The sequence below is a fragment of the Ancalomicrobiaceae bacterium S20 genome (genome assembly GCA_040269895.1).
Classification (GTDB): Bacteria; Pseudomonadota; Alphaproteobacteria; order Rhizobiales; family Ancalomicrobiaceae; genus Methyloraptor; species Methyloraptor flagellatus.
Genome location: CP158568.1, coordinates 1,417,685 through 1,474,603 on the forward strand (window position 1 = coordinate 1,417,685; position 56,919 = coordinate 1,474,603).

At 67.8% G+C, this 56,919-nt stretch carries 52 protein-coding genes, 3 tRNA genes and 2 pseudogenes (2 of these 57 only partly in view); 27 read left to right on the plus strand and 30 right to left on the minus strand.

All coding sequences use genetic code 11. The features are described from left to right. The 8 genes from nuoN to ABS361_06670 all read left to right on the plus strand — a co-directional run. On the plus strand, positions 1-1,141 hold the 3' portion of the coding sequence (nuoN, locus tag ABS361_06635; protein ID XBY45918.1) for an NADH-quinone oxidoreductase subunit NuoN. The gene continues 287 nt to the left of window position 1, outside the view; the window shows 1,141 of its 1,428 coding nt (coding positions 288-1,428); its start codon lies beyond the left edge, outside the window; its stop codon occupies positions 1,139-1,141. 1 nt (position 1,142) lies between these two features. Further along, complete coding sequence (locus ABS361_06640) at positions 1,143-1,958, plus strand: biotin--[acetyl-CoA-carboxylase] ligase (protein ID XBY45919.1); 816 nt, start codon at positions 1,143-1,145, stop codon at positions 1,956-1,958. Then, complete coding sequence (locus tag ABS361_06645; protein ID XBY45920.1) at positions 1,958-3,664, plus strand: ribonuclease J; 1,707 nt, start codon at positions 1,958-1,960, stop codon at positions 3,662-3,664. Before ABS361_06640 ends, ABS361_06645 begins: the two co-directional genes overlap by 1 nt. A gap of 184 nt (positions 3,665-3,848) precedes the next feature. After that, positions 3,849-4,253, plus strand: a complete 405-nt coding sequence (mce, locus tag ABS361_06650; protein ID XBY45921.1) for a methylmalonyl-CoA epimerase — start codon at positions 3,849-3,851, stop codon at positions 4,251-4,253. 166 nt (positions 4,254-4,419) lie between these two features. Beyond that, positions 4,420-4,683, plus strand: a complete 264-nt coding sequence (locus tag ABS361_06655; protein XBY45922.1) for a DUF1467 family protein — start codon at positions 4,420-4,422, stop codon at positions 4,681-4,683. A gap of 1,182 nt (positions 4,684-5,865) precedes the next feature. After that, entirely contained in the window at positions 5,866-7,185 is a 1,320-nt protein-coding gene (gene proS, locus ABS361_06660) for a proline--tRNA ligase (GenBank protein ID XBY45923.1), read from the plus strand. 86 nt (positions 7,186-7,271) lie between these two features. Beyond that, positions 7,272-8,555, plus strand: coding sequence for a lipoprotein-releasing ABC transporter permease subunit (locus ABS361_06665; protein XBY45924.1), 1,284 nt, complete (start codon positions 7,272-7,274; stop codon positions 8,553-8,555). Further along, positions 8,552-9,331, plus strand: a complete 780-nt coding sequence (locus tag ABS361_06670; GenBank protein ID XBY45925.1) for an ABC transporter ATP-binding protein — start codon at positions 8,552-8,554, stop codon at positions 9,329-9,331. The genes ABS361_06665 and ABS361_06670 overlap by 4 nt, the downstream gene beginning before the upstream one ends. Before the next feature lie 29 nt (positions 9,332-9,360). On the opposite strand, the gene ABS361_06675 is transcribed toward ABS361_06670, so the two are convergent. After that, entirely contained in the window at positions 9,361-9,819 is a 459-nt protein-coding gene (locus tag ABS361_06675; GenBank protein XBY45926.1) for a VOC family protein, read from the minus strand. A 38-nt stretch (positions 9,820-9,857) separates the two neighbouring features. Here ABS361_06675 and ABS361_06680 point away from each other — a divergent pair, with 38 nt between their 5' ends. Both ABS361_06680 and ABS361_06685 read left to right on the plus strand, forming a co-directional pair. Next, positions 9,858-10,619 carry a Sir2 family NAD-dependent protein deacetylase gene (locus ABS361_06680; GenBank protein ID XBY45927.1) on the plus strand — a complete coding sequence of 254 codons (762 nt, stop codon included), beginning with the start codon at positions 9,858-9,860 and terminating at the stop codon, positions 10,617-10,619. Between the two features lie 256 nt (positions 10,620-10,875). Beyond that, positions 10,876-11,454 (plus strand): cold-shock protein, encoded by a 579-nt coding sequence (locus ABS361_06685; protein ID XBY45928.1) that lies wholly within the window; start codon positions 10,876-10,878, stop codon positions 11,452-11,454. 272 nt (positions 11,455-11,726) lie between these two features. Here the strand turns inward: ABS361_06685 and ABS361_06690 are convergent, their stop codons facing one another. The 7 genes and pseudogenes from ABS361_06690 to ABS361_06720 form a co-directional block, all read right to left on the minus strand. Then, positions 11,727-12,782 carry a C45 family peptidase gene (locus tag ABS361_06690; GenBank protein XBY45929.1) on the minus strand — a complete coding sequence of 352 codons (1,056 nt, stop codon included), beginning with the start codon at positions 12,780-12,782 and terminating at the stop codon, positions 11,727-11,729. Then, entirely contained in the window at positions 12,779-13,780 is a 1,002-nt protein-coding gene (locus ABS361_06695) for a LysR family transcriptional regulator (GenBank protein ID XBY45930.1), read from the minus strand. The genes ABS361_06690 and ABS361_06695 overlap by 4 nt, the downstream gene beginning before the upstream one ends. Positions 13,781-13,829: 49 nt before the next feature. Beyond that, a pseudogene (locus ABS361_06700) lies at positions 13,830-14,503 on the minus strand (DUF1028 domain-containing protein). Between the two features lie 90 nt (positions 14,504-14,593). Further along, complete coding sequence (locus tag ABS361_06705) at positions 14,594-15,007, minus strand: RidA family protein (GenBank protein XBY45931.1); 414 nt, start codon at positions 15,005-15,007, stop codon at positions 14,594-14,596. Positions 15,008-15,041: 34 nt separating this feature from the next. Then, complete coding sequence (locus tag ABS361_06710; GenBank protein ID XBY45932.1) at positions 15,042-15,638, minus strand: flavin reductase family protein; 597 nt, start codon at positions 15,636-15,638, stop codon at positions 15,042-15,044. A 5-nt stretch (positions 15,639-15,643) separates the two neighbouring features. Next, a complete protein-coding gene (locus tag ABS361_06715; protein ID XBY45933.1) occupies positions 15,644-17,167 on the minus strand; it encodes a 4-hydroxyphenylacetate 3-hydroxylase family protein in 1,524 nt (507 codons plus the stop codon). Positions 17,168-17,345: 178 nt separating this feature from the next. Beyond that, positions 17,346-18,224 (minus strand): LysR substrate-binding domain-containing protein, encoded by an 879-nt coding sequence (locus ABS361_06720; GenBank protein XBY45934.1) that lies wholly within the window; start codon positions 18,222-18,224, stop codon positions 17,346-17,348. Positions 18,225-18,512: 288 nt separating this feature from the next. Here ABS361_06720 and ABS361_06725 point away from each other — a divergent pair, with 288 nt between their 5' ends. Beyond that, a complete protein-coding gene (locus ABS361_06725; protein XBY45935.1) occupies positions 18,513-19,841 on the plus strand; it encodes an FAD-binding oxidoreductase in 1,329 nt (442 codons plus the stop codon). Between the two features lie 85 nt (positions 19,842-19,926). Here ABS361_06725 and speB read toward each other — a convergent pair whose 3' ends face one another. The 5 genes from speB to ABS361_06750 all read right to left on the minus strand — a co-directional run bounded on the left by speB (position 19,927) and on the right by ABS361_06750 (position 25,399). Then, on the minus strand, positions 19,927-20,892 hold the full coding sequence (gene speB, locus ABS361_06730; GenBank protein ID XBY45936.1) for an agmatinase: 966 nt from the start codon (positions 20,890-20,892) through the stop codon (positions 19,927-19,929). Positions 20,893-20,993: 101 nt separating this feature from the next. Beyond that, positions 20,994-21,824: an ABC transporter permease gene (locus ABS361_06735; GenBank protein XBY45937.1), complete on the minus strand. Its 831-nt coding sequence runs from the start codon at positions 21,822-21,824 to the stop codon at positions 20,994-20,996. Positions 21,825-21,830: 6 nt separating this feature from the next. Continuing rightward, entirely contained in the window at positions 21,831-23,087 is a 1,257-nt protein-coding gene (locus tag ABS361_06740; protein ID XBY45938.1) for an ABC transporter permease, read from the minus strand. A gap of 125 nt (positions 23,088-23,212) precedes the next feature. Beyond that, positions 23,213-24,259, minus strand: a complete 1,047-nt coding sequence (locus ABS361_06745) for an ABC transporter substrate-binding protein (protein XBY45939.1) — start codon at positions 24,257-24,259, stop codon at positions 23,213-23,215. Between the two features lie 36 nt (positions 24,260-24,295). Beyond that, on the minus strand, positions 24,296-25,399 hold the full coding sequence (locus ABS361_06750) for an ABC transporter ATP-binding protein (GenBank protein ID XBY45940.1): 1,104 nt from the start codon (positions 25,397-25,399) through the stop codon (positions 24,296-24,298). An 856-nt stretch (positions 25,400-26,255) separates the two neighbouring features. Here ABS361_06750 and ABS361_06755 point away from each other — a divergent pair. Further along, entirely contained in the window at positions 26,256-27,491 is a 1,236-nt protein-coding gene (locus ABS361_06755; protein XBY45941.1) for a M24 family metallopeptidase, read from the plus strand. Positions 27,492-27,601: 110 nt separating this feature from the next. Here the strand turns inward: ABS361_06755 and ABS361_06760 are convergent. The 5 genes from ABS361_06760 to ABS361_06780 form a co-directional block, all read right to left on the minus strand. Beyond that, positions 27,602-27,677 (minus strand) — tRNA-Arg (locus ABS361_06760). 76 nt (positions 27,678-27,753) lie between these two features. Next, positions 27,754-28,059: an ETC complex I subunit gene (locus ABS361_06765; protein ID XBY45942.1), complete on the minus strand. Its 306-nt coding sequence runs from the start codon at positions 28,057-28,059 to the stop codon at positions 27,754-27,756. Positions 28,060-28,275: 216 nt separating this feature from the next. Continuing rightward, positions 28,276-28,352, minus strand: a tRNA-Pro gene (locus tag ABS361_06770). A 168-nt stretch (positions 28,353-28,520) separates the two neighbouring features. Beyond that, on the minus strand, positions 28,521-29,024 hold the full coding sequence (locus tag ABS361_06775) for a DUF192 domain-containing protein (protein ID XBY45943.1): 504 nt from the start codon (positions 29,022-29,024) through the stop codon (positions 28,521-28,523). A gap of 408 nt (positions 29,025-29,432) precedes the next feature. After that, on the minus strand, positions 29,433-29,750 hold the full coding sequence (locus ABS361_06780; GenBank protein ID XBY45944.1) for a hypothetical protein: 318 nt from the start codon (positions 29,748-29,750) through the stop codon (positions 29,433-29,435). Positions 29,751-30,170: 420 nt separating this feature from the next. Between ABS361_06780 and coaD the strand changes: the two genes are divergently transcribed. Both coaD and ABS361_06790 read left to right on the plus strand, forming a co-directional pair. After that, positions 30,171-30,668: a pantetheine-phosphate adenylyltransferase gene (gene coaD / locus ABS361_06785; protein ID XBY45945.1), complete on the plus strand. Its 498-nt coding sequence runs from the start codon at positions 30,171-30,173 to the stop codon at positions 30,666-30,668. Between the two features lie 109 nt (positions 30,669-30,777). Then, a complete protein-coding gene (locus ABS361_06790) occupies positions 30,778-31,299 on the plus strand; it encodes a peptidylprolyl isomerase (protein ID XBY46834.1) in 522 nt (173 codons plus the stop codon). Positions 31,300-31,403: 104 nt separating this feature from the next. Here ABS361_06790 and ABS361_06795 read toward each other — a convergent pair whose 3' ends face one another. The 3 genes from ABS361_06795 to ABS361_06805 form a co-directional block, all read right to left on the minus strand. Next, the gene (locus tag ABS361_06795) at positions 31,404-32,462 is read right to left on the minus strand and encodes a GGDEF domain-containing protein (GenBank protein XBY45946.1); all 1,059 of its coding nucleotides are present in this window, start codon (positions 32,460-32,462) and stop codon (positions 31,404-31,406) included. 443 nt (positions 32,463-32,905) lie between these two features. Then, positions 32,906-34,519 (minus strand): DEAD/DEAH box helicase, encoded by a 1,614-nt coding sequence (locus ABS361_06800; protein XBY45947.1) that lies wholly within the window; start codon positions 34,517-34,519, stop codon positions 32,906-32,908. 452 nt (positions 34,520-34,971) lie between these two features. After that, complete coding sequence (locus tag ABS361_06805; protein XBY46835.1) at positions 34,972-35,379, minus strand: helix-turn-helix domain-containing protein; 408 nt, start codon at positions 35,377-35,379, stop codon at positions 34,972-34,974. A 133-nt stretch (positions 35,380-35,512) separates the two neighbouring features. Here ABS361_06805 and ABS361_06810 point away from each other — a divergent pair, with 133 nt between their 5' ends. From ABS361_06810 to ABS361_06820, 3 genes are all read left to right on the plus strand, one after another. Further along, positions 35,513-36,373: an SDR family oxidoreductase gene (locus ABS361_06810; protein ID XBY45948.1), complete on the plus strand. Its 861-nt coding sequence runs from the start codon at positions 35,513-35,515 to the stop codon at positions 36,371-36,373. Between the two features lie 127 nt (positions 36,374-36,500). Continuing rightward, positions 36,501-37,010, plus strand: a complete 510-nt coding sequence (locus ABS361_06815) for a nuclear transport factor 2 family protein (protein ID XBY46836.1) — start codon at positions 36,501-36,503, stop codon at positions 37,008-37,010. A 198-nt stretch (positions 37,011-37,208) separates the two neighbouring features. Then, positions 37,209-37,913: an alpha/beta fold hydrolase gene (locus ABS361_06820; GenBank protein XBY45949.1), complete on the plus strand. Its 705-nt coding sequence runs from the start codon at positions 37,209-37,211 to the stop codon at positions 37,911-37,913. Between the two features lie 225 nt (positions 37,914-38,138). On the opposite strand, the gene parE is transcribed toward ABS361_06820, so the two are convergent. The 8 genes from parE to ABS361_06860 form a co-directional block, all read right to left on the minus strand. Then, positions 38,139-40,280 (minus strand): DNA topoisomerase IV subunit B, encoded by a 2,142-nt coding sequence (parE, locus tag ABS361_06825; protein ID XBY45950.1) that lies wholly within the window; start codon positions 40,278-40,280, stop codon positions 38,139-38,141. 350 nt (positions 40,281-40,630) lie between these two features. After that, positions 40,631-41,719 carry a polysaccharide deacetylase family protein gene (locus tag ABS361_06830; GenBank protein ID XBY45951.1) on the minus strand — a complete coding sequence of 363 codons (1,089 nt, stop codon included), beginning with the start codon at positions 41,717-41,719 and terminating at the stop codon, positions 40,631-40,633. A 178-nt stretch (positions 41,720-41,897) separates the two neighbouring features. Continuing rightward, positions 41,898-43,100, minus strand: coding sequence for a hypothetical protein (locus ABS361_06835; GenBank protein XBY45952.1), 1,203 nt, complete (start codon positions 43,098-43,100; stop codon positions 41,898-41,900). 246 nt (positions 43,101-43,346) lie between these two features. After that, a complete protein-coding gene (locus ABS361_06840) occupies positions 43,347-43,739 on the minus strand; it encodes a DoxX family protein (GenBank protein XBY45953.1) in 393 nt (130 codons plus the stop codon). Positions 43,740-43,912: 173 nt separating this feature from the next. Continuing rightward, entirely contained in the window at positions 43,913-44,704 is a 792-nt protein-coding gene (gene map / locus ABS361_06845; GenBank protein XBY45954.1) for a type I methionyl aminopeptidase, read from the minus strand. Next, complete coding sequence (locus ABS361_06850; GenBank protein ID XBY45955.1) at positions 44,701-44,928, minus strand: ParD-like family protein; 228 nt, start codon at positions 44,926-44,928, stop codon at positions 44,701-44,703. Before ABS361_06850 ends, map begins: the two co-directional genes overlap by 4 nt. A 278-nt stretch (positions 44,929-45,206) precedes the next feature. Beyond that, the gene (glnA, locus tag ABS361_06855; protein ID XBY45956.1) at positions 45,207-46,619 is read right to left on the minus strand and encodes a type I glutamate--ammonia ligase; all 1,413 of its coding nucleotides are present in this window, start codon (positions 46,617-46,619) and stop codon (positions 45,207-45,209) included. 109 nt (positions 46,620-46,728) lie between these two features. Further along, complete coding sequence (locus ABS361_06860) at positions 46,729-47,067, minus strand: P-II family nitrogen regulator (GenBank protein ID XBY45957.1); 339 nt, start codon at positions 47,065-47,067, stop codon at positions 46,729-46,731. 253 nt (positions 47,068-47,320) lie between these two features. On the opposite strand from ABS361_06860, the pseudogene ABS361_06865 reads away from it, so the two are divergent. The 5 genes and pseudogenes from ABS361_06865 to ABS361_06885 all read left to right on the plus strand — a co-directional run bounded on the left by ABS361_06865 (position 47,321) and on the right by ABS361_06885 (position 51,576). Further along, positions 47,321-47,728: pseudogene (locus ABS361_06865) on the plus strand (dienelactone hydrolase family protein). Between the two features lie 29 nt (positions 47,729-47,757). Further along, positions 47,758-48,171, plus strand: a complete 414-nt coding sequence (locus tag ABS361_06870; protein ID XBY46837.1) for a dienelactone hydrolase family protein — start codon at positions 47,758-47,760, stop codon at positions 48,169-48,171. 218 nt (positions 48,172-48,389) lie between these two features. Further along, a complete protein-coding gene (locus ABS361_06875) occupies positions 48,390-48,863 on the plus strand; it encodes a type III secretion system chaperone (protein XBY45958.1) in 474 nt (157 codons plus the stop codon). Positions 48,864-48,879: 16 nt separating this feature from the next. After that, complete coding sequence (locus ABS361_06880; protein ID XBY45959.1) at positions 48,880-49,716, plus strand: hypothetical protein; 837 nt, start codon at positions 48,880-48,882, stop codon at positions 49,714-49,716. Positions 49,717-49,956: 240 nt separating this feature from the next. After that, positions 49,957-51,576, plus strand: coding sequence for an NAD(P)H-hydrate dehydratase (locus ABS361_06885; protein XBY46838.1), 1,620 nt, complete (start codon positions 49,957-49,959; stop codon positions 51,574-51,576). Between the two features lie 55 nt (positions 51,577-51,631). Here the strand turns inward: ABS361_06885 and ABS361_06890 are convergent, their stop codons facing one another. Next, on the minus strand, positions 51,632-52,126 hold the full coding sequence (locus ABS361_06890; protein XBY45960.1) for a group III truncated hemoglobin: 495 nt from the start codon (positions 52,124-52,126) through the stop codon (positions 51,632-51,634). Between the two features lie 68 nt (positions 52,127-52,194). Here ABS361_06890 and ABS361_06895 point away from each other — a divergent pair, with 68 nt between their 5' ends. The 5 genes from ABS361_06895 to clpX form a co-directional block, all read left to right on the plus strand. Continuing rightward, positions 52,195-52,989, plus strand: coding sequence for a GNAT family N-acetyltransferase (locus ABS361_06895; GenBank protein XBY45961.1), 795 nt, complete (start codon positions 52,195-52,197; stop codon positions 52,987-52,989). A gap of 97 nt (positions 52,990-53,086) precedes the next feature. Then, a tRNA-Leu gene (locus tag ABS361_06900) sits at positions 53,087-53,171 on the plus strand. Between the two features lie 322 nt (positions 53,172-53,493). Then, entirely contained in the window at positions 53,494-54,840 is a 1,347-nt protein-coding gene (gene tig / locus ABS361_06905) for a trigger factor (GenBank protein XBY45962.1), read from the plus strand. Between the two features lie 497 nt (positions 54,841-55,337). Further along, on the plus strand, positions 55,338-55,964 hold the full coding sequence (locus ABS361_06910; protein ID XBY45963.1) for an ATP-dependent Clp protease proteolytic subunit: 627 nt from the start codon (positions 55,338-55,340) through the stop codon (positions 55,962-55,964). 441 nt (positions 55,965-56,405) lie between these two features. After that, positions 56,406-56,919, plus strand: the 5' end (the start) of a protein-coding gene (gene clpX, locus ABS361_06915; protein XBY45964.1) for an ATP-dependent Clp protease ATP-binding subunit ClpX. The gene runs 749 nt beyond the window's last position; the window shows 514 of its 1,263 coding nt (coding positions 1-514); the start codon lies at positions 56,406-56,408; the stop codon falls past the right edge of the window.

Sequence of the window (56,919 nt, forward strand, 5' to 3'; positions counted from 1 at the left end):
GGGCGGCTACGATCGCTTCGAACTGCCGGTGCTCATCCTCATCGCCACGCTCGGCATGATGATGATGATCTCGGCCAACGACATGATCTCGCTCTATCTCGGCCTGGAGCTGCAGTCGCTCGCGGCCTATGTGATCGCCTCGATCCATCGCGACAACCTCAAGTCGACCGAGGCGGGCCTGAAGTACTTCGTGCTCGGCGCGCTGTCGTCGGGCCTGCTGCTCTACGGCGCGTCGCTGGTCTACGGCTTCACCGGCACGACCAGCTTCCCCGGCATCGCTGCGGCGATCGCCGCGCACGGCAAGTCGACCGGCATCGTCTTCGGCCTCGTGTTCATCCTGGCCGGCCTGTCGTTCAAGATCTCGGCCGTGCCGTTCCACATGTGGACGCCGGACGTCTACGAAGGCGCGCCGACGCCGGTGACGGCGTTCTTCGCCGCCGCGCCCAAGGTCGCCGCCATGGCGCTGGTCACGCGCGTCGCGGTCGAGGCGTTCAAGCCCTCGACGCACGACTGGCAGCAGGTGATCGTGTTCGTGTCGGTCGCCTCGATGCTGCTCGGTTCGTTCGCCGCGATCGGCCAGACCAACATCAAGCGTCTGATGGCCTATTCCTCGATCGGCCATGTCGGCTACGCGCTCGTCGGCCTCGCCGCCGGCACGGCCGACGGCGTGCAGTCGGTGGTCGTCTACATGACGATCTACATGGCGACCACGCTCGGCGCCTTCGCGATGATCCTGTCGATGCGGCGCGCGAGCGGCCCGGTCGAGACGATTTCGGATCTCTCGGGTCTCGCCCGCACCAATCCGCTTGCCGGCTTCCTGTTCGCGATGATCATGTTCTCGCTCGCCGGCGTGCCGATCCTGGCGGGCTTCTTCGCCAAGCTCTACGTGTTCATGGCGGCGGTGCAGGCCGGCCTGGTGACGCTCGCGGTGATCGGCGGCGTCGCCAGCGTGGTGGGCGCGTTCTATTACCTGCGCGTCGTCAAGATCATGTATTTCGACGAGCCGGCCGAGCCGTTCCTGCCGATGGCGTTCGAGCAGAAGCTCGTGCTGATCGTGTCGGGCGTGTTCTCGCTCGCCTTCGTCGCGCTCGGCAGCCCGCTGGTCGGCGCGGCGACCGCGGCGGCGAAGTCGTTCTTCTGAGATGGCGCGATCGCCGGGCGCGGGGCTCAGGACGCTCAGGGGCGGCTTTCGGCACCTGGCGCTCGGCGATGTCGGATCGACCAACGTCGAGGCGTTCGAGTGCGCGCGGGCAGGCGATCCGGGCGGGCTCTGGGTCACGGCCGAACGGCAACTGGCGGGGCGCGGCCGACGCGGCCGGCCCTGGGTCAGTGAGAAGGGCAATCTCTACGCGACCGCGCTGCTGATCGACCCTTGCCCGGCCGAGAGGCTCGCCGAACTGCCGCTGGTGGCGGCGGTTGCGGTCCATCGGGCGATCCGGGCGGCGGCCGGCCCGGCGCTCGGGCGCGAGGTCGCGATCAAGTGGCCGAACGACACGCTGGTCCGCGGGCGCAAGGCGAGCGGCATTCTGCTCGAGACCAATCGTCTCGACGGGGGTGCACTCGCGGTCGCGATCGGTTATGGGATCAATTGCGCGCATTATCCGGCCGTCTCGGAGACGCCGGCGACCAGTCTTCTGCAAGAGGGCGTGTCGATCTTTCCCGAGCAGATCCTGGATCTCCTCGCCGAAGCGCTGTCGGACACGCTCGCCGTCTGGGACGGCGGCCGCGGCTTCGGCGAAATCCGCGCCGCCTGGATGGCGGCAGTGCACGGCGTCGGCCGACCCATCCGGGTCCGCCTCGTCGATCGTGAATTGAACGGGGTGTTCGCCGCTCTCGACGAGCAGGGGCGCCTCGTCCTCGACCTTGGTGACGGAACCCGAATGACCATTTCCGCCGGAGACGTTTTCTTCCCCGCGACTGCGACCGAGACCCCCGTCACGACGGGGGGGACGCTCTGATGGCCAAGGCGCGTCGCAAGAACGTCGGCGAGGAGTTCGTCTTCCTGCCGCTCGGCGGTGTCGGCGAGATCGGCATGAACCTGGCGCTCTATGGCTTCGGCCGGCCGGAGGATCGGCGCTGGATCATCGTCGATTTCGGCATCACCTTCGCCTCGGAGTTCGACGAGCCGGGCGTCGACATCATCCTGCCGGACATCCGCTTCGCGATCGAGGAGCGGAAGAACATCCTCGGCATCGTGATCACGCATGCGCACGAGGATCACTACGGCGCGCTGCTCGACCTGTGGCCGAAGCTCGAGGTGCCGGTGTTCATGACGCCGTTCGCCGCTGGCCTGCTCGAGGCCAAGGCCGAGGGTGAGGCGAAGTTCATCGGCGAAGGCAAGGTGCCGAAAGTCGACATCCGCCGGTTCACGCGCGGCGAGCGCTGGCAGCTCGGGCCGTTCGACATCGAAGCGATCGGGGTCGCGCATTCGATCCCGGAGTCGGTCGCGCTGGCGATCCGCACGCCGCTCGGCACCGCGATCCACACCGGCGACTGGAAGATCGACGAGACGCCGGTCGTCGGCTGGACGACGGACTTCGCGCGACTGGCCGAGATCGGCCGGGAGGGCGTGCGTGCGCTCGTCTGCGATTCGACCAACGTGGTCCGCGACGGCATCTCGCCGTCGGAGCGCGAAGTGTCGAAGACGCTGACCGAGATCGTCGCGTCGGCGCCGGCGCGCGTGGCAGTGACGACCTTTGCGTCCAATATCGCGCGCATTCGCTCGGTCGCGGAAGCGGCGGTCGCCAACGAGCGCAGCGTGGTGGTGCTCGGCCGGGCCATGAAGCGGGCGATCGACGTCGCCCGCGAGCTCGGCATGTTCGACGGCCTGCCGGAGTTCCTCGGCGAGGACGCCTACGGCTACCTGCCGCGCGAGAATGTCGTGGCGCTCCTGACCGGCAGCCAGGGCGAGCCGCGCGCCGCGCTCGCCCGCATCGCATCCGGCGACCACCGCAACATCTCCATGTCGCAGGGCGACATCGTGATCTTCTCGTCGCGGACCATTCCGGGCAACGAGAAGTCCGTCAACGCGATCATGAACAATCTCGCCAAGCAGGGCGCGACGATCGTCACCGATCGCGACGCGCTCGTGCATGTCTCCGGCCATCCGCGCCGGGGCGAGCTGAAGCGCATGTACGAGGCGGTGAAGCCCCAGGTGGCGATCCCGGTGCACGGCGAGCCGCTGCACCTCGCCATGCACGCTAAGTTCGCGCGGGCCGAGGGCGTGCGCGAGGTGGTCGTCACCGGCAATGGCAAGATGGTGCGGCTCGCGCCGGGACCGGCCGAGGAGGTCGACGAAGCCTTCGCCGGCCGGCTGTTCCGCGACGGCTCGCTGCTGCTCGAACCCGACAAGTCGGGCGCGCAGGAGCGCAAGAAGGCGTCGTTCGCCGGCGTCATCGCGATCGCGCTCGTGCTCGACGGCAAGGGCGCGCTCGCGGCCGATCCCGAGCTGGCGCTGATCGGCATTCCGGAGGAGGACCGCGGCGGCGTCGACTTCGTCGACATCTGCGCCGACGCCGTCACCGAGACGGTCGAGGGCCTGCCGCGGCCGCGCCGGCGCGATCCGGATCTGGTCGAGGACGCCGTGCGCCGCGCCGTGCGGGCGCGGGTCAACGAGCGCTGGGGCAAGAAGCCGATCGTCGAGGTCATGGTCGTTCAGGTCTGACAGGGGCAGGTCTGACAGGGGCAGGTCTGACAGGGGCAGGTCTGACGCGGGCAGGTCTGACGCGCTTCGGCCTGTCGCCTCGGTTTTTCGTCGCGGTGCGCCCGCGACGAAAGGCCGAGGCCCGCGCCGTTGCCGGGGCGGGCAGGGGCGTCTATCTCTCGGGCGAGAAACGGGAGAAACGCTCATGATCGGACGCCTCAATCACGTCGCCATCGCGGTCAAGGACATCGCCAAGGCGTCGGCGACCTACCGCGACACGCTCGGCGCGACCGTGTCGGCCGCGACGCCGCAGCCGGACCATGGCGTCACGGTCGTGTTCGTCGAGCTGCCGAACACCAAGATCGAGTTCCTGGAGCCGCTCGGCGCCGATAGCCCGATCGCCAAGTTCCTGGAAAAGAACCCGGACGGCGGCATCCACCATGTCTGCTACGAGGTCGACGACATCATCGTCGCGCGCGACAAGCTGAAGGCCGAGGGCGCCCGCGTGCTCGGCTCGGGCGAGCCGAAGATCGGCGCCCACGGCAAACCGGTGCTGTTCCTGCATCCGAAGGACTTCTTCGGCACGCTGGTCGAGCTCGAGCAGGCCTGATCGTCACGGTCCGTGGTGGCCCCGCAATGTGCGGGCCGCCCGGCGGGCCGGTCGACGGGATGTGAATGGCGCCGCGGCGCGGTCCGGTCTATTCAATCGCCGCGGGGGCGAACCCTTCGCGGCACGGACTTCGGTCACGCAGGGTACAACAGGGACGCACAGAGCCATGAAGATCGGCACGGCGATCGCGATCTACTTCGTGATCTGGTGGACCATTCTCTTCGCGATCCTGCCCTTCGGCGTGCGCGCGCAGCATGAGGCGGGGCCGGTCGTGCCGGGCACCGAGCCGGCCGCGCCGCTCGCGCCGATGATGCTGAAGAAAGTGATCTGGACCTCGATCGTATCGGCGCTGATCTTCGGCGGGCTCTGGGCGCTGATGGCAAACGGCTACACGCTCGACGACGTGCCGTTCCTGCCGAAGTTCTCCTGAAGGAAGCCGCCTCAGCGCGCGCGCCGACCGCGCGCTTTCATCACATTTCTGTCGCGGCATTGCGGCAGGCGGCGCGCCGTGATCTAACGATTACGCGCTAACGCGTACGAGACCCAACGAGGGCCGGCCGTCGTGAGAGGGCCACGACGGCCGGTGGGCATCGCTCGGAGCGTACGTGACCTTGGCCGGCGGGCTCGACCCGAAGCGGCCCTGCGTGTCGCGGCCCGCGCCTGGATCCTTTAAAACCATCATCATCTGGCCTGCCGAATAATCGGGCCGTCCGAGCGCTCTGGATGGCGTCGCGCCACGGGCCGGCGATCCTGTGTGGGCGATGCGGCCGCGGGTGTCTCGCGCGCATAGCGCTCTTACCGCCTCGGGATTCGCATCCGGCTGTGCGTGGATCGGGTCCGGGGCGCCGGGAGAGGTGCGGACCACCGAGCCAAATGAAAAAGCAAGAGACCCAAAAGAAAAAAGCAAGGCCCTCGCGAGCCTTGCTTCATGGTAGTTGACGCGTCTCAACCTCTTTTACCCTCGCGGAAACGCCTGACCGCTTCCGACGGGTGGCTGCAACTCCGAAGAGTGCGCCCGAGGTCCTTCCTCCCAAGACTTAGACCGCGATGCCTCGAGGGGTCCTCATGCGGGCGGTTTTCCCGTTCCTCGCGAACCCTCTCTTTATGGAGACGGACCATAGCCGCTCTAAATCGGTTTGTCATCTCCCCGTGCAACGACAACCGCATTTTTTCGCAAGGGGCCGAAAGCAGAGAATTGCGTGTGGTTTCCGGATCTTCCGTCAATCGAGGCGCGGGAGGCGCGACTGCCCTTTCGCTACGCCTGCTCAATTCGGCAGCAGCGGCACGGCGCGTCGGATGCGCCTGAAAGTGGCAATCGGCGGCGGATTCGCGAAGGTTTCGAGCGTTGGGTGGACGCGGAACCGCGAGGCGCCGCCAACGCCGGGCAATGCCTCGGAACCAGGGCGATCTCGACATGCGACGGTGCAGTCGCCGGGCTCGAGCCGCCGAACGGGCTCAGCTTCGCCGGCCGCGGGCATCGCCCGGCATGTCTGTCTCGTGCGGCGGTGCTTGTGTTTTGGGCCCCGTTCGGCTTTGTGTGGGCCCGACGTTATTTCGCCGGGATTCTCGGTCAGACGACCGGTTCCCGGCCTCTTCCCAAGGGCCCGTTCCCATGCGCCTGTCGCGGTACTTCCTGCCCATCCTCAAGGAAAATCCCAAGGAAGCGGAGATCGTTTCCCATCGCCTGATGCTGCGCGCCGGCATGATTCGCCAGCAGTCCGCGGGCATCTACTCGTGGCTGCCGCTCGGCCTCAAGGTCCTGTCGAAGATCGGCAACATCGTGCGCGAGGAGCAGAATCGCGCCGGCGCGCTCGAGCTCCTGATGCCGACGATCCAGTCGGCCGATCTCTGGCGCGAATCGGGCCGCTATGACGACTACGGCAAGGAGATGCTGCGCATCGAGGACCGGCACGAGCGCGAGATGCTCTACGGCCCGACCAACGAGGAGATGGTGACGGAGATCTTCCGTTCCTACGTCCGCTCGTATCGCGATCTTCCGCTCAATCTCTACCACATCCAGTGGAAGTTCCGCGACGAGGTGCGCCCGCGCTTCGGCGTGATGCGCGGCCGCGAGTTCCTGATGAAGGACGCCTATTCCTTCGACGTCGACCAGGAGGCCGCGCGCGCCGCCTATAACCGGATGTTCGTCGCCTACCTGCGCACCTATGCGCGGATGGGCCTCAAGGCGATCCCGATGAAGGCCGATTCCGGCCCGATCGGCGGCGACATGAGCCACGAGTTCATCATTCTCGCCTCGACCGGCGAGAGCCAGGTGTTCTGCCATCGCGACCTGCTCGAGATGCCGATCCCGCCCGAGGACACCGATTTCCAGTCGGATCTCTCCGGCACGGTGAAGGCGTGGACCTCCTTCTACGCCGCCACGGAAGAGAAGCACGACGAGGCCGCCTTCGCCGCGATCCCCGAGGACAAGCGCGTCGCCGCGCGCGGCATCGAGGTCGGCCACATCTTCTACTTCGGCACCAAGTACTCCGAGCCGATGGGTGCCAAGGTCGCCGGCCCGGACGGCGTCGAGAAGCCGGTGCACATGGGCTCCTACGGCGTCGGCGTGTCGCGTCTGGTCGCCGGCATCATCGAGGCCAGCCACGACGAGGCCGGCATCGTGTGGCCGGACCAGGTGGCGCCGTTCAATGTCGGCATCATCAACATGAAGGTCGGCGATGCGGCGGTCGACGGCGCGTGCAACGAGCTCTACCAGCGGCTGACCAAGTCGGGCCTGGACGTGCTGCTCGACGATGTCGACGGCCGCGCTGGCGGCAAGTTCGCGACCATGGACCTGATCGGTCTGCCCTGGCAGATCATCGTCGGCCCGAAGGGGCTCGCCGAGGGCAAGGTCGAGGTCAAGCGCCGCGCCACCGGCGAGCGCGAGCTGATGACGCCCGACGCGGCGGTCGCCAAGCTGATCGGGGCCTGATCGGGCGCCGGACAAACCAAGGACCAACCGGGATCCTGCCGCGTGCGGCGCGCGCGGGACCCCGGCAACGAGGATCGGAAGCGGGTATGACGGCAAAGACTGCGACGGAACCGACCGGAACGCGGCCGTTCGCGCCGTTCGAGTGGATGATCGCGTGGCGCTATCTGCGCTCGCGGCGGCGCGAGACCTTCATCTCGATCATCGCCGGCTTCTCCTTCATCGGCATCATGCTCGGCGTCGCGACGCTGATCGTCGTCATGGCGGTGATGAACGGCTTCCGCACCGAGCTCCTGTCGAAGATCCTCGGCCTCAACGGCCATCTGATCGCGCAGGCGACCGAATCCTCCTTCACCGACTATCGCGACGTCGCCGACCGCATCGCCATGGTGAAGGGCGTGAAGTTCGCGATCCCCTTCGTCGAGGGCCAGGCGCTGGCCTCGGGGCAGGGCGGCGCGCTCGGCGTGCTGGTGCGCGGCATCGCCAAGGACGATCTCGACAAGATCACGCTGGTGTCGAAGGGCGTGAAGCAGGGCACGCTCGACGGTTTCGACCAGGGTCACGGCGTCGCGATCGGCTCCAGGCTCGCGCAGAACCTCGGCATCGCGCTCGGCGATCCGGTCACGATTGCCGCGCCGCGCGGCAATGTCACGCCGTTCGGCGTCACGCCGCGCTTCAAGTCGTTCCCGGTCACGGCGATCTTCTCGGTCGGCATGTCGGAATACGACAATGCCTTCGTGTTCATGCCATTCGGGGAGGCGCAGGCCTTCTTCAACAAGGACGGGCAGGCGAGCGCGATCGACATCTTCACCGACGACCCCGATCAGGTCGGCGCGCTTCGGCAGCCGATCGAGCAGGCGGCGCAGCGCTCGATCTTCGTCTCCGACTGGCGGCAGCGCAACGTCACCTTCTTCGCCGCGCTCGAGGTCGAGCGCAACGTGATGTTCCTGATCCTGACCATGATCGTGCTGGTGGCGGCGCTCAACATCGTCGCCGGTCTCACCATGCTGGTGAAGGACAAGTCGCGCGACGTGGCTATCCTCCGGACCATGGGGGCGACGCGCGGCTCGATCCTGCGCGTGTTCTTCATCACGGGGGCCGCAATCGGCACGGCCGGCACGATCGCGGGCTTCCTGCTCGGCGTGCTGGTCTGCCGCAACATCGAGGAGGTCCGGCAGGGGCTCTCTTGGGTGCTCGGCACCAATCTCTACCCGCCCGAGGTCTATTTCCTGTCGCGGATGAAGGCTGACATGCAGTCCGGCGAGACGACGGCCGTGGTGATCATGGCGCTCGTGCTGTCGCTGCTCGCCACGATCTATCCGGCCTGGAAGGCCGCCAAGCTAGATCCGGTCGACGCGCTGAGGTACGAATGAGCCCGAAGATGCCGGATCAGGATCAGGATTTCGTGGCCGATCACCTTTCGGCCAATCAGCCGGGGAGCGGCGTCGGTCGGCTCGGACTGGCGCCGGCCGACAAGCCTGTGCTGCGGCTCGCCGGCGTCGAACGCCGCTATGTGCAGGGCGAGCGGACGCTCGACGTGTTGCGTGGTGCGGAGCTGGAGATTCGCGCCGGCGAGATCGTCGCGCTGATCGCGCCCTCGGGCGCCGGCAAGTCGACGCTCCTGCAGCTTGCGGGTCTGCTCGAACGGCCGGACGGCGGCGAGGTGTTTCTCTCCGGCCGGGCTGCGGGAAAGCTCGACGACGCCGAGCGCACCGCGATCCGGCGGCTGGAGATCGGCTTCGTATACCAGTTCCACCATCTGCTGCCGGAGTTCACGGCGCTCGAAAACGTCATGCTGCCGCAGATGATCCGCGGCCTCGACGGCAAGACGGCGTCGGAGCGGGCGAAGGAACTCTTGTCCTACATGAAGCTCGGCGAGCGCGTCGGCCATCGGCCGTCGGAACTGTCGGGCGGCGAACAGCAGCGCGTCGCCATCGCCCGCGCGGTCGCCAACGCGCCGCGGCTGCTGCTCGCGGACGAGCCGACCGGCAACCTCGATCCGAAGACCGCGCATTACGTTTTCGACGCGCTCTCCGCGCTCGTGCGCGCCTCTGGCCTCGCGGCGCTGATCGCGACGCACAACATGGACCTTGCCGAGCGCATGGACCGGCGGATCACGCTCGAAGAGGGCAAGGTCGTCGAGATGTGAGCGCGCGCGGTTCGCGCGCGCTCGGGGGCTCACCAGCTACCGGTGTTCGGCATGCTCGCCCACGGCTCGGCAGGGGCCTTGCGCTCGCCTTTTTGGAGGATCTCGATCGAGATCAGGTCTGGCGAGCGGACGAAGGCCATGTGGCCGTCGCGCGGCGGGCGGTTGATGGTGACGCCGGCGGCCATCAGCTTGGCGCAGGTCGCGTAGATGTCGTCGACCTCGTAGGCGAGGTGGCCGAAATTGCGGGCCGAGCCGTAGTCTTCCGGCTCCCAGTTGTAGGTCAGTTCCAGGCACGGCGCGTCGCGGCGGCCGCTCGCGAGCGCGGCGTCGACCGCGGCGCGATCCTCGTCGGCGCAGAGGAACACCAGTGTGAAGCGGCCGGTCTCGGAGTCCATCCGCCGGACCTCCACCAGGCCGAACTTGTTGACCCAGAAATCGAGGCTTTCCTCGAGATTGCGGACGCGCACCATCGTGTGCAGATATCGCATGGGTTCGGTTCCTCCGATCGGTTCGCTTTCGAGGTGACATGCATATCGTCGAGACCGTGTCGGAGCAAAGACGACTGCTCGCTCAACTGATCGCGAGCTCCGAGCGCGTCGTCGCCTTCACCGGCGCCGGCATCTCGACCGAATCGGGCATTCCGGACTTCCGCTCGCCGGGTGGCCTGTGGTCGCGGATGAAGCCGATCGAATACGCAGACTTCGTCGCTTCGGAGGGCGCGCGTCTGGAGGACTGGCGGCGGCGCTTCCATTTCCTGCGCGCGTTCCAGGCGGCCGAGCCGAACATCGCACACCGGACGCTGGCGCGGCTGGCGGCCGAGCGGCGGGTGATCGGGGTGGTCACGCAGAACATCGACGGGCTGCATCAGCGCGCCGGCACGCCGCCGGACCGGCTGGTCGAGCTGCATGGCAACGGCACCTATGCGACCTGCCTGACCTGCAACGAAAGGGCTGAATACGACGGGCTGGAGGCCGAGATCGCCGCGACCGGCGAGGCGCCGCGCTGCCGGCATTGCGGCGGGCTGCTCAAGGCGGCGGTGATCTCGTTCGGCCAGTCCCTGAACCCGGCGGCGATGTGGGCGGCGGAGGAACTCGCCGAGGAGGCCGATCTCTATCTGGCGATCGGTTCGTCGCTGGTCGTGCAGCCTGCGGCAACGTTTCCGGTCATCGCCAAACGGGCCGGAGCGCGGCTCGTGATCGTCAATCGCGAAGCGACGCCGCTCGATGCCCTCGCTGATCACGTGCTCCGAGGGCCAATCGGCACAGTGTTCGACTTCTCAGTATCTTGAGAGCCGATCCTCAAGCAGATGTCGAACAAGGAGAGCGCAAGCTCCACTGTGCATTCGAGGCGCTTCGGCAGGTCTCGCGGTGTGCTGCGACTGAGCGGTGGATTTTCACAGTTTCAGTGACAAGGACCGGCGTGGGCTCTGTCAACGCTGATCGGGGATGTTATGCTTCGGTTCATAGAATCATCCGTGTCGGAGGAAGCCGGCATACGAAAGCCCGTCGGGGGGACGGCGCGGATCGAAGCAGGGGGTAGTCGGTATGGGGGCCAAGTTTTCGCCAGACGCCCAACCAAGCCTCGACATCATCGACGACAGTGCCGTCGATGTGATCGAAGTGGCGGGGACCATCAAGTGGTTCGACATTGCCAAGGGGTACGGTTTCATCGTGCCCGACAATGGGTTGCCCGACATCCTGCTGCATGTGACCTGCCTCAGGCGTGACGGTTTCCAGACCGCCTATGAGGGTGCGCGCGTGGTGGTCGAGGTGCTCGACCGGCCGCGAGGGCTGCAGGCGCTGCGCATCCTGCACATGGACGAGACGAGCGCGGTCCATCCCTCGCAGCTGCCGCCGTCGCGTGCGCATGTGCAGGTGGTGCCGTCGAGCCCGGTCGAGCGCGTGACGGTGAAATGGTTCAACCGCGTCAAGGACTTCGGCTTCCTGACCCGCGGTGACGGCACGCCCGACATCTTCATCCACATGGAGACCCTGCGCCGCTTCGGCATCACCGAATTGCGCCCCGGCCAGACGGTCCTGGTTCGCTTCGGCGAAGGCCCGAAGGGGCTGATCGCGGCCGAGATCCGGCCGGACGCCGGCGCGCACATCCCGGCCTCGCACTGAGGCCGGAGACGGGCTCGAGATCTGGCGGCGCGCCTGGCGCGCCGCTCGGGTGTTTTGAGTAGGGCGCCGGTGTCTTTTGGAAGTGCTGGTGTTTCAGAAGTTCCGGTGTCTGGCGGGGCCCTTGTCGGATTGACTGACGGCAGGGCGCAGATTGCTTGGTCCGATGCCGGCGCTTTGACGCGATCGGCGCTCGGGTTCGCCGATGGGCGGGGCCCACCCACGGTCTGCTGCTTGATCTTTGCGCCGGTCGGGGCTTCCAGGCCGGCGTTTTGTCATCCATGGCCGTCCAGCACCGCCGTGACGGCTCCATCCGCATCACGGACTTCGCCGCTGAGGCCGTCGCGACGGGCGCGGACGACCAGCGTCGCGAGCGTGTTCTCCTCGTCGGGATCGTCGGGCGCGGCGCGGTGGATCGGTAGATCGCCGGCCGTGTCGCCGAGAAAGACCTGCGGAGCGATCGTGGGATCCCGGGTCAGGATCGTGTCGGCACGCTGCTGCCGCGCGGCCGACGAGGCCGTGACGATCTGCGGCGTGTCCCGCATCGCGGTGTGGACGAGGTGATTGGCGTGGGCGCTCGGACGGTCGAGCGCGACCACCGAGACGGCCGCGCCCGTGAACTCGATGCTGATCAGACGCCGATCGCCGGCCTGGGCCACCGCGAAATGGAAGCCGCCGGCGCGCGGGTTATCCATCACGAGCCGCGCCGCGGCATCGAGATCCGGGCTGTCGAGCAGCGCGCGACCGAGGATCATGCGCGGTAGACCGGCTTCGCCCGCACGCACACCCATGCCGATCGGACGCACGTTGTTGACCGTGGCGACCAACCCGTGCGCGTTCCAGCCGAAGGCGTTGCCGGGCAGCGAGCCCGGATAGGCGAAGGCGGTCAGCGCCGGGCCGCCGTCGATTCTCGCTTCGACCAGTGCGCAGGCACCACGAAAGGCCGGATCGCCGTCTTCGTTATGGGCGATCAGCGGTTCGTCGCCGGGAACGAGCAGCGTCGTGCAGCCTTCCGGCACATCGGGCACGGCCGCCGCGGCGCGGAGGTCGCCGCGGCAATGCCAGGCGAAGACATCGGTCTCGGGCAGGCCGAGGCCCTCGGCGAGCCCGGCGATCTCGGCGCGATGACGGGGAAGCCGTTCGGCGACCAGCCGCTCCATGCGCAGCACGCGGTCGTCGTCGCGAAACGCGGTGATCTCGGCCCAGCCGCGCGTGGCGGTCAGATAGCCGTGCACCGCGGCGGCGCCGAAGCGGCCGAGCGCGACGCCGAAGTCGCGCGGCGTGCCGGAAAAGGCGAGGCGGGTCAGGGTCGTCGGCATGGAGGGCGTCACGGCCCGGGCTCCGATTCCGCTTGCGATTTGGGGCGCGGCTCGAGGCGCGGATCTGAGCGCGGCTCCGGGCGGCGTTGCGGAACCGCCATGCCTGGAATGTAGCCGTCGGAGACGAATGCGCGGCAGTGGGCTTCGAACGCGCCCATCAGCCGCGACTTGCGGCGGCCTTCGAGCGTGGCGGCGCCGATCACCATGGCGCGGTGATCGCCGGTCAGTTCGATCCGCACGACGCGGCGACCGTCGAGGGCGAGATCGGAGCGCGGCCGGACATTGGCGAGCGTGTAGCCGTAGCCGTTGGCGACCATCGTGCGCACGACCTCCTGATGCGGCGAGCGCGAATGGATGCGCGGCGTCAGGCCGTCCTTGTAGAACAGCGCGAGGAAGTATTCCCGGCTGATCGGCAGATCGAGCAGGATCAGCGGCTCCTCGGCGATCTGGCGCAGCGAGACGCTGGAATGGCGGGCGAGCGGATGGATCTCGCTGACGACGACGTGCGCGGGCAGGCTCGCGAGCGGCGTGAAGGCGATATCGTCCGGCACCAGCAGATCGTAGGTGATCACCACGTCGATCTCGGCCCGACGCAGGCCGTCGATCAGGCGCTCGTGGTCGGCCTCGACATGGCGCAGGCGCGCGCCCGGATAGGCGGCGGTGAAGGCGTGCGACAGTTCCGGCAGCACCATCGGCGCGAGCGTCACCATGCAGCCGACGGTCAGCTCGCCGCGGATCTGGTCGATCGCCTCGGAGGCGACGGCATAGAGGCCTTCGGCCTGCTCGACGAGCTTCTTCGCCTCGGCGAGCACCGTGCGGCCGACCGGCGTCAGCGTCAGGCCCTGGGCATGGTGGCGGACGAAGAGCTGGACGCCGAGTTCCTGCTCGAGATGCGAGATGGCGGTCGAAATCGACGGCTGCGAGATCGCGATCCGCTCGGAGGCGAGCGTGATCGAGCCGGTCTCGCCGGCGGCGATGAAATAGGTGAGCTGTCTCAGCGTGAAGCGCATGTCCCACCCGGCCGCATGGGCCGCTCCCGGCTACTTGCGGAGGCCGGCCTCACTCGTCGCCCGGCACGCCGTAGCGCGGGGCGGCCGTCGGGTTGAGCGCGCGGGTGACGTAGTCGTCGAGCTGCGGCTTGTAGATGTCCCAAAGCGCCGCGAGCCGGCCGACCGGGTCGGCATCGTCCCAGTCGACCCGCAGGTCGGCGATCGGCCAGGGACGTCGCCGACCATCAGCAGGCCGGCGGAGTGCACCGGGCCGGCTTCGCCGCCGCTGGCGAGCCCGGCTTTGAGCGTGGCGATCAGGCGATCGCCGAGGTCGCCGGTCGCGGCCTCGAAGGCGGCGACCATGGCGGCCGGCACGCCGTCATGGGCGAGCAGGTTACCGGCCGACGCGCAATCGCGACCGCGCGCTTCGCCCGTGATGCCGAGGCCGCGGCCGCCGGTGTGGATCGCGACGCGGCCCCGGCCGTCGACCGCCACCACCTGGCGGAATTCCATGTGCTCGCGCGAGCCGGCGAGCACCTGAACCGCCTCGGGCGCCGAGGCGCCGAGCGCCATCAGGTCGAGAGCGGCGGGGCCGAGGCGGGGATCGGTGACGTTCTGCGAGCAGACCGCGCCGACGCGGCCGCGCGCGTGGGCGCAGCGCGCCGCCACCGCCGGCGACGAGGACGAGATCACGATGCCGAAACGGCCGGTCTTGGCGCAGCGCGCGGCGATGGAGAATGTCACGGCGGTCGGATCCCCGATCTGTTGGCGTCCTGATGGCGCCGACGCTTAGAGCACGAATTCCTGACTATTCGGTCAAAGTGGCCGTTCCGCTCAATCCGGGATCACGGCGGTGGCGTCGATCTCGACGAGCCAGGTCGGGCGGGCGAGCGCCACCACGACCAGACCCGTGCAGACCGGATGCACGCCTTGGGTATATTCGCCCATGACCCGATAAACGGCCTCTCGATGCCGGATATCGGTCAGATAGACGACCAGCTTGCACAGATGCGACATGTCCGCGCCGGCCTCGGCCAGAAGCTGGCGGATGTTCTGCATCACCTTGTGCGCCTGCGCGGTCGGATCGCCGATGCCGACGTCCTCGGCGGTGTCGAGATCCTGCGGGCACTGGCCGCGCAGGAACACCATGGTGCCGCGCGCGACCACGGCCTGGGCGAGATCGTTGGAGAGCTTCTGCTCCGGATAGGTATCGCGGGTGTTGAACGGACGGATGCGGCGATGGGCCATCGACATGTCCTCGTCAGCGGATGAAGGGGCGGGATCAGGCGGAGAGCGGGGCGAGACGGCGGTAGCGCCGCTCGGCGTAGACGAGCGCGGACCCGGCCGCCGAGCCGGGAACGACCGCCTCGACGGCACCGAACAGGATCAGATGCGTGCCGACCCGACTCGTCTCGGCGAGCCGGCATTCGAAGGTGGCGCGGGCGTCGACAAGGCGCGGGCAACCGGTCGTGCCCGGCTCCCATTCGACCGCGTCGAAGCGTTCGGGACCGGCAATGCCGGTGCGTCCGGCGAAAAGGTCGGCGGTCGCGGCATCGTGGTCGCCGAGCACGTTCACGGCAAAGGTGCCGTTCGAGAGGATCGCCGCCGCGGTCGGGCTGTCGGCGCGGACGCAGACGAGCAGGGTCGGGCGCTCGCCATCGGCGGAGACCGAGGTCAGGCTCGATACGGTCAGGCCCGAGCGTCCGGCGGGGCCGTCGGTCGCAACGACCGCCACGGTCGTTGCCGTTCCGGCCATGCCGTCGAGAAAGGCGGCGCGCAGCAGGGTCGCCGCCCCGGTCGCCAGCGTCCGGAGCGCGGTCATGTCGGCTGGTTCGGCGCCGGGCGCGATCCGGACGGGCACGTTCGGGGAGGCGGTCATGGTGTTCACTCCGCGGCCGTGCGGTTCATGATGCCGGCGTCGAACCAGCGGCTGACCGCGCTGTCGCCGGGCGTCCGGGTGGTCGGGCCCATCACACGGTCCGACAGGCCGGCGGCCTTGCGGACGAAATCGAGCGGGCCGTCCCAGTCGAAGTTGCGGTAGACCGCCGCGAGATGCGCGTAAGGCGGCGACTGGGCGAAGAGCTGGAAGGTCAGCCGGTGGCCGGCATAGTCGGAGTTCAGGATGTCGCGCGCGAAGGCGAGCAGCTTGCGACGGTCCTCGGCGACCCAATCCTCGTTGACCTTGTAGAACTTCTCCAGCCAGGGCTTGGCTTCGGGGTGGGCGAAGGTGGCCGCGTCCGGCGTCACGCAGATCTGGCCGCCGCAGAGCTCGCGGGCGATGTGCATCATCTCGTGAAGCTGCGAGCAGGCGAGCACGCGCCCGGTATAGAGCAGCGACTGGTTCGGCATCAGGAGCCCGCCCGGCGAACGCTCGGCGAGCGTGATCGCGCCGGTCAGATGGGCGTTGATGCCCTCGCGATAGACGGCGAGCTGGGCGAGCTTCTCCTGCACCGCCTGCTGCTTGTCGAGACCGGTCTGGCGCGCGTTGAACAGCGCCGCACCGATCAGCATGTCGGCGAGCTTCAGATTGCGCTGCACGTAGGCGAAGGCCGAATAACGATGCAGCGTCGCGCGGATGAACATTGCCGCCTTGGTGTGGCGGTAGAACAGCACGTTCTCCCAGGGGATCAGCACGTCGTCGAACACGACCAGCGCATCGACCTCGTCGAAGCGGTTCGAGACCGGATAGTCTTCAATCGGCCGGCGACCGGCGAAGCCGGTGCGGCAGATGAACTTCAGGCCCGGCGAGCCGAGATCGCAGATGAAGCCGACCGCATAGTCGGAATAGGCGCTGTCGCCCCAGTTGGCGATGGTCGGCTTGGTGAAGGCCTGGTTGGCGTAGGCGGCGGCCGTCTCGTATTTGGCGCCGCGCACGACGATGCCGGCGTCGGTCTCCTTCACGACATGCAGCAGCATGTCCGGATCCTGCGCCTGCGGCGGCTTCGAGCGGTCGCCCTTCGGATCGGTGTTGGCCGAGACGTGGAACGGGTCGTTGTGGAGGACGCGCAGGATGTGGTTGCGAATGTTCTCCGAGAAGCGCGGATCGACCTCGTTGAGCACGTCCTGGCCGTCGAACAGCGACCACATCTCGCCGACGGTCTCGTCGCCGACGCGGGTGACGATACCGCCGACCTCCTCGAGCACGGTGTCGGTCGCGCGGCGCTTGTCCCACCAGTCGCCCTGCGTCTTCGGCAGCTTGTTGCCGATGCCGTGGGTCTGACCCTCCTCGGTGTAGGTCATCACGTCGCGGGTGCGCGCATCCCACTGCATGTCGTAGATGCGGGCGCGGATGTCGACGAGCGGCTTGAACATCGGATGGCTCGGCACGTCCTTGACGCGCTCGCCGTCGATGAAGACCTCGCGGCCGTCGCGGATCGACTCGCGGTACTGGTCGCCGGTGCGGATCATGGGGGCATCTCCTTGCGACGGGCGCCCGGATCGCGGTGCGGATCGGGGCGGAATATCGGTGTCGCGGAGAGAATGGCGCGCGGCGTTCTTCGGGAAAAATAGTCTTTTCGGCTCTTCTGCTTCGGGGTTTGCGAAGCAGGTCCGAGCACGCCGGCACAGGCGATGCGGGGCGCGCGGATCAGGACGCGAGGCGGGCGGTGGCGCCGCCGAGGCCGGTCAGCTCGGCGAGCAGCGCGGCCAGCGACAGCGCCGCCGCGCGCTGCTCGCCCTTGCCGAGATAGACGCCGACCACGGCATCGCCGAGCGCCGGCAGGCCGCTCGGTTCCGGCAGGCGGGCGAGGCGCGCGGGCACGATCGATCCGGCCACCGCGGTCACGCCGAAGCCGGAGGCGATCGCGGCGTCGAGGCCGGCGAAGCTCGGATTGGTGTAGACGATCTCGAACGGCCGGCCGTCGCGCTGCAGCGCCTCCAGCATGGCGCCGCGGTAGAGGCAGCCTTCGGGCGAGGCGACGATGCGCAGGATCTCGTCCGGACCGGCGACCGCCTCCGGCCGGCCGACCCAGACCAGCCGTTCGCGCGCGGCGATGAAGGCATTCTCCGCCGGCGCATCGGGCGTCATGGCGACCACGACGTCGTAGCGGCCCTCCGCCAGACCGTCGAGCAGCGCGACCGACAGTTCGCAGGTGACGTCGAAGCCCACGCCGGCATCGCGGGCGTTCGGATGGGCGAGCAGCTTGCCGAGCATCTGGTCGGCGTAGTCGCTCGGCAGGCCGATCTGGAGCCGGCCCTGCAGGCTCTTGCGGGCGAGGCGCATGACCAGTTCGTCGTTGAGCGCCAGCATGCGGCGGGCGTAATTGGCGAGGATCTGGCCGGTCTCGGTCAGCGCGCCGCCGGCCTCGCGCACGAACAGCGGCGCGCCGGCCAGTTCCTGAAGCCGCTTCAGTTGCAGGCTGACCGCCGACTGCGTGCGCCCGACCCGCTCGCCGGCGCGCGTGCAATTGTCGAGGTCGACCACGGCGACGAAGGTGCGGAGCAGGTCGGTCGGAAAGTTCTTCATCGCTCACCTCGGGGCCGTCGCTCGCGGCCCGACACGGCCGAAAGGCTCGACGCCGACGCGACCATGGGGCAGCATCGCGCGTCGCTGCGGCCGCGTCCAGCGCGCCGGTGAGGCCGCGGCCGGGCGGGCGCGGCCGCTCGTCGGACAAATGGCGCCCGCGCGAGCCGACTGACGCAGGGCGGAGGTCCGGTCAGCACATGACCGGCGGCCCCGCGATTGCTTGATCCTCGCGTCTCCCCTGCCGGGCCGCGCGCCCGGATCATCTCGCGAAGAACAAGAAGGACGTCCATGGGACCGCATATCGTACCCGTCGCCTCCGACCTCGCGTTCCCCTCGACCGCCGACGTCGTCATCGTCGGCGGCGGCATCATCGGAACGTCGAGCGCGCTCTATCTCGCCGAGCGCGGCCTCAAGGTCGTGCTGTGCGAGAAGGGCTATATCGCCGGCGAGCAATCCGGCCGGAACTGGGGCTGGTGCCGGCAGGCCAAGCGCGATCCGCGCGAGTTCGAGCTGATCCGCGAGGCGCTGCGGCTCTGGCGCGGCATGGATGCCCATATCGGCGCCGATACCGGCTTCACCACCACCGGCATCATGTTCTCGGCCGCCGACGAGGCCAAGGCGGCCTATTACGAGGAATGGGTCAAGGAGGCCGCGGCGGCCGACATTCACGCCGAGATGCTGACCGGCGGCCGCTATGCCGAGCTCATGCCGGGCGACACGGCGCCCAAGAAAGCGGCACTGTGGTGCGCATCGGACGGGCGGGCCGAGCCGCAGAAGGCGGCGCCCGCGATCGCCGAGGCAGCGCGGCGCAAGGGCGCGACGATCCTGACCGACTGCGCGGTGCGCGGCGTCGAGACCGCCGGCGGCAAGGTCGTCGGCGTCGTCACCGAACGCGGCCGCATCGCGGCATCGAGCGTCGTGGTCGCCGGCGGCGCCTGGACGCGCCGCATCCTGAAGGACGTCGGCATCGACCTGCCGCAGCTCAAGGTCCGCGCCAGCGTGTTTCGCACCTCGCCGATCGAGGGCGGTCCGCCGGCGGCGCTGTGGGACCACGATTTCGCGTTCCGCAAGCGCCAGGACGGCGGCTACACGATCGCCAACGGCCATGTGAACGTCGTGCCGATCGTGCCGGACAGTTTCCGGTTCTTCTTCGACTTCATTCCGGCGTTGAGGCTCGAGTACAAGTCGCTCCGGCTCAGGTTCGGACCGCGCTTCTTCACCGAATGGAACGAGGCGGTGCGCCGGCCCTTCGACGAGCCGTCGGTCTACGAGGCCGCGCGCACGCTCGATCCGACCCCGGACGTCGGCTATCTCGAACAGGCTTTCCGGGCGCTGAAACAGCGCTTCCCGGTGTTCAAGGATTCCCGCATGGTGCAGGCTTGGGCCGGCTTCATCGACGCGACGCCCGACGCCGTGCCGGTGATCTCGCCGACCGACAAGGTCGCCGGCCTGATCGTGGCGACCGGCTTTTCGGGCCATGGCTTCGGCATCGGGCCCGCGGCGGGCCATCTGGTCGCCGACCTCGTCACCGGGGACAAGCCGATCGCCGATCCAAAGGAATATCGCCTGTCGCGCTTCTTCGACGGCAGCCGCCCGGCGCCGGTCGCGGGGCTCTGACGGGCGCACCACGAGAAAGGGCCGGATCGACGATCCGGCCCCCATGTCGTCCTCTTGGCCTCGACGGTCTTGAAAACCGCTGCCGTCAGCCGCCGCGCTTCTTCTTCGCCGCAAAGATGTAGCCGAGGAAGTTGAGCAGCACCTGCGCGGCGAGGAAGCCGGTGATGCCGCTCGGGTCATAGGCCGGGGCGACCTCCACGAGGTCGATGCCGACGATCTCCTGGCGCTTGGCGACCGCCTGCAGGATCTCCATCACCTCGTAATAGAGAAAGCCGCCGTGGCTCGGCGTGCCGGTGCCGGGCGCGATCGACGGATCGAAGCCATCGATGTCGATCGTCACATAGAGCCGCGCGTCGGCCGGGATCAGGTCGAGCACGCCCGCGACACCGAGCTGGCGCACCTGCCGCACCGAACGGATCGAGGAGCCGCGCGCGCGGGCGTCCTCGTAGCCCTCGCGCGCGGTCGAGGAGACGTTGCGGATGCCGAGTTGGGTCAGGCCGGTGACGTGATCCTGCTCGGCGGCGCGGCGCATCGGGTTGCCGTGGCCCTCGGTGACGCCGTGGCGGACGTCGACGAAGTCGAGATGCGCGTCGATCTGCAGGATGTGGATCGGGCCCTGATCCGAAAAGGCGCGGATGCAGGGGATGTTGATCGCGTGGTCGCCGCCGAGCACGACCGGCATGGCGCCGGCCGCCAAGATCGCGCTCACGGCGCGCTCGGCATTGTCGTGGCTCTTGCGGGTGTCGGTGTGGACGATGTCGGCATCGCCGACGTCGACGATCTTCACTTCCGACAAGGGCAGATAGGTCTCGTCGTCCTCGTGGTCATAGGCGCCGCCGTGGCCGAAGGAGAACAGCGTCGACGCCTCGCGGATCGCGCGCGGCCCGAAGCGGGCGCCGGAGCGGTATTGCGTGCCCATGTCGTAGGGAATGCCGAGCACCGCGACATCGGCATCGATGGCCGACCAGTCTGTGACGGCGGGGCGCTTGCCGAAGGTGCAATGGCCGACGAAGGGCAGATCGAGGCGGCCGGATTCGTAACCGTGGGCCATGGCGGCGTCACGCTCCCATCTGTTGTTGTTTTGAGATCGAGAAGAGGCGAACGGGCGACCCGAGGCCGCCCGCACTGGGGACTATTGCCGAGATCGGAGGCTCAGGCGATGCCCGAGCCGCGCAGGCGCTCGGAGCGGCGGCGCAGGAGCTCGATCGTCGCCATCAGGAGCGCGGCGAACACGACCAGGAAGGTCGCGGCAGCGGTGATCGTCGGCGAGATCTGCTCGCGGATGCCGGAAAACATCTGGCGCGGCAGCGTGCGCTGTTCCGGGCTCGACAAGAACAGCGCCACCACGACCTCGTCCCAGGAGGTGACGAAGGCGAACAGCGCCCCCGACGTGACGCCTGGCGCGATCAGCGGCAGCGTCACCATCCGGAACGTCGTCCAGGGCGCCGCGCCGAGCGAGGCGGCGGCGCGGGTCAGCGAGCGATCGAAGCCGGTCAGCGTCGCGGTCACGGTGATCACCACGAAGGGCGTCGCCAGGATCGCGTGGGCCATGATCAGGCCGATGTAGGTGTTGTTGAGCCCGACCGCGGCGAAGCCGAAGAACATGGCGACCGCGACGATCACCACCGGCACGATCATCGGCGAGATCAGGATCGACATGATCAGGCCCTGGAACGGTACGTTACCACGGGCGAGACCGAGGGCTGCGAGCGTGCCGAGCGCGGTCGCCAGGATCGTCGAGAAGAAGGCGACGATCGCGCTGTTCTGGATCGCGACGCGCCAGCGCTCGTTGAAGAAGAAATCCTCGTACCAGCGCAGGCTCACACCCGGTAGCGGGTAGGTGAACCAGGGTTCGGAGGAGAACGACAGCGGGATGATCACCAGGATCGGCCCGATCAGGAACAGGAACACGAAGGCGCAATAGATCGCGAACAGCGTGTAGGCGAACTGTTCCTTGGGCGTGGCATAGGACGGCGCGAGCATTGGCGATCAGCCCAGTTTGACCTTGTCGATGCCGACCACGCGGTTGAACACCGCGTAGAGCGCGAGCGTGATGAACAGGAGGAGCGCGCCGAGCGCCGAGGCCTGGCCCCAGTTCAGCTCCTTGTTGGTGTAGAGCGCCACGAAATAGCTCACCATCTGGTCCTGCGGACCGCCGACGAGCGCGGGCGTGATGTAGTAGCCGAGCGACAGGATGAAGGTCAGCAGGCAGCCGGCCCCGACGCCGGGCAGCGTCTGCGGCACGTAGACCGAGGCGAAAGCCGTGAACGGGCCGGCCCCGAGCGAGCGCGCCGCGCGCAGGTGCGACGGCGGGATCGACTTCATCACCGAGTAGATCGGCAGGATCGTGAAGGGCAGCTGGATGTGGGTCATCGCCAGCACGGTGCCGAAGCGGTTGAAGATCAACTGCGCCCGCTCGGTGGTGAAATGCAGCGCGACCAGGATGTCGTTGATGACGCCGTTGGTCTGCAACAGCACGATCCAGGCGGTCGTGCGCACCAGAATGGAGGTCGTGAACGGCAGCAACACCAGGATCATCAGCATGTTGGCATGCTTCGCCGGCAGGATCGCCAGGAGATGGGCGACCGGATAGCCGAGCACCAGTGTCGCGACCGTCACCAGGAGGCTGATCCAGATCGTGCGGGTGAACACGTCGAGGAAGATCGCCTGATCGGGCTCGGCCTTGACGATCGCGCCGGCGACGTCCTGGCGCAGGTCGACCGAGGTCAGCAGGTAGTAGGGCGTGTAGGCCGCGGTCGAACGCTTCATCACCGCCCAGAACGGGACGGAGCCCCATTCCTTGTCGGAGGTGAGGAACTTGTCCTTCCAGGGCCCCGCGCCGCCGGCCTCGACCATGCGGCCGGCCTTCAGCAGACGCGAGCGGGCACCGGCGATTTCGTAGTTGAGGCGCTTGCCGACCAGACCGGTGGTGCGGTCCTTCTGCGCCTGGGCGAGATCGGCGGCGAGCGCGGCATAGACCGGCTCGTCCGGCACGGACTTGCCGTCCCAGGCGGCGAGCGCTGCGGCGGTCTTCGGCAGCGTGTCGCGCACCTCCGGGTTCTCGACCGAGCGGAACATCATCATGCCGATCGGCAGCACGAAGATCGACAACACGAAGACGAGCAGCGGCGCGACCAGCGACAGCGATCGGAGCCGATTGACCCGTTCCGCGCGCCTGAGCTTCGCCTTCAACGAGACCTTATCCTCGATCGCGCCCGGCAGAGCGCCCATCGTGTCGACCGACATGCCTTTATCTTCCGTTGTCCGGGGAGGGCTCCGGCGCGGTGGCGCGCCGGAGGCGTCGTCAGGGGATGCGCGTCAGGCGGCGACTGCCGGGGATACGGGCGAGCCGCACCTCGGCCAACGCGGCCTTACTGCGCGAGCCAGGCGTTGAAGCGCTTCAGCAGCTCTTCCTTGTTGTCACCCCAGAAGACCGGATCGTTGGCGAGCGCGGTCTTGGCGTTCTCCGGCGCGGTCGGCAGATCCTTGAGGATGTCCGGCTGCACGAAGGGCGTCGCGGCGACCAGCGCCGGACCGTAGGAGATCCACTTGGTCTGCTCGGCCTGCGGCTCCGGGCTCGAGGCGAACTGAAGGAACTTGTAGGAGGCCTCGAGGTTTTTGACACCCTTCGGGATCGCCCACAGATCCCAGTCCTGCAGCTGGCCGTCCCAGACGATCTTGAAGTTCTTCTTGTCGGCCTTGTTGGCGCCGAAGATGCGGCCGTTCCAGGCGGTGGTCATGACGACCTCGCCGGCGGCGAGCAGCTGCGGCGGCTGGGCGCCGGCTTCCCACCAGACGACGTCCTTCTTGATCGTGTCGAGCTTCTTGAAGGCGCGATCGACGCCTTCCTTGGTCTTCAGGGTCTCGTAGACCTTGTCGGCCGGCACGCCGTCGGCCATCAGCGCGAATTCGAGATTGCCGAACGGCGTCTTCTGCAGCGCGCGCTTGCCCGGCCACTTCTTGGTGTCGAACAGGTCAGCGATCTTGGTCGGGCCGTCTTTGATCTTGTCGCCGTCATAGGCGAAGATCGTCGAATAGATGATGGTCGGGATCGCGCACTCGAAGGTCGAGCCCTTCACGAACTTGTCTTTGCCGCCGAACTTCGAATAGTCGATCGGGGTCAGGATGCCTTCGTCGCAGCCCTGCTGGGCGGTCGCGGCGTCGACGTCGACGGCGTCCCAGGTCGTGTTGCCCGACTGGACCATGGCGCGGATGCGCGCGACTTCGCCGTTGTATTCCTCTTCGGTGATCTTGATGCCGGCCTTGGCCGCATAGGGCTTGAAGTAGGCCTCCTGCTGGCTCTTCTGGTAGGCGCCACCCCACGAGGTGATGGTGAGACCGTCGGCGGCGAGTGCGGCGCTGCTCGCGGAGGCGAGGGCGATGACCGACAGGGCCGCCGTCAGGGTTTTGAACGTCATGGACACTTCCCCTTCTACCTTCTCTCGGGATTGGGTTCAGGCCGCGTCGAGCGCACGACAATCGTCCGTGCGCCAGCCGAGCGGAATGCGGGAGCCGATGTCGAGGACCGGGCGGTCCTCGGCATTGCCGACCTTGACCACCACGTCGAAGCCGCCTTCCAGCCGGAAGCGGACGCGCAGGTGGTCGCCGAGGTAGATCAGTTCCTCGACGGTGGCCTCGAAACGGTTGTCGATGCTGCCCTCGGGCGGCGCGAGCTTCACGCGCTCGGGGCGGATCGACAGCATGGTGGCGTCGCCGACGCCGGCCGCGTCGGTCAGCGTCGCGACGACCTTGGTGCCGGTCGCGAGTTCGACCGTGCAGGTGGTGCCCTTGGCGGCGACGATCTGGCCGGGGATGCGATTGTTCTCGCCGATGAACTGGGCGACGAACGAGTTCGCCGGCTTCTCGTACAGCACCGACGGCGGCGCGATCTGCTGGATGATGCCGTTGTTGAACACCGCGACGCGGTCCGACATCGTCAGCGCCTCGCTCTGGTCGTGGGTGACGTAGACGACTGTGATGCCGAGGCGTTCGTGCAGATGGCGGATCTCCATCTGCATGTGTTCGCGCAGCTGCTTGTCGAGCGCGCCGAGCGGCTCGTCCATCAACACCAGCTTCGGCTCGAACACGAGCGCGCGGGCGAGCGCCACGCGCTGCTGCTGGCCGCCCGAGAGCTGGCCGGGCATGCGGCCCGCGAAGGCGCCGAGGTGGACCATGTCGAGCGCCTTGGCGACGCGCTCGGCGATCTCGGCCTTGGGCCGGCCGCGGACCTTGAGCGGGAAGCCGACGTTCTGCGCCACGCTCATATGCGGGAACAGCGCATAGTTCTGGAACACCATGCCGATGTCGCGCTTCTCCGGCGGCACCGCGTCGATGCGGTCGCCGTCGAGCATGATGTTGCCGACCGTCGGGGTCTCGAAGCCGGCGAGCATCATCAAGGTGGTGGTCTTGCCCGAGCCGGACGGCCCGAGCAGCGTCAGGAACTCGCCGCGCCGGATGCGCAGGTTGAGGTCCTTCACCACCAGGACCTCGCCGTCGTAGGTCTTCTGGATGCCGGCGAACTCGACGAAGCTCTCGGCCGCGCTGACGTCGAGCTTCATGACAGAACCTCTTCGGGGCGGGTCCCGGCGGATGCCGGGGGGACAAGGCCCGCGAACGGGGCGGGGTAGGGGGCGGGATACCGCGACCGGATCATGCTGCCTCGCTGTTGCGACGGTCGAACCGGCCCCCTATCCGCAAGGGCCGTGCCAGTTCGCCGCGCTTGTCGGGGCCGAAGCCTCCGTGGAGCTCGGAACGGATACGGTTTGTCCCATGCGATCAGTGCGTTAGGCGACGGAGCTGCCGATCGACGAGGCGCAGACGCCGATGCCCCGCAGGGCTGCCTTCCGCAGGCGACGCGCCGGCGCGAAATCGCGCTGATGCGTGCGCGGGAAGACCGCCATGGGACGCTGCCACGCGACCCGCGCCGCCAGCGAGGCGTGATCCGCCGGGGTTTCATCTCGATTGGCTAAAAATTAGGCAGCGCTTGCGTGCAGTCGCCGTCGAACTGATCAATTGTTTCCGGGTCCGGATAGTGAAACGACGATCAAAGCGAGGCCGAAATCGCCGGTTGCGGTAATTCCAAACCAGTGCATCGGGAAAAGTGAAGCAATCGGCAGGCAGTCGTGTTTCGACGTTTTCGCTTCAGTTCGGTCGGCCTCGGGCAAGACATGGCGTTATGAGCGCCATCAATGGCGCCATCTGCGATAATCATTTGGCGCCCGTCATGGCCGTCGCTAGGGTCTGATCCGACAGCCATCCGTTCGCTCGAAGTCGCCAACGGCCCGAGCGCGGCAGCCGTTCGCCTGTTCAATTCTCTTGCTACGGCATGCACTTGCAGCCGCGTGGCTTCGTTTCGCCCGGCGTGCGTCCGGCGCGGCCGAGCCCACGCGGCATCCATCACCGGAGACGATCATCATGACGGGAACCGCTCGGGTTCAGCCGAACGAATTGTTGCGCACGCAGATCATGCACAATGGTGATCGCGAGCTTCAGGTGTTTACCACCGGTGAAATGGAGCGGCGGCAGGACGGCCTGCGCAAGATCATCGAGGATCTGAAAATCGATGGCGTGATCCTGACATCCTATCACAACATCGCCTATTACACCGGCTTCCTCTATTGCTACTTCGGGCGCCGTTACGCATGCGTCGCGACCGACAAGAAGTGCCTGACGGTGACGGCCGGAATCGATGCGGGCCAGCCCTGGCGACGCGGGCACGCGGACAACATCACCTATACAGACTGGCGGCGCGACAATTACTTTCACGCGCTGAGGGAAGCGCTTCCCGGCGTCAAGCGGCTGGGGATCGAGTTCGACCATGTCAACCTGGACCTGCGCCGGCTGCTCGAGGACACCTTCCCGGGCGTGGAATTCGTCGACGTCGCGTCGGCGACCATGTGGCAGCGCACGATCAAGTCGGCCGAAGAGATCGCGCTGATCCGGCAGGGTGCGCGGATCGCCGACCTCGGCGGTTCGGCGGTCTGCAACGCGGTGAAGGCCGGCGTGCGCGAGCACGAGGTGGCGCTCGCCGGGACGCAGGCGATGGTGCGCGAGATCGCCCGCACCTTTCCGGGCGTCGAGCTCATGGACACCTGGGTGTGGTTCCAGTCCGGCATCAACACCGACGGCGCCCACAATCCGGTGACGTCGCGGGCCGTCGAGCCCGGCGACATCCTCTCGCTCAACTGCTTCCCGATGATCGCGGGCTACTACACCGCGCTCGAACGGACACTGTTCTGCGAGCACGCCTCGGACGCGCACATGAAGATCTGGGAGATCAACTGCGACGTCCATCGCCGTGGCCTCGAGCTGATCAGGCCCGGCGCGCGCTGCGGCGATATCGCGACCGAGCTCAACGAGATCTACCGCTCGCACGGCCTGCTCGGCTACCGCTCGTTCGGCTACGGCCATTCGTTCGGCGTGCTCAGTCATTACTACGGCCGCGAGGCCGGCGTGGAGCTGCGCGAGGACGTCGATACGATCCTGAAGCCGGGCATGGTCGTCTCGATGGAGCCGATGCTGTCGATCCCCGAGGGCCAGCCCGGTGCCGGCGGCTACCGCGAGCACGACATCCTGGTCATCGGCGAGACTGGTGCGGAGAACATCACCGGCTTCCCGTTCGGCCCGGCGCACAACATTTTGCGCGCTTGATCGTCACCGTTACGGCTCGGCAACAGCAAAAAAGGCCGCGCAGATCGCCTGCGCGGCCTTTCGTCGTTCCGATGCGGTGGCGCGGGAGCTGGGCTCTCGACGGGCCAGAATGGCGACCCCGGCACGATTCGAACGTGCGACCAACAGCTTAGAAGGCTGCTGCTCTATCCTCTGAGCTACGGGGCCGTGAATCCGCCCCGGCTTCCGTCCTCATTGGACGACGGTGCGGGGCGGGCGGGATCGACGGCCGGGGCCGAACGCGTCAGTGCGTCCAGGTGCCGATGCGGCCGAACTTGAAATTGTCGGAATAGGAGATCGCCTTGCGCGTCCGCTCGTGCGGCTCCGACACGACATAGGCGAGGCCTTCGCGCTCACAGTAGGCGACGGCCTCTTCCTTGGTCTCGAACCACAGCCGGATCTGCGACTTCATGTCGGCCGACGAGGTCCAGCCCATCAGCGGCTCCGGCGTGCGCGGCTCCTCGGCTTCATAGTCCAGGCACCAGCGCTTGGCCTTGGCCTGACCCGACTGCATGGCCGTCTTCGCCGGCCGGTAGATGCGCGCAACCATGGACAGTTCCCAGTTCGGCGTCGCCGACGCCCGCGCTTCGGGGCGCGAGCCCTCGGGCGCGGAGAGTCGCGAACGCGATCCGTTTCGCGCGCACCCTACAAACGACCGGCGGTCCTTGCAAGAACGGGCATGCCGCGATGCGGTATGGCGATGGGCGATATCGGCGGTGGGCGCATCAGCGATGACGCGGACCGGCCGGATTCTGGCGTCGGGTGGTGGTCGGGGCAGCAGGATTCGAACCTGCGACCTGAAGTACCCAAAACTTCCGCGCTACCAGACTGCGCTATGCCCCGGCGAGGCGGACGATCGCGTCCGCGTCTCCGGTTCGATTACACCGCCCGCCGGTCCCTCCGCAAGCCGCACCTCGCCTGTCGGCCGGAATGAAGCAAGTCCGATGGTCGTGACGCTCGGATCCGTGACGGTCTTTGGACAACGGCTGGGTCGGGAGACCCAGCGGTGGCTCACTTCGAGCCGGCGACGAGCGGATGGACGATCCGGTCGCCCGCCTTCAGGCCGATCTTGTTCGCCGTGCCGGCGACGACCTCGAGCACGAAGCGCACCGGCCCGGCCGAGGAGACCGGCTCCTCCGAGAACGGCGTCGTCCCGGTCGCGAGATTGGCCACCGTGCCGTCGGCGCGGATGAAGATCATGTCGAGCGACACGAAGGTGTTCTTCATCCAGAACGACGCCGGCTCCTCGCGGTGGAAATCGAACAGCATCCCGTAGTCGGCGTCGAGCGCCTTGCGGAACATGAGGCCGGTCGCGCGCGCCTGCGGCGTCGCGGCGATCTCGATACGGAACGGATATCGCCCGGTCGCGGTGACGATCTCGAGCCGGGCCTCGTCGGCGGCGGCGGCCGGCGCGACTGCCAGGGGCACCAGCGCCGCCGTGCCGCCGGAGAGCAGGAGCCCGGCGGCGATCATGGCCGCCCGCAACGTCGCGCAGAACCCTATCGGTCGGATCATTCCGGTCTCTCCATCCCTGACGGCGGGCCGCAGCCGAGCAACGGCCGGTCGCGCTTCGGGCTCCACAGTCCGCGCTTCGTCTAGCACGATCGGGGGCGGATATGTCCAGAACACGGCGGCTGGCGGTGGGGCGTTTGGCGCAGGCGCGGGGGCGGTGCCTGCAAAATGCGCCCAAGAAAAAGGGGGCGCACCCGTCAGGATGAGCGCGCCCCCGAGGTGGTGGCTGGATGGCTAGCCACGAGCCTGGGAGGAAGCGCGGTGCCGGATCAACGGACGGCACGCACGCCTCGGATGCGGTCGGCGCCTCCGCCTGAGGCTCCGGGGTCAGCGGAGCCGGCTCGGGCGCCGAGGCGAGGGCAGGACCGTCAGGGGGAGCGGTCGGCCCTCGAATACGGCGGAACGCGGACCTCAGCGGTTCGCGGTCTCGGTGACCGGCACGCGAACCAGCGTGGAGGTCGCTGCCTGTTCGTCGCGGCGCTCGACGGTGATGAAGCGCGGCAGATGCGGCGTGCCGTTGCCGGCGCAGTCGGTGCCGAGCGCGGCGGCGACGGTCATGTCGCAGTTGGCGACGAGCCGGAACGCATCGCCGATGCGGTCGGATTTCACGACCGTCGTCTCGGCGACCTCCAGATCACCGCTGCGCTCGGCCTTCGCTGCCGTGAGGACGAGCGGCGAGGCGACAAGGAACGCGGCGGCGGCAAACAGGGCGGTCTTCGTGATCGACATCGGTGTTCTCCTTCCGAACGACCTTTCGATGGTCTGAGCTTGCCAGAGGCGCTCTGAACGCTTTTCGAGCGGTCCGTTCATCCGGGCTTCATCGTTCATGGACCCGGAGGTTAAGCGACATCGGTGTCCGCCGGTTTGCGCCGACGGAGCGATCGTGTTTCAACTCGGAAACGATGGGCCGCGGCGGCGACGTGGGGCCGTCTCTTGCCCTGCCGGGCGGGGACGGATAAGAGCCGCGGGGACGCCGGAACGCGCGTCCGTCTGCGGGGTCAACGACTTCGGATGGGCGAGGTTCCGTGGATCGGGCAGCGTGCCGGTCCGGGCGCGCGTCGCGGGATCGCCGATCGGCGTCCGAGACGGCAGCGCATGAACAGAGACCCCGAACGGCCAGGCCGCGACGGGGCGGGAGGCGAAGGGACGATGACCAGGACGGCGCTCTATCCGGGGTCCTTCGACCCGGTCACCAATGGCCATGTCGACATTCTCGCCCAGTCGCTCGATCTGGTCGACCGTGTGATCGTGGCGATCGGCGTGCATCCGGCGAAGACGCCGATGTTCGACTTCGACACCCGCGAGGCGATGATCCGCGAATCGCTCGACACGCTCGGCATCGCGCAGTCGCGCGTCGATGTGATCTCGTTCACCGGCCTCGTAATCGAAACGGCTCGCCAGTACGGCGCCTCGATCATGATCCGCGGCCTGCGCGACGGCACGGATCTCGACTACGAGATGCAGCTCGCCGGCATGAACCTGTCGTTGGCGCCGGCCGTGCGCACCGTGCTCTTGCCGGCCTCGCCGACCGTCCGCCATATCACCGCCACGCTGGTCCGGCAGATCGCCCAACTCGGCGGCGACGTCACCGCTTTCGTGCCGCATGGCGTGGCGGAGCGGCTCGCCGCCGTTGTCGGCCGCCGTTGAGGCGGCGCTGATCCATTTTCCGACCACGCGTTCCGACTTCGTCGCCAGAACCCTTCAGGAGGCATCCTTGCTCAAGCGCCGCTTTCTCGCCCTCGCGGGCCTCGCCGCCGTGACACTCGCGGCCGGTCCCGTCGCCGCACAGCAGGCCGCGTCCGACCCGCAGAACACGATCTATCTCGACACCAAGGACGGCCGGGTCGTGATCCGGCTGCGTCCGGACCTGGCGCCGAAGCATGCCGAGCGCATCCGCACGCTCGCCGCGCAGGGCTTCTACAACGGCCTCAAGTTCCACCGCGTGATCGAAGGCTTCATGGCCCAGACCGGCGATCCGACCGGCACCGGCTCGGGCGGCTCGCCGCTGCCGAACCTGCCGGCCGAGTTCTCGGCGCGGCCGTTCGAGCGCGGCGTCGTCGGCATGGCGCGCACCTCCGATCCGAACAGCGCCAATTCGCAGTTCTTCATCACCTTCGCGAGCTCGCCCTGGCTGAACGGCCAGTACACGGTCGTCGGCGAGGTGGTCTCCGGCATGGAGGTCGTCGACAAGATCAAGAAGGGCGACAAGAACGCCGGCGGCATGGTGCAGAACCCGGATGTGATCGTGAAGATGCAGCCGGCCGCCGCCGCCAAGTAAGCATCGCGCCGCGTCCTGCGGGGTATCCCGAGATGCGAAAAGCCGGCCTCGCGGCCGGCTTTTTCATGAGACGTGTCCAATGGGAGCGGACGCGCACGGCCGGTTCAGGCGACGCGCGTGTCCAGATTGACGTCAGTGTCCGTCTCGCAGCGCACGAGATTGCGGCCGCCGCGCTTGGCGGCATAGAGCGAGCAGTCGGAGCGCTCGATCAGGGTCTGCGAGTTGTCGCCGCGGCGCCAGCTCGCCACGCCGATCGAGATCGTGATGCGGCCGAGGTTCTCGCCGGTTGAGCGCTTGACCAGCTCCTTGGAATAGACCGCCTCGCGGATGTGCTCGGCCACGACCACGGCCTGGCGCAGGTTGGTGCGCGGCAGGATCACGGCGAACTCCTCGCCGCCGTACCGGCAGGCGACGTCCTGGCCCTTGACGTTCTGCTTCACAGCCAGCGCGACCAGCCGCAACACCTGGTCGCCGGTCTGGTGGCCATAGGTGTCGTTGAACTTCTTGAAGTGGTCGATATCGGTCAGGAGCAGCGCGAAGGGTTGGTTCGACTGCTCGCACTCGGCGATCGCGCGCTCCATCGACTGGTCGAAGTGCTTGCGATTGGCGAGCGTGGTCAGTTCGTCGGTCAGGCTCTCGTAGCGGATCGCCTCGAGGCTCTCCTGCAGCTCGGCGATCTGGCGACGCGAGTCGGCCAGCTGATGCTCGAGCTTGCGATTGGTCGTCTCGGTGTCCTTGGTGACCTTGATCAGGCTCTGGACGATGCCCGACACGCTCTCGCGATCGGTCGTGCCGGAGAGCCTGCGGGTCGCCTCGTCGAGGGACACACAGTAGTCGGAGGTCGCGGTCAGCGACGATTCGATCATGCCGACCACGTCGGCGATCTCGGTCGACAGCTTGCCGCCGACCTCCTCGATCCGTTCGCCGAGCCGGGTCGGAGCGATGAACTGGTCGTAGACCTTGCTCACCTCCGCCACGGAGATCTTGCCGCGGGTGCGGAGGATCTCGTTGACGGTCTTATTCAGCGCGTGATTGAATCCCGCCGCGTACGTATACCAGAGCTCGTAATTGCGCGGATACGCCGGGATCTCGTTCTTCCGGAGATGCCCAATCGCCGTTTCGCCATATGCGAGCGTCCGACGGAAATCGTCTCTTTCGCTCATTTGACCCTCTCGATCACGGCCCCGAGAGATCGAGGCACGTAATCCCATCCCTCACACCATACGGATATCACCGAATGCATTAAGGGCCGGTTAAATGAATAGCGGGAATGCCGTTAGGGGATTTCAGTAGCTTCCGGAAGTCATGATTTCGATGTTCGATCAATGTTGATGGATGTCGTTGGTCGACTACTCCGCATGGATGACTTTGCAACTCGCTGTGACGAATATCCGAGGTTGCATTATCATGTTCAATTGCTTCTAGTCTAATCGATATGATCGATGAAGCACGGATCGCAATGAATGGTTGTGCGATCTGTTTTGTGTTTCGTGTCGGGGGAATACTGGCATGCTAGACGCTGCGATCTTTACGAACGCAGCCGAGCACCCCCCCCGTATTGGTACGAGGGGGGTGCCGTATCCCCAGCAAGATTACGTAGCGTCGGTCAGGACGCCGTCCGCAGCGGCCGCGTGGGGCGCAACAGGAAGGCCGGGACGTGATCGCCCAGGCCCACCACCGGCGGCTCGTCGTGATCATGCCGTCGGTCGTGCCGGCGATCCTCGCGACGCTCGTGCGGATTACGCTCGCGCGGCGGCTGATCGGCGCGCGGCTGCTCCGAGCGGCCATGTTCGGCGCGACCATGTTCGGTCCGGGCCGGCGGCGGCGTGGTGCGGTCGCGAGGCTTTCGATCGTCGCGGCGGCGCTCGCCGCGCGGCTCCTGCCGATCCGATCGGGCCTCCTGGCGCTCGGCGCGGGGCTGCTGCTCCGAACGGTCGGGGCGTTCGGCCCGTTCCGGACGCTCGGTCCGCTCCCCGCGCGGTTCCTTGCGTTCGCCGGCCTCGCGACGCGGCTCGCGCTCGGTGCTGCGGCCGCGACGGCCGCGTTCGCGTTCACCCGATGAGGAGGACCGCCGCTCGCCGCGCGGCGCTTCGCCCGCCGGCTCGCCGATCCACTCCGGGGCCTCGCCGATCAGCTTCTCGACAGCCGCCAGGGCCTTCGCGTCGAGATCGGTGACGATGGTCACTGCCGTGCCCGAACGGCCGGCGCGGCCGGTGCGGCCGATGCGGTGGACATAGTCCTCCGCGTGCACCGGCACATCGAAATTGAAGACGTGGCTGACATCCGGAATGTCGAGGCCGCGCGCCGCGACGTCGGAGGCGACGAGCAGGGTCAGCCGGTTGTTGCGGAACGCGTCGAGCATCGCCATGCGCGCCCGCTGGTCCATGTCGCCGTGTAGCGCGCCGACGGAGAAGCCGTGCTTCTCGAGGCTGCGGTAGACGATCTGCACATCGCGCTTGCGATTGCAGAAGATGATCGCGTTCTTGAGATCCTGCGCGTCGGTGATCAGGTCGCGCAGCACTTCGCGCTTCTCGTGCTGCTCGCGGCCGGCGGCGATCAGTCGCTGGGTGACCGTCTTGGTCACGCTCGACGGCTTGCCGGCCTCGACGCGCACGGGATCGCGCAGGAACATGTCGGCGAGGCGCTGGATTTCCGGCGGCATGGTCGCCGAGAACATCAGCGTCTGCCGGTTCGTCGGGATCATCTTGCAGATCTTCTCGATGTCCGGGATGAAGCCCATGTCGAGCATCCGGTCGGCCTCGTCGATGACGAGGATCTCGACGCCGGTCATCAGCAGTCGGCCGCGGCCGAACAGATCGAGCAGACGGCCCGGCGTGGCGATCAGGACGTCGACGCCGCGATCGAGCTTCTTCAGCTGCTCGTCGAAGGAGACGCCGCCGATCAGCAGCGCCACCGAGAGCTTGTGATTGATGCCGTATTTGTTGAAGTTCTCCTCGACCTGCGCCGCGAGTTCGCGCGTCGGTTCGAGGATCAGCGTGCGCGGCATCCGGGCACGGGCGCGGCCCGATTCGAGCCGGGTCAGCATGGGCAAAACGAAGGAGGCGGTCTTGCCGGTGCCGGTCTGGGCGATGCCGACGACATCCTTGCGTTCCAGGACGATCGGGATCGCCTTTTCCTGGATGGGGGTCGGCTGCGTGTAGCCGGCGGCCTCTACGGCGGCCTGCACCTTATCGGAAAGTCCGAGGGTCGAAAAAGTCATTGTGTCCGTCGCTGTGGCGTCACGGGACCGACGGCGGACCTGATCGACAAAGACCGACCGAATGCTTGATTCCGGACCGGGAAGACGCGGCGACGAAGGTCGGCGGGTCGGGGGTCTGGAGCGCGTTCGGCGGGGCCGGGGATCGGTGCGGACCGGTGCGGTGAAACGCACACAGAGTTTTGTGCACTGCGATATCGCGCAATAAAGATACGTGTTGTCTGTGAAAAGTCAATGTCAAAGGCCGCGGGGCCCCGGATTTCCGCCTCGCGGAGACTTCTGAACTGCTCGTCATGAGACCGCCTGCCGCGGGCGCCGGTGGCGGACGACAGTGGCTGAACGTCGTCGACAACCTTGCGTGGAGGGCGCGGGACGAGCGCTCCGAAGGTGGATCCTCAGGGGTGGGGACATGCGCGCGGGCGCTGCCGCGGGCACGGTCCCGCCGGCGGCGCGCGTCAGACCGCTTCGGCCAGATCGAGAGCGGCGTCGGGGCCGAGCCCGTCATGGCGCAGGCGCGCCGCCCGGATCTCGGCGTGATTCGCCTCCGCCCAGGCGACCAGACGCTGCAGCTCGGCGTGAAACCGGCGGCCGAGGTCGGTCAGCCGGTATTCGACGCTCGGCGGCTTGGTCGGATAGACGTGGCGGCTCAGCATGCCATCGCGCTCCAGGCTGCGTAGCGACTGGGTCAGCATGCGCTTGGAGATGTCCGGCACGGCACGTTGCAGCGCGCTGAATCGCTGCGGCCCCTCCGCGAGCATCAGCACGATCAGCGAGGTCCACTTGTCGCCGAGGTGATCGAGCACGTCGCGGACCGGGCAACGGCTGAAATCGACGTCGGCGGTGCCATCGGGCCCGATCGACAGGCCGAGCCGCTCGGCAATGGCGAGGCGGTTCCCTTTTGGTGCCCTGGACACGAAATGATGCCTCCTTACGGTCGCGCTTATCGGTCTCTATTGTAGACCAGTCTTCAAGTCGAGACCAACAGGAGTTTCGTTCATGTCGCCCCGCATTCTCGTCACTGCCGCCACCGGTCAGCTCGGCCGCCTCGTTGTCCAGGCGCTCCTCGCCACTGTTCCGGCCGCGTCGATCGTCGCCGCCGTGCGATCGCCGGACAAGGCCGCCGATCTCGCCGCGCTGGGCGTCGAGGTGCGCGCCGCCGACTATTCGAAGCCCGAGACGCTCGGCCCGGCGCTCGCCGGCATCGATCGGGTGCTGCTGATCTCGTCGAGCGAGATCGGCCAGCGGACCACCCAGCACGCCAACGTGATCGACGCGGCGGTGAAGGCGGGCGTGAAGCGGCTCGTCTATACGAGCATCCTGCATGCCGACACCTCGCCGCTCGGTCTCGCCGCGGAGCATGTCGCGACCGAGAAGCGTATCGTTGCCTCGGGCCTGCCTTACGTGTTGCTGCGCAACAGCTGGTATCTGGAGAACTACAACGCCAACATCCAGCCGGCGATCGCGCATGGTGCCGTGTTCGGGGCGGCCGGCGATGGGCGGATCGCGGCCGCGTCGCGCGCGGACTATGCCGACGCCGCCGCCAAGGCGCTGACCCTGGATGCGCCGGCAAGCCTCTACGAGCTGGCCGGCGACGAGGCTTTCACGATGGCGGAGTGGGCCGCGGCCCTCGCCGAGGTTTCCGGCAAGCCGGTCGTCTATCAAAACATGCCGCAGGCCGACTATGCCGCGTTGCTGGTGCAGATCGGTCTGCCGGCACCCTTCGCCGATCTGCTGGCCGATTCCGACGTCGGCGCCTCGAAGGGCGGGCTCTTCGACGACAGCCGCACGCTGAGCCGGCTGATCGGCCGGCCGACCACCACGCTGAAGAGCGCGCTCGCGGCGGCGCTGAAGGGCTGATCGCCCGTTCTTTTCCCACCAACCGACCGCGCGCCGCCCCCGCTCGCGCGGTCGGTCTCCCGGGCGGTCGTCCCCCGACGGCCGCCCGCTCTTTTCACCGCACCACCGGCGAGGCCCCAAGGTGTCGATGTCGTCGATCTCGAAATCTCCGATCGCCGCGGCGCTTCTGGGCGCTCTCGCCATTGCTGCCGTCGGAACGGCGGCCGCGCAGGAGGCGGTGGTCGGCGCCGGCGACGCCGAGGCGCTGTTCACCAGCCCGGATCCGAAGCTCCACGCCAACAAGCAGGTGGTCTATCGCGTGGTGCGCGATCTGCTCGAGGCGAACCACTGGGAACTCGCCGAGGACCTGATCACGGAGCGCTACATCCAGCACAATCCGAATGCAGTCTCGGGCCGCGCCGGCGTGGTGGCTTATTTCACCCAGGTGCTGAAGCGGGCGCCGACGCCGATTCCGGCCAGGATCAGCACGCCGATCGTCGCCGTGACCGCCGAGGGCGACCTCGTCACCGTGCTCTATCCGCGCGTGCTGCCCGACAAGGCCGATCCGTCGAAGACCTATTCGACCACCTGGTTCGATACCTGGCGGATCAAGGACGGCAAGATCGACGAGCATTGGGATCCGGCGACGCGGGATTGAGTTCCTCCCGCCTCGGTTCGGACGGCCGTTCGCCGCGCGCCGGCCGGCGCGTCGCCGTTCCGCGGGTTGATTTGACCATCCCGCGCCCGGTTCATGGTTCAGCTTGACGGGTGGGCGGATTCGTCCGCATCGATCCTTCTCTCGAACCGGCGGGGGCGGGCGGTCGCGGCGATCGCCGGCCCCGCCGAGGAGCTGCCGATGACCGACGACACGCCGATCCTGCTTGTTCCGGGCCTCAACTGCACGGGGCTTCTCTACGGGCCGCAGATCGCGCGATTCGGCGCGGCCGGGCGCGCAATGATCGTCGCGGACCACACGGTCGCCGATACGATCGACGGCATCGCCGAGGCCATTCTGGCCCGAGCGCCGGAGCGGTTCTCGCTCGTCGGTCTGTCGATGGGCGGCTACGTGTCGATGGCGATCCTGCGCCGCGCGCCCGAGCGGGTCGCGCGGCTCGCACTGCTCGACACCCAGGCGCAAGCCGATACCGAAGCGGCGCGCGAGGCGCGTCTCCAGCAGATCGCCATCGCCGAGAGGGGCGGCTTCGACCGCATTCCCGGCCTGCAGCTGCCGCGTCTGCTCGCGCCCGCGCATCAAGGCAGTGAGACCCTGGTCGCAATCGTGCGCGAGATGGCGGAGGCGACCGGGCCGGCGGCCTTCGTGCGCCAGCAGACCGCGATCATGAACCGGATCGACGCCCGCCCGCACCTCGGCGCGATCGCCTGTCCGACGCTGGTGCTGGTCGGGGCCGAGGACGCCATCACGCCGGTCGCGGTCGCGCGCGAGATGGCCGAGGCGATCCCCGACGCGCATCTGGCGATCGTGCCCGGCGCCGGGCATCTGTCGACGCTCGAAGCGCCCGACGCCGTCAACGCGGCGCTGGCGGACTGGCTTATCACCTGACGATTTTCGCGATCCGCGATCGGTCGTTCCGCGACGGAGCGATATCGAGCGCCGATTGCCGGTGGCCCCGGCAGGGGGGCGTTGGACCGACGCCGCGGGTGAACGGCGGCTCGACGACCGGGTCGCCAAACAGGCTCGGTCCGGCCGGGCGCGCGATCGTACGCCGTGTCCGTCCTGGAGCGAGGGTCTTCGCAGACCGCGCGCCGGGTCTTCCCCTTGGCGCGTTCAGATGTCGAGATCGACCTCGTCGGCGAAGGCGGCGCGCTCCTGGATGAAGGCGAAGCGGGCTTCGGGCTTGTTGCCCATCAGCCGCTCGACCGAATCCTTGGTCGCCTCGGCGTCGTCCTCGACCACCTGGACGCGCAGCAGCGTGCGCGTCTTCGGGTCCATGGTCGTCTCCTTCAACTGCCCCGGCATCATTTCGCCGAGACCCTTGAAGCGGCCGATTTCCGGCTTCTTGCCCTTGAAGGTGGTCGCGAGCAGTTGTTCGCGGTGGGCGTCGTCGCGGGCGTAGACGGTCTTGGAGCCGTGGGTGATGCGGTAGAGCGGCGGCACCGCCAGATAGAGGTGGCCGGCGCGGATCAGCTCCGGCATCTCGCGGTAGAAGAAGGTGATCAGCAGCGAGGCGATGTGGGCGCCGTCGACGTCGGCGTCGGTCATCACGACGACCTTGTCGTAGCGCAGCTCGGCGTCGCGGTAGCTCGCGCGCGTGCCGCAGCCGAGCGCCTGGATTAGGTCGGCGAGCTGCTGGTTGGCGCCGAGCTTGTCGCGCGTGGCATTGGCGACGTTGAGGATCTTGCCGCGGAGCGGCAGCACGGCCTGGCTCTGGCGGTCGCGCGCCTGCTTGGCGGAGCCACCGGCCGAGTCACCCTCGACAATAAAGATTTCAGAGCCTTGCGCGGCAGTGTTCGAGCAATCTGCGAGCTTGCCGGGCAGGCGGAGCTTGCGAACGGCAGTCTTGCGCAGCACCTCCTTCTCCTGGCGGCGCTTCAGGCGCTCCTCGGCGCGTTCGATCGACCAGTCGAGCAGGCGGCCGGCCTGCGCCGGCGAGGCCGCGATCCAGTGATCGAAGGCGTCCTTGATCGCCTGATCGACGATGCGGGTCGCCTCGCCGGTGGCGAGCTTGTCCTTGGTCTGGCCGACGAATTCCGGCTCGCGGATGAACACCGAGAGCAGCGCGCCGGCCGAGGTCATCACGTCGTCGGTGGTCAGCACGCCCGCGCGCTTGTTGCCGACGAGGTCGGCATAGGCGCGTAGGCCCCGGAGCAGCGCGACGCGCAGGCCCTGTTCGTGCGTGCCGCCTTCCGGCGTGGGCACGGTGTTGCAGTAGGACGAGACGAAGCCGTCGCCGGCGAACCAGGCGACGGCCCATTCGACCGCGCCATGGCCCTTCACGTCGTTCTTGCCGGCGAAGACGTCGTCGACGACGAGGCGCTCGCCCTTCAGCCGCTCGGCTAGGAAGTCCTTGAGGCCGCCGGGGAAATGGAACACCGCCTTGTCGGGCGTGTCGGTGCCGGCGACGAGTTCGGGCGCGCAGGACCAGCGGATCTCGACGCCACCGAACAGGTACGCCTTCGAGCGCGCCATGCGGAACAGACGGGCCGGATCGAAGCGCGCGCCGGCGCCGAAGATCTGCTCGTCGGGCCGGAACCGCACGGTGGTGCCGCGCCGGTTCATCACCTCGCCGAGTTCCTCGAGACCGGAAATCGGATGTCCGCGCGAAAAACGCTGCCGATAGAGCCGGCGGTTCTTGGCGACTTCCACTTCGAGCAGCTCGGACAGGGCATTGACCACCGAGACGCCGACGCCGTGCAGGCCGCCCGAGGTCTCGTAGGCCTTGCCGTCGAACTTGCCGCCCGAATGCAGCATGGTCATGATCACTTCGAGCGCCGACTTGCCCGGATATTTCGGGTGCGGGTCGACCGGAATGCCGCGGCCGTTGTCGAACACCGACAGCATGCCGTCGGCGGCGAGCTCGACCTCGATGAAGCTCGCATGGCCGGCGACGGCCTCGTCCATGGCGTTGTCGATCACCTCGGCGAACAGGTGATGCAGCGCCTTTTCGTCGGTGCCGCCGATGTACATGCCCGGACGCCGGCGCACCGGCTCCAGCCCCTCCAGCACCTCGATGTGCGAGGCGTTGTAGTCCGCTTCGCCCGGGGTGCCGCCGGAGCTCGCGCGCGGCGCAGGCCGCGCAGCGGGCGCGCCCTGGCTCGCCGCCGCGACCGCCTGGCGGGCCGCGGCAGCGGCGGCCGGACGGGTTGCCCCACCTGCCGAACCCGCTTCCCGCCGCGCCTCGGCGCTCGCGGTCGACCGCGCAGCGGCGGTCGTGGGCATGCTCGCGAAGAGATCGTCAGACTTGGCCATCGGTCCTTCCGGGCCGCCGATCACGGCGGCGACATGCAGCGATCATGATCCGCCCGCTGGCGGCGGCTTGGGGCGAGCGCCGGCGCCCCGATACGTCGAAACCGGCTTATCATGCAAGTCGGGAGCCGTCCCGGAACGGAACAGATCCAGGCTCCGAATCATGGGGATTGTCGCACGGAACGTGCTTTCCATCGATGTTTATGTTCGCAATTTGTTCCAGTGGCGTCAAGCTTTTCCGCCGAAAAGAGATCAATCGACCTCGATGGTCACGAGGTGGTGCCGTGCATGATCGCGCGCGTTGGGCAGGGGGATTGATCCGTCGGTCCGGAGCGGGGCGGGCGCGATCGCGATCAGCCGACCAGCCGGAACGGCAGGCCGGTGACCAGCGCCTCGACGGCGGCGCGGCTCTGATGCAGCCCGTTCAACGATATGCGCGGCAGCGCGTAGAGGTCGGGGGCGCCGGTCGCGCCGATCACGCCGGGGCGGGTGGTGACGGCGAGATCGAGGCCCGCCGCCCGGACGGCCGCAGCCTCGCGCGGGCCGAAGGCGCCGCGAAACCCATAAGGATAGGCGAGCGCCTTCGGGCGCCGACCGACCCAGGTCTCGACAGCGGCGATCGATCGGCCGATCTCCTGCTCGAGGCGTTCGGGCGTGGCGTGGTGCAGATTGACGTGGGTCTCGCTATGCGCGCCGAAGCCGGCGAGCGGATCGGCCTCGGCGAGCGCGGTCAGCGCCGCGGCGTCCATGACGTCCTGTTCGACGAGGGCGAGCGGATCGACCCCGGCGGCGCGCGCGACGGCATCGAGACGGGCGATGGCGGCGTCCTCGTTCGGGCCGGTCACGGCGGCTGCGATCCTGGCGAAGGCGCGTGCGCGCAGCGCCGGCGTGGCGCAGGCGAGCCGTTCCGGGCCGTCGCCGAAATCGATCTCGATCTCGGTGCGGCCGTTGAACAGCGCCTCGGCGGTCTCCCACCACATGCTGGTGCGGCGTTCGACGAAGCCCGAGCAGACGAACAGCGTGTAGGGCACGCCGTGCGCCCGGAAAACCGGCGCGGCATAGGTCGGGCAATCGACATAGGCGTCGTCGACCGTGAAGACGCAGTAGCGCGTCCGGTCGGTCGGGTCGGCGAGGCGCTCGGGCAGCGCGTCGAGCGCCAGCGGCACGAGGCCGGCCGTCTTGATGGTGCGGATCGCCAGATCGAGAAACGCGGGCGTCACCGACAGATGCGCATTGGGGCCGTGCTCGTGCGTGCCGGCCGGGCGGACATGGTGGAGCGTGAAGATCGCGCCGCGTCCGGCCGACGGCGACACCACGCCGGCGCGCTTCAGCCCGGCGGTCGCCAGCAGGGCGGTGCGGATGAGGGCGACGCCGAGGCGATTGGTCACGCCGTGGCCCCGCTGCTGCTGACGCGGCACGACAAGGCGGCCCGCGTCTGACACGGACGCAGGCTCGCGTCGGAGGATCGCGACGCAGGCACGCAGACGATCCGGGTCTTGTCCGTTGTCATCATGAAAGCCGTGTCAGCCGAGCCGGTGCGCCAGGCTACCGGAAAACCACCATCAACAACGCTCGCGAGCATAGCCTCGCGCGCTTGCCAAGTCTTTAAGCGAAATTGCGTCATCCCGTCTTCATCATGACGGCGATTGTCAGCATCTGCAATGAGACGCCGACGAGAAGCAACAGCCGAAACATCACGATCTGCTCGGGGCGGACCGCGACTGCGAGATAGACTGCCAGAACCGGCAGAAGATCGATCAGCGGCCGGCCGAGGCCGTAACGCGGCAGATCGGAGGAGATCGCGAACAGGCCGAGCATCGGCAGAACCGCGAGTGCCGCAAAGGCCACGGTGCGGTCGCGCGGCGCGAAGAAAAGGAAGAGGAGCCACGGGCATTTGGCCAGGAACGAGGCCCCGGCGGGGTCGAGACCGACCAGCCGCACCATGCGTGGCGGATCGAACACCAGCGAAAAGCCTTGGACCGCCATCGCAGCGAGGTTCGCCGGCACGACCGCGAGCGAATAGGCGCCGAAGGCCTTGATCCGTTCGGCGGCGACGATGTCGCCGGGCGTTGCGGCCGCGGATAGCGCGGCGGTCGCCTGACCGGTCTCGAACGGCGCGCCGAAACGCATCCAGTCATAGAACAGCAGGAACAGCACCGGCACGGCCGCGCCGATCGCGATCGCCCCGAATTTTGTCAGGGTCTCCGGCGACGGCGGTAGCACCCGGGCCTTGGTGGTCAGCGTCAAAGCGCCGACGAAGGGCAGGAGGAACAGCGCTGTCGGCCGACACAGGAAGGCGAGGCCGAGCGCGAAACCGGCGGTCATCAGCCGGCCGGCGATCGCCTCGCCGATCGCAAGGCTGGCCATCAGGAACCCCGCGACGGCGGCAAACAGCGCCAGCCGGTCGCCGCGCGCGACGGTCTCGGCGAGCGGCGAGGCGGCGCCGAGCGCCACCAGCAGCCAGAGCCTCAGACGTGGCTCGATGCCGAGCCGGACGAAGATCCGGTGCCAGACCAGCAGCGCAAGGCCGGCGAGCAGAATGGACAGCAGCACGAAGCCGGAGAAGCCGGATCCGGACTTGATGACGAAAGGCATTGCGAGCACGGCCGGGAAGGGCGGGGCCGCAAGGTAGTTCAATCCGCCGGCGGCGACACAGTGCTGGTCGAAGCAGCCGCGGAAGTCGTAGTGGCCGTGCAGGAAGGCGTCGGCGAGCAGCGCATAGGAATTGGCGCTCGGCGCCTCGCCGAGGCCGCGCAGCACGATCAGCGCCAGCACGGCTGCGACAGTCGCGAGAAGCACGAAGACGAGGAGGCGGTGGCGCATCGCGGGTCCGGTCGGCTCGTCGGCGGTCGCCGCGGTCGGCAGGGCCGACGCGCCGGCGACCGGCTCCGTTCGTGGGCGGGACCGGCCATGTTGCGTGCCGATCTCCGAATCGTCCGTGATGCTACCCGATCGGCGCGACGGACGGTCGATCGCGCGGCGATCGAGGGGGTCTCGAACGCGAACGCCGCCGCGGTCCCTCGGGACGGCGACGGCGTCGAACGGATCGGACGCGCGGTCGATCGACGATCAAGCCTTCTTGCGCCAGGCGTCGACCGAGTAGGCGCCGGCGCCGTGGGCGTAGATCATCAGGAAGCCGCCGGCGATGGTCAGGTTCTTCATGAAGTTGATCATCTGGCCCTGGTTGGCCGGGTCGTAGTGGAACAGCACGGCCGAGATCACGCAGAAGCCGGCGAGCAGGATCGAGACGATCCGGGCATAGACGCCGAACAGGATCATGAGGCCGCCGACGAGTTCCACGGCGATCACGAGCGGCAGCAGGCCGGCCGGCACGCCCTTCGAGGCCATGTACCCGGCAGTCGCGGCATAGCCGCCGATCTTGGTCCAGCCGGACATGATGAACATGAACGACAGGAGCAGGCGGGCGACGGGGACGGCGAGGGAGGTCAGCGGATAGGTCATCGGGGCGGGCTCCTGTCGAGGCAACGGCGGGACATGCGCCGGACGGAACGGCCGGCTACGACGAAAGTTCAGGTCGCCGGATAGCCGAGTGTGCCGGGTCGCGATAGCCCGGCCGGCGTCGACGGACTGTCTACGGATTGTTACCGATGATAAGCGCGTGATCGCGGTGCGGACTAGGCGGCGGCGCGTTTCCGGCCCGGACCACCGGGCTGTTCGTCCGGCCGCAAGGTCAAGACCGCGACGCCCGACGCGGTGACCGCCACGGTGTGTTCGAACTGCGCGGAGAGCGAGCCGTCCTCGGTCACGACGGTCCAGCCGTCGGCCTCGGTCCTGACCCGGCGCCGGCCGCGGTTGAGCATCGGCTCGATCGTGAAGACCATGCCTTCCTCGAGCACGGGGCCGATGCCGGCCTTGCCGAAATGCAGCACCTGCGGCGGCTCGTGCATCTGGCGACCGATGCCGTGGCCGCAGTACTCGTGCACCACCGAATAGCCGTGCCGCTTGGCGTGGCGCTCGATCGCCCAGCCGACGTCACCGAGCCTCGCGCCGGGTCGCACGGCGCGGATGCCGGCCCACATCGCCTGATAGGCGGTCTCCACCAGCCGCCGCGCGGCCGGATCGACCGCGCCGATGAGGTAGGTCTTGCTGGAATCGGCGATGAAGCCGTTCTTCTCGATAGTGATGTCGAGGTTCACGATGTCGCCGTCGCGCAGGATTGTCGTCGCCGACGGCACGCCGTGACAGACCACCTCGTTGACCGAGGCGTTGAGCACGAAGCCGTAGCCGTATTGCCCCTTGCTCGCCGGCCGCGCCTGCAGGTCTTCGACGATATAGCGCTCGACCAGGGCATCGATGTCGAGCGTCGACCGGCCGGCGAGCGGCGTGCGGTCGAGCATGGTGAAGACCGAGGCCAGCAGGCGGCCGGATTCGGCCATCAGGGCGAGCTCCCAGGGCTGCTTGGTCATGCGGCGTCGACCGCCGGGGCGCCGTCGGCGATCGCCCGCGGATCGACGCCGGCCGCGCGCAGTTCGCGGGCCATGATCTCGGCGAAACCGAGCGTCGGGTTCAGCTCGCAGAGCATGCCGATCCTGATCCAGTAGGCCGCCTGCGCATTGATCGAGCGGCAGGCGACCTTGCTCGCGCGCCGCAACTGTTCGTGCAGATCCTCGTCGATGTTCACGATGCCCATGGTGGCCCCCGTCTATGGTTCGAATACGAAACGCATATGATCCGTATATCCTGGTGCCAGGCGGATGGCGAGGGGCGGCGTGCGGCGCGGAGCCCCGGCTGTTCGCGTGACGTCGCGGACAGGCGGCGGCCGACGAGGTCCGGGCCGGGGCCCCGCGCGGGATCCGCCCCGCCCCGATAGCTGCCCCGTTCGGTGTGCGCCGTCCGAAACGAAACGGGGCGCCCGAAGGCGCCCCGCTCGCGGGCCGTGAGACCCGAAATTGCCGATCGGACGACCGATTAGACCGAGTAGTACATCTCGTACTCGACCGGATGCGGGGTCATCTCGTAGCGCATCAGCTCTTCCCACTTGAGCTCGATGTAGCTCTCGATGAAGTCCGCGTCGAACACGCCGCCGGCGGTGAGGAAGGCGTTGTCCTTCTTCAGGCTCTCGAGAGCCTCGCGCAGCGAACCGCAGACGGTCGGGATCTTCTTGAGCTCCTTCGGCGGCAGATCGTAGAGGTTCTTGTCCATCGCCTGGCCGGGATGGATCTTGTTCACGATGCCGTCGAGGCCGGCCATCAGCATCGCCGCGAAGGCGAGGTACGGATTGGCGGTCGGATCGGGGAAGCGGACCTCGACGCGCTTTGCCTTCGGCGAGGTGGTGTACGGGATGCGGCAGGACGCCGAACGGTTACGCGCCGAGTAGGCGAGCAGAACCGGGGCCTCGTAGCCCGGGACGAGACGCTTGTAGGAGTTCGTCGACGGGTTGGTGAAGGCGTTCAGCGCCTTGGCGTGCTTCAGGATGCCGCCGATGTAGTAGAGGCAGGTCTCGGAGAGATCCGCATACTGGTTGCCGGCGAACACCGGCTTGCCGTCCTTCCAGATCGACTGGTGGACGTGCATGCCCGAGCCGTTGTCGCCGAAGATCGGCTTCGGCATGAAGGTGGCCGACTTGCCGTAGGCCTGCGCGACCTGATGGATGCAGTACTTGTAGATCTGCATCTGGTCGCCCATCACGGTGAGCGTGTTGAACTTCATGCCCAGCTCGTGCTGAGCCGAAGCCACCTCGTGATGGTGCTTCTCGACCGTGACGCCCATCTTGGCCATCATGGCGAGCATTTCGCCGCGGATGTCCTGGCAGGAGTCGATCGGCGGCACGGGGAAGTAGCCGCCCTTGGTCTTGACGTGGTGGCCGAGGTTGCCGCCCTCGTAGTCGGTGTCGGTGTTGATCGGCAGCTCCGGATCATCGACCTGGAAGCCGGTCTTGTACGGCGACGCCGAGTACTTGACGTCCGAGAAGATGAAGAATTCGGCTTCCGGGCCAACGACGACGGTGTCGCCGACGCCGAGCGACTTCATGTACTCCTCGGCCTTCTTGGCGATGCCGCGCGGGTCGCGGGTGTAGCGCTCGCCGGTCGACGGCTCGAGGATGTCGCAGACGATCGACAGGGTGGTCTGCGCGAAGAACGGATCGATGACGGCCGTGGACGGGTCCGGCATCAGCATCATGTCGGACTCGTTGATGGCCTTCCATCCGGCGATCGACGAGCCGTCGAAGGCGGTGCCTTCGGCGAAGATGTCCTCGTCGACCATGGTGACGTCGAAGGTCACGTGCTGCCACTTGCCGCGCGGGTCGGTGAAGCGGAAGTCGACGTACTTGACGTCGTTTTCCTTGATCAGCTTGAGGACGTCTTTCGCAGTCTTGGTCATGGGACCTGCCCCTTGCGTTTACCTGATGCGTCCTGCCGACGGGCGTCGGCGGACAGGCGGGATACTTCCGGGAATCTCAGTCTTGGCCCGAGCGCGCTTGCGCGAGGGGTCAGATGGCGTCGAGCCCGGTCTCACCGGTGCGGATGCGCACCGCTTCCTCGATGTTGGAGACGAAGATCTTGCCGTCGCCGATCCGGCCCGTCTGGGCGGCCTTGCGAATGGCATCGACCGCCTTCTCGACCAACTCGTCGGGAAGCACGATCTCGACTTTGACCTTCGGCAGGAAGTCGACGACATATTCGGCGCCCCGATAGAGCTCCGTGTGTCCCTTCTGCCGGCCGAAGCCCTTCGCCTCCGTGACGGTGATGCCCTGGAGACCGACCTCCTGGAGCGCCTCCTTCACCTCGTCGAGCTTGAAGGGCTTGATGATGGCCTCGATTTTCTTCATCGCCTCCGATACTCCGAAGAAATGTGAGGGGACCGGCGAGCCGATCCGCGCCCGTCTTTAGCACAAGCCGTGCCAGTGCCAAGGCACAATGAAAGTGCCGAGGTTTAGCGCAGATTGGTGCGCGGCCGGCATCTTGGCCCGGCGACGCCCTATGGGCAAGGGATTAAAAACTATGCAATTGCTCACGAAATGGACGTGTGCGCTGCACAGGACGCGGGCCGTGGCTCATGCGATGGCCCGAAAGCCCGCTGTCATGTCGGCTCGGGGCATCGTCGCGGCCGCCGGGCTGCTCGCGGCGACGGCATCGGCGGTGACGCCGGCCGCGGCCGCGGAGGAGCGCATCGCGCTGCCTCCGATTGCAGGCGAGGCCCCGGAACGCCTCGACGCGGCGTTGTTTCGCGCGGGCAGCGGACCCGCGCCGCTCGTGGTGGCGCTGCACGGATGCGGGGGCCTGCGGACCAGCAAGGGCGAACTCTCCAGGCGCCATGCCGACTGGGCCGAACGGCTGAATCGGCTCGGCTACTCGGTGCTGTTCCCGGACAGTTTCGCCTCGCGCGGCGTGACGTCGCAGTGCAAGGCGAAGGACCGGGTCGCGCGCGCCTCGCGCGAAAGGGTCGATGACGTGCGACGCGCGCTCGCCTGGGCCGCGGCGCAGCCCTTCGTCGATTCGCGCGCGATTCATCTGCTCGGCTGGTCGAACGGCGGTTCGACCGTGCTGTCGGCGGTGCAGCCGGGGCGGGGGCGCGCGTCGGGGCCCCGGACTTTGCGAGCGCGGTCGCGTTCTATCCCGGCTGCCGGGTCGCGGCGGCATCGGCGCGCTGGCGGACGCGGGTCGACCTGCTGATCCTGATCGGTGAGGCCGACGACTGGACGCCGGCCGCGCCCTGCGAGGCGCTGGCGACGGCGCACGGGGACCGGGTGTCGATTCGGACTTATCCCGGCGCGTACCACGAGTTCGATCACCCCGGCATCGCGATCCACGAACGCCGCGGGCTCGCATTTTCGGGGAACGGGACCGGTGTTGCCCATCTCGGCACGGATCCGGCCGCGCGGGCCGATGTGGTCGAGCGGGTGCCGGCCTTTTTCGCCGCGCATCGGCGCTGATTGTCGTTGCGACCCGGGCCGTTTCGATCGGTGCGTTTCGCGCCCGGTGGACCTTGACGGTCGAGCCGCCGTCCGGGCCGTCCGGGCCGATCAGCGCGGAGACGTACGAAAAGGCGTGGCTGCGACTTTCGTGACAATGGTTTCGTTCTGCCGGTGCTAGGTCTCGGTCATGGGCGCCGCTCGATCGGGAGCGACGCTACAGACGAGGACCAGCCCTGATGAGCGGCACGACTACCCGTAATCGGATCTTTGATGTTCTGCTCGGCGATTATGGGGCGCTCATCGGCATTCCTGACCTTGTTTTCGACGACAGCAACCGGGTCACGCTCGGCTTCGACGGTATCGTCATCACGATGGAGGCGGTCGACGAGGTCGCCGGCCTCGTTCTGACCTCCGAGATCGACGTGCCGACCGATACATCCTTCGAGGACCTGCGGGCGCGTCTGCTGCAGGGCGCGGTGCAGCTGTTCCGGACCGGACATGGCTTCGTCGGGCTCGACTTCGTCATTGAGGCGATGGTCTGGACCAATCGCGTCACGGTCGGCGGCCTGGCGGCCTCCGTCCTGCACCGTCAGATCCAGGAGGCGATCCTTTCGATCGGCCTTTGGCAGGACTTCATCCATCGGCGTCAGCCGGAGGCGGCCGGCGCCGACGAGATCGACGCCCTTTCCAACACTTTCATTCGCGTCTGATCGAGGAGGGGCGGCTATGTCCAAGATCACCAATGCGCATCTGAATTCCATACTTCAGGCCAAGACCAAGGACACCTACCTGACGTCCGACAAGAATCACACGCAAGTCGGGACGACGACCGGCGGCCGGGTGGCGGTCTGGTTCAAGAGCCTCACTTTCGGCGGACACAAGGGCAATCTGCGCGGCAAGGAACTGCTCGTCGACAGCCTGCTCAAGGAACTCGGTGGCCGCGGCATGCTGAAACAGGGCGTCGCCGAGGAGATCAGGGCGGCGATCGGCGTCAAGGGCGGCCGTCCGCTGCCGATGGCGACCGCGCAGAAGGTCATCAATCAGTTCTTGCCGCAGGATAAACTCGTCGACAAGCCGAAGCTGACGCCCGAGCAGCTCATCGAGAACCTGATGCACAAGGCCGAGGCGAAGAAGGGCAACCGGCCGAATGCGGAAGGTCAGATCGTCCAGAATCTCCAGCAGCAGAAGCCGCTCGAGCAGCCGCCGAACGAGATCGGCCACCGGAACGAGCCGCCGATCGAGCGCGGGGGCAACAGGCCGGTTCGTATCGACAAGATCGATCACAACAAGGTCGAGAACGACGACGAGGAAATGAACGAGATCATGAGGCAGGTCGACGATATCCATCTCGACGAGCTCGTGAACGAATTCAGCCCCAAAGGATCGGAAGAGCAGGTCGGCGTCGAGCCGACGAAGAAGCGCGGCATCGAGGCGCCGCGGCAGCGCATGGCCGAGACGGTTCATTCCGATTTCGACATGGAGGACATCATGTCGGAGGTGAACGATCTGGCCGAGAAGGAAAACCTGAAGGCCAAGGGCGGCGGGACGGGCAAGAACGACTGACCGTTCGCTTGCTGTCGGTCGTACAGATTCTCGATCGGCGTGGCTCCGCGCCGATCGCGGGGCGTTCGGATGCTTGGTGCGGGCGCTTGCGCGAGCGCTGATCGGCGTATGCGCGGGGCGCGGCATCTGCTTTCCGATGTGGGTTTGTATGGCGTGGCCGGCCATGGCCTCTTGCGGATCGGCGCGTAACCGGGTCGACTGCGCGTCCCCGAGCAGCGAACCCCTTGGACCAGCATCTTGATCGATCTTCTCAGCCCAGACGAAATGGCGCGCGCCGACCGGCTGACGATCGAGGCCGGCACGACCGGGTTCCAGCTCATGGAGCGCGCGGGCCGCGCGGTTGCCGATGCGGTGGCGTTCCGCCATCCGCTCGGCACGCGCGTGCTGGTGCTGTGCGGTCCCGGCAACAACGGCGGCGACGGCTTCGTCGCCGCGCGCGTGCTGGCCGATCGTGGCTATATCCTGCGGGTCGCGCTGCATGGAGACCGCGAGCGGCTGAAGGGCGATGCGGCGATGGCCGCGCAGCGCTGGACCGGGCCGGTCGAGACCGCCTCGGCCGCGACGATCGAACGGCTGCTGCAGGGTGTCGGCACGGTGGTCGTGGCGCTGTTCGGCGCCGGGTTGTCGCGGCCGCTCGAGGGCGATGCCGCGGCGATCGTCGATGCGGTCAATGCGCGTGGTCTGCCGGTCGTGGCGGTCGATCTGCCCTCGGGCATCGACGGGGCGACAGGGCGGATCATGGGTACGGCGGTGCGTGCCGGCACGACCGTGACCTTCTTCCGCAAGAAGCCCGGCCATCTGCTGATGCCCGGACGGGTCCACTGCGGCAACGTCGTGGTCGCCGACATCGGCATCGAGCCCTGGGTGCTCGACGAGATCCGACCGACCGTATTCGTCAACCGGCCGGGCTTGTGGGGCGCGGCGTTGCGCGCGCCCTCGGTCGAGGATCACAAATATACCCGCGGCCATGCGGTGGTCGTCTCGGGCTCCATGATCCACACCGGCGCGGCGCGGCTCGCCGCGCATGCGGCCTTGCGGGTTGGCGCCGGGCTGGTGACGCTCGCGTCGCCGCCGGATGCGCTGATGGTCAACGCCCATCACCTGACCGCCGTCATGCTGGCGCGCATGGACGGCGCGGAAGGGCTGGCCGAGATCCTGGCCGATCGGCGCAAGAACGCCGTCGTGATCGGCCCGGCCTGCGGTGTCGGGCCGGAAACCCGCGCCAAGGTCGAAGCGATCCTCGACGGCGGCGGGCGCGCCGCCGTGCTCGATGCCGACGCGCTGACCAGTTTCAAGGACGATCCGGAAGCGCTGTTCGCCCGGATCCGCGTCCACGGCGGCCCGGTGGTGCTGACGCCGCACGAAGGCGAATTCGCGCGGCTGTTTCCCGATCTCGCGCTGCAGCCGCCGGCCGGACAGCCGTTCCGCTCCAAGGTCGAACGCGCGCGCGCCGCGGTCGCGCGTTCGGGCGCGACGGTGATCCTGAAAGGTCCGGACACGGTGATCGCCGGGCCCGACGGCCGCGCCGCGATCAATGACAATGCGCCGCCGGATCTCGGCACCGCCGGTTCGGGCGACGTGCTGGCCGGGCTCGTCGGCGGGCTCCTGGCGCGCGGGCTGCCGGGCTTCGAGGCGGCGGCGGCGGCGGTCTGGCTGCATGGCGAATGCGGCCGGCTGGCCGGGCCGGGATTGATCGCGGAGGACCTGGCCGATCGGCTGCCGGCCGCGCTGCGCAGCCTCTATGCCGCGCCGCCGCCGCCCGAGGATCGTTCGCGGCCGACGGCGCCGCATGTCCGGATCTCGGCGCCGATCGATCTCGCCGAGATCGAGGACGAGGACGATTACGGCGGCTCGGACTGAGCCGCGCCGGTCTGTTGTGCCGGCCAGTAACCCCAGTCGGCCGCATCCTTGGGCGTCAGAGCTTGGCGGCTTCCATGCGCTCGACGGTCGTCGTGTCCCGGCCGCGGAAATAGGCGAGCCCGAGCCGGAACGAGTGCGCGACCCGCTCGGCGCGGTCGACGAACAGCGCGGCGACCTCCGGTTCGCAGACCTCGGCGACCGTGTCGCGGAACAGCTTCAGCCAGATGGCGAAATGGACGTCGTCGAGGCCGGGCAGCTGAATGTGCTTCGGCATCGGCCGGCCGTCGTAGGTGCGGGTGCCGAGCAGCATCGACGACCAGAACCCGACCATGACGCCGAGATGGCGCGGCCAATCGTCGGGCGCGATCGCGTCCTCGAAGATCGGACCGATGACGGGATCGGCGCGCACCGCGCGATAGAAGGTGTAGACGACCTCGCGCACCTTGGCCTCGTCGAGGCTCACCGGCACCACGGTGCCGTCGGAGAGGACGACGCGGCGGCGGGCCGGGATCGGCTCGGGTTCATCGTCTGTGGCGGATTGTTGCGGCACTCTTGGTCTCCTTCAGCGCCTCGGCGCTCTGCCCAGAGATCGACAGGACGGCCCGCGGATCAATCGGTATGATCGCGGAGGTGACGACAAATGGCGGCGCTGCTGGCGTTCTTCTCCGGTCCAAGTCAATCATCGCCGACGATCCGGCATCGTGGTCCGCAACAGAAGTGGGGGCTGGGGGTATGACCGAAAGTCTGGTTCGGCCGATCTATAGTGCACTCGCCACCCGTCATTCGTCCGTAGCGCTCGGCGACGATCGCGCGAAACGTTTCTTACCCTCGATCAGCCCGTTCGCCTGCAGCCGCAACGACAGCGCCGACGCCGTCGCCGCGCTGGCCGGGTTGGTCGAACCGGGCGACGGGCTTGTGTTCTTGCAGGGCGATCCGGTCGTGCTGCCGGACGTCCTTACTGCCGAGATCAGCGCCGACGGCGTTCAATTGGTAGCCGAAGCACCGATCGAAAGCGGGCCGGACCCGGAGATCATGCGGCTCGGACCGGCGGACGCGGCCGACATGCTGGCGCTGGCAACGATCGCGCAGCCGGGGCCTTTCACGCTGGAGGCGCAGCGCCTCGGCGTGTTCTGGGGCGTCCGCCGCGACGGCGTGCTCGTGGCCATGGCCGGCGAGCGGCTCGGCCAGCCGGGCTTCACGGAGGTGTCCGGCGTCGCCACGCATCCGGATTTCCGCGGTCTCGGGCTCGCCCGGCGACTGTCGCTCCGCGTTGCTGCCGACATCTGCGCGCGTGGCGAGCGGCCGTTCCTGCACGCCTATGCCGCCAACGCGGCGGCGATCGCACTCTATCGCTCGATCGGCTTTTCGGTGTCGCGGCCGATGTTCGTCTGCTTCGCGCGACGCAACGCCTGAGGGATATGGCCTGTCCACGCCGTTCGGCGTGGGGCCACTTGCCCACCCGCCGAACCGGCACTAAGGTCCGGCGCGATCGATCGACCGTCACCGACGCGCGGGCGTGGTGGAATTGGTAGACACGCCGGATTTAGGTTCCGGTGGCGCAAGCTTTGGGGGTTCGAGTCCCTCCGCCCGCACCAGGTCTCGTCCCGGTTCGCCGGCACACGGAGGCGCGGGCGGCGTCGGCCAGCCGGCAAACCGGCTTCGACCAGCTCGGACGGGCGTCGGCGATGCGCCTTTGCTGCGTTCTCCCCGGCGGAATCGGCGGGGAACACGCTTTTCCTCTTGTCCTTCGCCCCCCGGGGCGATTATGAAGCCGCACCGAAATTGCGAGGGTCGTCCAGGATCGCCGGACGACGTGGCCCCCAAGGCCGGCGGAGCGCGTCCCTCGACGCGTGCGACCGCCGCGCCCCGGCGACCTCGAACGAACACCCGAACGGGCGATACAGGACGTCTTATCCCATGCAGGTGACCGAAACCCTCTCCGAAGGCCTGAAGCGCGAATTGAGCTTCGTCGTCCCGGCTTCCGAGCTGGCCAGCCGGCTCGACAAGCGTCTGGCCGAGATGAAGGACAAGGTCCGCATCAACGGCTTCCGCCCGGGCAAGGTCCCGGCCGCGCACCTGAAGCGGCTGGTCGGCAAGTCCGAGATGGCGCAGATCATCGACACCGTCATCGGCGACGCGATCCGCACCACCGTCGAGGAGCGCAAGGAGCGCCCGGCGCTGAACCCGGAAGTGAAGCTCGCCGACACCGTCGATGGCGAAAAGCTCGTCGAGGGCCAGGCCGATCTCGCGTTCTCGGCCAGCTACGAGCTGCTGCCGACCTTCGAGCTCAAGGACATCTCGGGCGTCGAGCTCGAGCGTCCGGTCGCCGAGGTGTCCGACGCCGAGGTGCAGGAGCAGCTCGACCGGATCGCCGAGGGCAATCGCCCGTTCAACGCCAAGGACGAGGGTGCCAAGGCCGAGAACGGCGATCGCGTGACGATCGATTTCGTCGGCCGCATCGACGGCGAGGCCTTCGAGGGCGGTTCGGCCGAGGGCGTCGACCTCGTGCTCGGCTCGGGCCAGTTCATCCCGGGCTTCGAGGAGCAGCTCGTCGGTGCCAAGGCCGGCGACGAGGTCACCGTCAAGGTGACGTTCCCGGCCGAGTATCCGGCCGCCCATCTCGCCGGCAAGGCGGCGGAATTCGCCGTCACGGTGAAGGGCGTCGCCGCGCCGGGCGAGCTCGCGCTCGATGACGAGTGGGCGAAGAAGCTCGGCATGGAGTCGCTCGACAAGGTTAAGGACGCGATCCGCGACCAGATCCGCTCGGGCTACGAGGCGGCGACCCGCGCCAAGGTCAAGCGCGCGCTGCTCGACAAGCTCGACGAGGCCTATGACTTCGCGCTGCCGACGAAGCTGGTCGACAGCGAGTTCGAGACGATCTGGAAGCAGGCCACCGAGGAGATGGAGCGGGCCGGCCGCACCTTCGCCGACGAGGAGACGACCGAGGAGGCCGCTCGCGCGGACTACCTGAAGATCGCGGCCCGCCGCGTTCGCCTCGGCCTGGTCCTCTCGGAGGTCGGCGAGAAGAACAGCGTGCAGGTGACCGACGAGGAGGTCAGCCGCGCCCTCGTCGAGCGTGCCCGCCAGTTCCCGGGCCAGGAAAAGCAGGTGTTCGACTACTACCGCTCGAACCCGATGGCGCTCGCGACGCTGCGCGCGCCGCTGTTCGAGGAGAAGGTCGTCGACTTCCTGCTCGGCCAGGCCAAGGTGACCGACAAGGTCGTCACCAAGGAAGAGCTGATGAAGGATCCGGAAGAGGCGTGATCGCCGGCTCCGGACCGACACGTCCGACATGCGACACTTTCGACGGCCCGTGCGTTTCGCGCGGGCCGTCGTGCTTTTTGGGTGAGCAAGCGCGAGCGCGGCCGGCCCGACCGGCGGATGCGTTGTCACGGAACCGACATTCGCCGCTGGAACGCACCTTGCTTGGAGGGTGTCGGGATCCCAGATAGGCGTGTCACGTCGCGTTCACGGTATCGCGGGGTTCTGGGGGACGAGCGGGGATCGCCTCTTTCGCTCGCTCTCCCCATGAAATATGTATCGTTGTGAGACGGCTCGCGACGAGCGGGCTCCGAACCGCCGAAAAACGGTGCGCCGAGAAGGGGTTCACACCCTTCGAGACGGCTGGAATCGGCGACCGGGGGCAGGGCCGGACGGCCCGGATTGCCTCGCGGCCCCGCCGGATCCGGCGGTCGGAGATGAGATTTTGTGCGCCTGGGCGGGATGTTCCGCCCGGCGGAAACGGCAGGTTCAGGACCCCGATGAAGGATCCCATCGACACGTACATGAGCATGCTGGTCCCGATGGTCGTCGAGACGACGAACCGGGGCGAGCGTGCCTACGATATCTATTCGCGCCTGCTCAAGGAGCGCATCATCTTCATCACGGGTCCGATCGAGGACTACATGGCGACGCTGGTCTGTGCCCAGCTGCTGTTCCTCGAGTCGGAGAATCCGAACAAGGAAATCGCCATGTACATCAACTCGCCGGGCGGTCTCGTCACGGCGGGTCTGGCGATCTACGACACGATGCAGTTCATCAAGCCGCCGGTGGCGACGCTGTGCATCGGCCAGGCGGCCTCGATGGGCTCGCTGCTGCTGACCGCCGGCGACAAGGGCTCGCGCGCCTGCCTGCCGAACAGCCGGGTCATGGTGCATCAGCCCTCGGCCGGCTTCCGCGGTCAGGCGTCCGACATCGCGCTGCATGCCCAGGAGATCCTGGCGCTGAAGCGCCGCCTGAACGAAATCTACGTGAAGCATACCGGCCAGACGCTGGAGGCGGTGGAAACCGCGCTCGAGCGCGACAACTTCATGACGGCGGAGAAGGCCAAGGACTTCGGTCTGGTCGATGCCGTGTTCGAGAGCCGCGCGGCACTCGAAGGGGCTTGAGACGACGACAGCGTGTCGCGACCGACACGCAGGCGACCGGGGCCACGGCCCGAAGGGAACCTGCCGATCGGCCGCGACGGTGACGAGATTATCGTATGATCTTCCGGTGCGTGATGCGCCGGGTGCCTGCGTCGTCGCCGGGCACGATCAGGAGAAGAAAAGGCTAGCCTCGCGACGACTGTTGCATCCCAAACACGGACGGGCGTCGACCTTGGTCGTCCGCTACGTCAGATGCCGGAAATGCTCCGGAGCGACATTAAGACAACCTTGATCTTTGGGCTCCTAGCATGATTGCATTGTTTCGGGGTGGCGCGAGAGGCGCCGCAGGTGGTGTTTCGAAGGACTTCGGTCCGTGAGAGACGCGATCGACGGTGAGCCTCTGGTCCGCGACGCTGAAGGAAGCGGTCGGTTCGTCCGACCGTCGCCGAGACGGGGTTGACGATGAGCAAAGTCACCGGAAGCGACACGAAGAACACCCTCTACTGCTCGTTCTGCGGCAAGTCGCAACACGAAGTCAGGAAACTCATCGCCGGACCCACGGTCTTCATCTGCGATGAATGCGTCGAACTGTGCATGGACATCATTCGCGAGGAGAACAAGTCCTCGCTGGTGAAGTCGCGTGACGGTATTCCGACGCCGCGCGAGATCCGCAAGGTCCTGGATGACTACGTCATCGGCCAGGACCATGCGAAGAAGGTCCTGTCGGTCGCGGTGCACAACCACTACAAGCGCCTGAACCACGCGTCGAAGAACAACGACGTGGAGCTGGCGAAGTCGAACGTGCTGCTGATCGGCCCGACCGGTTCGGGCAAGACGCTGCTCGCGCAGACGCTCGCCCGCATCCTCGACGTGCCGTTCACGATGTCGGATGCCACGACGCTGACCGAAGCCGGCTATGTCGGCGAGGACGTCGAGAACATCATCCTGAAGCTCCTGCAGGCGGCCGACTACAACG

What these genes read in the sequence shown, in the direction of transcription:
- ABS361_06640 (XBY45919.1), top strand. Translation starts at nt 1,143, where the DNA reads ATGGCGCGATCGCCGGGCGCGGGGCTCAGGACGCTCAGGGGCGGCTTT.
- ABS361_06715 (XBY45933.1), bottom strand. Translation starts at nt 17,167, where the DNA reads ATGATCCGCACCGGCGACCAGTACCGCGAGTCGATCCGCGACGGCCGC.
- tig (XBY45962.1), top strand. Translation starts at nt 53,494, where the DNA reads ATGCAGGTGACCGAAACCCTCTCCGAAGGCCTGAAGCGCGAATTGAGC.
- ABS361_06875 (XBY45958.1), top strand. Translation starts at nt 48,390, where the DNA reads ATGAGCGGCACGACTACCCGTAATCGGATCTTTGATGTTCTGCTCGGC.
- ABS361_06840 (XBY45953.1), bottom strand. Translation starts at nt 43,739, where the DNA reads ATGACCTATCCGCTGACCTCCCTCGCCGTCCCCGTCGCCCGCCTGCTC.
- ABS361_06705 (XBY45931.1), bottom strand. Translation starts at nt 15,007, where the DNA reads ATGGCCCATCGCCGCATCCGTCCGTTCAACACCCGCGATACCTATCCG.
- ABS361_06725 (XBY45935.1), top strand. Translation starts at nt 18,513, where the DNA reads ATGGGACCGCATATCGTACCCGTCGCCTCCGACCTCGCGTTCCCCTCG.
- speB (XBY45936.1), bottom strand. Translation starts at nt 20,892, where the DNA reads ATGGCCCACGGTTACGAATCCGGCCGCCTCGATCTGCCCTTCGTCGGC.
- ABS361_06880 (XBY45959.1), top strand. Translation starts at nt 48,880, where the DNA reads ATGTCCAAGATCACCAATGCGCATCTGAATTCCATACTTCAGGCCAAG.
- ABS361_06795 (XBY45946.1), bottom strand. Translation starts at nt 32,462, where the DNA reads ATGAGCGAAAGAGACGATTTCCGTCGGACGCTCGCATATGGCGAAACG.
- ABS361_06835 (XBY45952.1), bottom strand. Translation starts at nt 43,100, where the DNA reads ATGCGCCACCGCCTCCTCGTCTTCGTGCTTCTCGCGACTGTCGCAGCC.
- ABS361_06815 (XBY46836.1), top strand. Translation starts at nt 36,501, where the DNA reads ATGTCGTCGATCTCGAAATCTCCGATCGCCGCGGCGCTTCTGGGCGCT.
- ABS361_06720 (XBY45934.1), bottom strand. Translation starts at nt 18,224, where the DNA reads ATGAAGAACTTTCCGACCGACCTGCTCCGCACCTTCGTCGCCGTGGTC.
- ABS361_06765 (XBY45942.1), bottom strand. Translation starts at nt 28,059, where the DNA reads ATGGTTGCGCGCATCTACCGGCCGGCGAAGACGGCCATGCAGTCGGGT.
- ABS361_06710 (XBY45932.1), bottom strand. Translation starts at nt 15,638, where the DNA reads ATGACCGCCTCCCCGAACGTGCCCGTCCGGATCGCGCCCGGCGCCGAA.
- glnA (XBY45956.1), bottom strand. Translation starts at nt 46,619, where the DNA reads ATGACCAAGACTGCGAAAGACGTCCTCAAGCTGATCAAGGAAAACGAC.
- ABS361_06860 (XBY45957.1), bottom strand. Translation starts at nt 47,067, where the DNA reads ATGAAGAAAATCGAGGCCATCATCAAGCCCTTCAAGCTCGACGAGGTG.
- ABS361_06645 (XBY45920.1), top strand. Translation starts at nt 1,958, where the DNA reads ATGGCCAAGGCGCGTCGCAAGAACGTCGGCGAGGAGTTCGTCTTCCTG.
- ABS361_06665 (XBY45924.1), top strand. Translation starts at nt 7,272, where the DNA reads ATGACGGCAAAGACTGCGACGGAACCGACCGGAACGCGGCCGTTCGCG.
- ABS361_06675 (XBY45926.1), bottom strand. Translation starts at nt 9,819, where the DNA reads ATGCGATATCTGCACACGATGGTGCGCGTCCGCAATCTCGAGGAAAGC.
- ABS361_06680 (XBY45927.1), top strand. Translation starts at nt 9,858, where the DNA reads ATGCATATCGTCGAGACCGTGTCGGAGCAAAGACGACTGCTCGCTCAA.
- ABS361_06810 (XBY45948.1), top strand. Translation starts at nt 35,513, where the DNA reads ATGTCGCCCCGCATTCTCGTCACTGCCGCCACCGGTCAGCTCGGCCGC.
- ABS361_06780 (XBY45944.1), bottom strand. Translation starts at nt 29,750, where the DNA reads ATGTCGATCACGAAGACCGCCCTGTTTGCCGCCGCCGCGTTCCTTGTC.
- proS (XBY45923.1), top strand. Translation starts at nt 5,866, where the DNA reads ATGCGCCTGTCGCGGTACTTCCTGCCCATCCTCAAGGAAAATCCCAAG.
- ABS361_06910 (XBY45963.1), top strand. Translation starts at nt 55,338, where the DNA reads ATGAAGGATCCCATCGACACGTACATGAGCATGCTGGTCCCGATGGTC.
- ABS361_06685 (XBY45928.1), top strand. Translation starts at nt 10,876, where the DNA reads ATGGGGGCCAAGTTTTCGCCAGACGCCCAACCAAGCCTCGACATCATC.
- ABS361_06745 (XBY45939.1), bottom strand. Translation starts at nt 24,259, where the DNA reads ATGACGTTCAAAACCCTGACGGCGGCCCTGTCGGTCATCGCCCTCGCC.
- ABS361_06800 (XBY45947.1), bottom strand. Translation starts at nt 34,519, where the DNA reads ATGACTTTTTCGACCCTCGGACTTTCCGATAAGGTGCAGGCCGCCGTA.
- ABS361_06850 (XBY45955.1), bottom strand. Translation starts at nt 44,928, where the DNA reads ATGGGCATCGTGAACATCGACGAGGATCTGCACGAACAGTTGCGGCGC.
- ABS361_06755 (XBY45941.1), top strand. Translation starts at nt 26,256, where the DNA reads ATGACGGGAACCGCTCGGGTTCAGCCGAACGAATTGTTGCGCACGCAG.
- mce (XBY45921.1), top strand. Translation starts at nt 3,849, where the DNA reads ATGATCGGACGCCTCAATCACGTCGCCATCGCGGTCAAGGACATCGCC.
- parE (XBY45950.1), bottom strand. Translation starts at nt 40,280, where the DNA reads ATGGCCAAGTCTGACGATCTCTTCGCGAGCATGCCCACGACCGCCGCT.
- ABS361_06695 (XBY45930.1), bottom strand. Translation starts at nt 13,780, where the DNA reads ATGCGCTTCACGCTGAGACAGCTCACCTATTTCATCGCCGCCGGCGAG.
- ABS361_06775 (XBY45943.1), bottom strand. Translation starts at nt 29,024, where the DNA reads ATGATCCGACCGATAGGGTTCTGCGCGACGTTGCGGGCGGCCATGATC.
- ABS361_06750 (XBY45940.1), bottom strand. Translation starts at nt 25,399, where the DNA reads ATGAAGCTCGACGTCAGCGCGGCCGAGAGCTTCGTCGAGTTCGCCGGC.
- ABS361_06895 (XBY45961.1), top strand. Translation starts at nt 52,195, where the DNA reads ATGATCGCGGAGGTGACGACAAATGGCGGCGCTGCTGGCGTTCTTCTC.
- coaD (XBY45945.1), top strand. Translation starts at nt 30,171, where the DNA reads ATGACCAGGACGGCGCTCTATCCGGGGTCCTTCGACCCGGTCACCAAT.
- ABS361_06655 (XBY45922.1), top strand. Translation starts at nt 4,420, where the DNA reads ATGAAGATCGGCACGGCGATCGCGATCTACTTCGTGATCTGGTGGACC.
- map (XBY45954.1), bottom strand. Translation starts at nt 44,704, where the DNA reads ATGACCAAGCAGCCCTGGGAGCTCGCCCTGATGGCCGAATCCGGCCGC.
- ABS361_06740 (XBY45938.1), bottom strand. Translation starts at nt 23,087, where the DNA reads ATGTCGGTCGACACGATGGGCGCTCTGCCGGGCGCGATCGAGGATAAG.
- ABS361_06735 (XBY45937.1), bottom strand. Translation starts at nt 21,824, where the DNA reads ATGCTCGCGCCGTCCTATGCCACGCCCAAGGAACAGTTCGCCTACACG.
- ABS361_06820 (XBY45949.1), top strand. Translation starts at nt 37,209, where the DNA reads ATGACCGACGACACGCCGATCCTGCTTGTTCCGGGCCTCAACTGCACG.
- ABS361_06670 (XBY45925.1), top strand. Translation starts at nt 8,552, where the DNA reads ATGAGCCCGAAGATGCCGGATCAGGATCAGGATTTCGTGGCCGATCAC.